A 44,913-nucleotide genomic window follows, 5' to 3' on the forward strand; every position below is an offset into this window, starting at 1 on the left:
GGTTTTTGTTTAAAAAAAATGACGATTTGGTAATTTTAGTAAAAAAAAAGGTTATTGTGTTGAAGGATTGATAATGTAAGAGATGATTGAAAATCTTCTTTTTATACTATGCTTGATGGTAAAAAGCATCGTGTTTAAAAAGATGAGAAGTTAATGTTTTTAAATACATATAATTCTAAAGCACTGTTACTCATTTCAGATTTTAGGCATAAAAAATAATTTTACTGCAAATTCATAGTTTTTATTGATTTTATTGGCTTTAAAAGATTAAAAACTTATATTTGTCGCTACATTCAAAAATTCCGGAAAACATGTTTGAATTTCAGCAGTATTTAGGCTTTCTACTTTTCTTAACCATCCTTACAATGGGATTTTGGTTAATGTTTTTCTTAGTTGGTTTCGTATCCTATTGGGTAGGAGGAGCAACTTGGGAAGCTTACAAAGAAAAGAGAGCAAAACAAAATGAAGAATTAGAAGCTTAGTCTTTTATTTACTTTACAAAAAAAAGGATTCGTTTTGCGAATCCTTTTTTTATTATGTCTAGTGAAAATTATCCAGGGAAATCTCCCCCGCCATCTCCGCCACCTTCATTTTTAGGTGGTGTATTCTTTTCTCTATCATTTTTAGCTTTGTTGAAACGGTAGGTAAACGATAAATTGAATTGTCGTTTACGAAACTGCATTTCACCGTATGATGTTTGGTTCTCAAGATACGTATAAGATCTCATAATTCTCGTATTGAAAATATCACTGATATTAAACGCTAATGTAGCTTTGTCTTTTAGCAGATCTTTGCTGAAAGCAGTATTCATGCTAAACTGATCTAAGCTTTTTCCTTGTGCCGTTTTTTGTTCACCATTATAAGTAGCATTCAATTGCCAGTCGATTTTGTATGGTAATGTTAGTTTTGAACTAACTCTTGCAAACCAGGTGTTGGCTTGATTGTCAAGATTTTGAACTACAAGATCACCGTTTGTGTCTGTATAGCTATGTTCTCCAGTTGTTTTTACATTATATAAATTAAAATTACTGTTTATTCTCCATATTTTGAATGGGTTGTAATTTAAAGTAAATTCAAAACCAAATTTTTGCTCTTTTCCTAAGTTAATTGGTGAGCTTTTAATAACTGGAATTCCATTTACATTATCACCAGTAGGAGATCTTACAAAGCTGAAAACATCTTTTGTGTTTTCAAAATAAGCAGATGTATTGAATGTTACTTTTTCCCATCGTTTGATATATCCAACATCAAATTTGTCGGTTAGTGAAGGATTTAAATCTGGATTTCCTTGAAAAATATTAACGTTGCTTGAATAATTAACAGCAGGATTCATGAAACGCCCTCTTGGTCTTGTTAAACGTTTGCTGTAGCTCGTAGTGAAGTTGCTTTGATCTGAAATTTCATAACTAATAAAAGCACTTGGAAACAAGTTGTTGTACTTTTTAGTATTGAAATTGTTGGTATCTAATAAGTTTACTTCAATATTAGTATCTTCCCAGCGTAACCCGAATAAATAAGAGAATTTATTTGCTTTGAAGCCATACTGTGTATAAAGTGCGTTGATGTTTTCTTTATATTCCAAAGTGTTTGATAAATTATCTATTCTTACTCCTTGATCGTTAAGAACGTAATATTCGTTGTTTAAGTCGCCAAAACTTCCTTTATATCCAGCTTCAAACTGACTTCCTTCTCCTAACGGAAGAACATAATCGGCCTGTATTTGTGCTTGTTTTTGAATCTGGTTGTTTAAAGTGTTATTATAGTTGTTAGAACCAGTAATAATGCTTTGGCTGTCATCAGTATTTCTTGAAACAGAAGCATCAACAGTAAGTTTGTGCCCTTTATCGTTGAAGTTTTTAATTAAGTTTGAAGTAAATGAGGTGTTTTCACTGCCGGTATCACCCGTGTTCAAACGGTAAGTTGAACCTGTGAAAACATGATTTGCATCATAGTTGCTGTAGTTGATTAAATCTTTGTCTTCACCAGTATTTTTTTCATAATTGATGGCATTTGTCCAATATGTGTTTGGTGCAACAGTCCATTCAACGCCGGCTCTTCCGTTAAAACCATCTCTGGTTCTCTCTGTATCACGATTTTCGTTTAAAAAGTTTTTAGCAGTACCGTCAGCATTAAAATACTGAGAATTAGTTTTGCCGCCGCCTTTATTTGTTCTGTGATTATAACCAGCAGTAGTGAAGTAGTTTAATTTTTCTGTTTTATAATTCACATTAGCAGTTAAGCCATAAGTCTCAGGAATACCTGTCGAAGCTATAAGAGTTCCGTTAAAGCCTTGGTTTTTTCCTTTTTTAAGGATAATATTTATTATTCCGGAACCGCCCTCCGCATCATATCGTGCAGATGGATTTGTAATAACTTCCACTTTATCAATAGCGTCAGCAGGAAGCTGTCTTAAAGCTTCAGCAATATTTACGGCATAGGATGGTCTTCCGTCAATTAAAATTCGGACATTGTCACTTCCTCTTAAGCTTACGTTTCCTTCGGTATCAACAGAAACAGAAGGAACATTATCTAAAACATCACTTACAGTTCCGCCTCTTACCATCATATCCTGACCAACGTTGTATACTTTTTTGTCCAGTTTTATCTCAACAGATGATTTTTCGGCACGAACAACTACTTCGTTTAATTGTGAAGCATCTTCCTCAAGCCCGGTTGTACCTAATGAAGTTTTTTCGGTTATACTTTTTCCTTTTATTTCAACTGATTTAAAGGAAATAAATTCGATCGTAATATCATAAACGCCAGGAATAACATCGGCTTCGTATTCCCCTTTGTTATTAGTGATTCCGCCGGAAATGGCTTTTGGATTTTTTTGATTCTTTAAGGTAATTGTAGCAAACTCTAATGGCTGGTTGCTCTTTTTGTCAACAATTTTTCCAGTAACTTTGACTTTGTTAAAAGCTGGAGGTCCTTGCTGAGCAAAGTTTGTTAGCCCTAAAAATAGAAATAATAGAACTACAGTAAATTTGAAATTTTTCATTTGTAATAAATAAGATTTCTGGGTAAGACGCAGAAATTTGAAAATAGTTTAAATTATGATTCTTAAACTTGTGTTAATGTTTAAATGAAAGGTGTGACTTTGTCTAAGTCTCTTCCAATAATAGCTTGGTTGTCTTTTACAATAATTGGGCGTTCGATAAGAATTGGATTTTCGGCCATAGCCTGAATAATCTGATCGTCGTTCAATGTCTTGCCTTTGTAATTATCAATCCAAATTTTTTCTTTTTGGCGAACTAATTCAATAGGGCTGAAATTTAATTTCTTTAGTAAAACAGTTAATTCGGCAATCGTAGGAGGGGTGTTGAGATAATTTATAATTTCAAACTCTTTATCCGATTCTTCTAAAAACAGCAAACAATTTCTCGATTTTCCGCAACGCTGATTATGGTAAATTTGTATCATTTTTTGGGTGAAATTTGGGTTTTTCTAAAATAAAAATACTTACTTTAGTTTCGACAAAAATAAGATTTGGAATACTATTTAAAGTATAATTATAAAAAAATAACTAATGTTTATAGAACAGGGAATAGATGAAAAAAATAAATTTTGGAAATATCTTTTAGGTTTACTGATTATTGCTGGAGCATCTTTTTTAGGGCAGTTGCCTATGCTGGCGGCAATTTTATTTCAAACTTTTTTTAAAGGAAAATCATATTCTACAACAGATAGTGAATTACTTCATTTTTTTGAGCCTAATTTAAGTTTGTTTCTTTTGCTTTTTTCATACGTTGTAGCTTTGGGCGGAGTGTATTTTGCAGTTCGTTTTTTGCATCGGCAAACTTTTATTTCAATTGTTACTGGCCGAAAAAAAATCGATTGGAACAGAGTGCTGTTTTCATTCTCGATTTGGTCTGTATTTACTGTTGTTTCAACATTGGTTACATATTATTTAAATCCGTCAGATTTTGAAATTAATTTTCAGCCCATTCCCTTTTTAATTTTATTCATTATTGCTTCTTTATTGATCCCAATACAGACAACTGTTGAAGAATTAGTGTTTCGAGGATATCTCATGCAGGGTTTTGCTAATTTATCAAAGAATAAATGGCTGCCGTTATTGGTTACTTCAGTTATTTTTGGATTACTGCATTTATCCAATCCCGAAGTTTCCAAGCTTGGGAACATAATTATGGTGTATTATATTGGCACAGGACTGTTATTGGGAGTAATCACTTTAATGGATAACGGAATGGAACTCGCATTAGGATTTCATGCGGCAAATAACTTAATTGGAGCATTATTAGTAACATCAGATTGGTCTGCTTTTCAAACGTATTCTATTTTTAAAGATGTATCAGAACCCGAAGCCGAATTCGATATTATCTTCCCAGTAATAGTGATTTATCCTCTGCTTTTGATTATATTTGGGTATAAATACAAGTGGTCGGACTGGTTGAAAAAACTGACAGGAAGTATTTGATTTTTAAACAAATAACACAAAATTTTTATAGTATTATGAATACAATAACTTACAAAAATGTGCACAATCATTTTAAAATAAATGGTTATCATTTGACAAAAGAGGATTTATGCAGAATCGCTTATAGTTTTATAAAAGAAGGAGCAGATTTTGAACAAGCAGTGGGTGATTTTTTACTGGATTGGTTCGATGATAAATCCTATATTGATATGTATACTTCAGGCACAACCGGTGAGCCAAAAACAATACGAATTGAAAAAGATGCAATGGTTAAATCAGCTATTGCAACAGGTGATTTTTTTGGATTGGAACCGGGGAATAAAGTATTGCATTGTTTGCCTGCAAATTATGTTGCCGGTAAAATGATGTTTGTCCGTTCATTTATTTTAGGCTTAGATATGGATTTTGTGGCACCAAGTTCACATCCATTAGAATATAATGATAAAAAATATGATTTCGCAGCAATGGTACCGCTTCAAGCCAAAAACTCAATTGACAAACTGACTAATATCAAAAAGATAATTATAGGAGGAGTTAAAGTTCATAAATCATTGGAACAGGAATTGATTAAATTGCCAGTAGAAATTTATGAGACTTATGGAATGACAGAGACAATTACTCATATTGCTGCCAAAAAAATAGGAGAAGAAGCTTTCACCACATTACCAAATGTTACTGTTTCAGTAAATGAGAATCAATGTTTGGAAATTGTGGCTAAAAATATCAGAGATGAAAAAATTGTTACAAATGATATCGTGAAGCTAATTTCTGAAACACAATTTGTCTGGTTAGGCCGTTTTGATAATGTAATTAATAGCGGCGGAATTAAAATTATGCCTGAACAAGTGGAGGGCAAGCTTTCTACATTGATTCCAAGACGTTATTTTGTTAATGGTGAACAGGATGATAATTTGGGAGAAAAAGTGGTTCTTTATGTGGAGGGTGAACCAATAAATATTGACAGTTCCGTATTTGATGTTTTGGATAAATATGAAAAACCCAAAGAGATTATTTTTATTCCTAAATTCAAAGAAACGGCTACCGGTAAAATAATGAGAGAAGAAAGCAAAAAATTAATAGTGGCTAATTAAATGAGGTTTGATAAAACAAAAAAGAGAGGACAATGTTCCTCTTTTTTTGTTTTATCCTTAACTGTAAATATAGGATGTCTTTTAAAATGACACTAAGTTATTTCCCCATTTTAAAAAAATAATCTGCTGAATTTTTTCCGCTTCCATAGATAAGGAAAAAAATACATATTCCCAGAGTGAGTAATGCCAAAAGTAAATTTTGATGATGCATGTGTCCCATAAAATTGATGATTATTGCACAAATTAGAATAGGCAATTGCGCAGCTATAGCCCAACGGGTAAGTAATCCAAAAAAGATTAAAATTCCTCCGATCAAATGGGCAGGGGCTATGTAATGAATCAAAAACATACCGGCTCCAATTTTATCGAATTTGTCGATAGGGGATAATAAATCAACTAAATATTGGATGTTTGAAAAAAAATAAACTCCTTTCATAAATAAAAAAACTCCTAGAGCCATTCTAAGTAGATCTATCGGTAAATAAGTGTGCGCATTGGCCCACTTATTTAAGCTTTTTACATTGTTCATATCTTTTAGGGTTTAAATTGATTACACTAAGGTATTAATTATTAACGATATATGTGCAATTTATTGTGTTTAAAATTGTGAATAATGTTATTTTAAGGTAATATTTTTATTCTTTTGATTTTCTGCTGAATTTATGGAGTTCTTTTTAATGTCTGCTAGAATCCAGTCCAGCTCTGGGTCTTTTTCATTGATATAATCTTGTATTGTTCGTGTAATTTCTTTATCAGGAAAAATACCGTGCCCTTCGACTGCTGTTTTATAAAATGGAGCAACAACGAGCAGTCCAATTGTTATCTTGATGTCAGAATTTGGAAGTTTGATCGTAGGCATTATTCCCGCTACAGTTCCATTGTATGCACCACCAGTTTCTTCGCCAACAAAAGTGGCTCTTTTTGAACCTTTTAAATTAGATGAAATAATACTGGAAGCCGAAAATGTGCCTCCGTTTATCATTACATATATTTTGCCTTTGAATGCATTTTTGTTTATGGTTTTTGGTTTAGATTCTGAATAGGATGCATAATAATTACCGTCCTCTTTTCTATGGACATTAAGGTACATATAAGGAGCATAAAAAAGAGTTATAAAAAACTTTGCCAATAATGGAGACTTGTTAAAAGGTGTTTTTTCAATCAAAGCCGTTTTTGAAACAACTTGAAAAGGATCTGTAAAGACATAAGTTGTGTCCGATAAATAACTGTATAAATTCTCAATGTCTTTTATGGAACCGCCTGGGTTATTTCTTAAATCAATTATTAAAGTCTTTGTTTTATATAACTGCATTTTCTTAAAGCTTTCTTCATAAAAAAGGGAAGGTTTTCCTAAGGCAAAATGGCTGATTTTAAGTAAGGCAATATTATTATCCTTTTCAATGAATTTTAAATCGCGATTATTTGTTTTTGTGTTTTCATTATAACCGTATATTTTTTTATCTTTTCTTGTGAGGATGTTTATTTTGGCTTCATGCCCAATTACTTTCATTTGAGCCCCGTTGTTTTCTTTTTTAGGAGCAGCTTTTCGCTTAATGGATACAATGTGTAAAGAATCATTTTGTTTAAAAACATATTTTAAACTGTTTTGAGGGCCATTTTCATTGGTATAAAATGTAGAAAACATATTTGAAACTCTTTTTCTTTTAAATGTTTTGTTAAATCCGTCTGAAGCGAACAGTGTATAATATTCATTAATTAATTCGCTTGTTTTTTGGTCATTAATGGATATAACTTCGGCTCCGGCTTCGATGGTTACATCGTCTGATTTGTTTTTTATGATATACATTTTGTTATTAATGACTTCAAATTCAAATTGAGAAAAAGGACCGGCTCCTAATTCTTTGATGGCTTTTTGTTCGGATTTGCTTAATATTTTTGTTGATGGCGAAACAATCAGATGACCTTGTCGGATTGAAGCAACAACAGGGCTTATTTTTTTGTAAAACTCAAAACTGGTCATTGGTTTTGTAATGGTGTTTTTTAAACTGTCAAATTTGAAATCGAGTTCTTTTTTCGAAATGTACCAATACAATCTGGGCTGGAGACGCTGTAGTTTTCTATAAGTGAAATCCACATCAGCTTTCAAATCATTTTCGGGAATCAAATCATTTAAGTGTGCGTTATGTTTTTTCACAGAAGCACATTGGAGAAAAAGTAAACTTAAAAACGAAAGGAAGAATGTTTTTTTCATTTATAATTATGGTCTGCTAAATTTTTATGAAATCAATTAGTCATTTATTTAATAAAAACATCTTATTTCGTACAAATGTATACGTTTTTATTTTTGAGCAAAATGCTTGTGAACTTTCTTGAGCATTAAAAAAAACTTCCAATAAATCAGGAGTTCAATGAATTATATTTCATAAAATTAAATTTAAACTTGAATCACCCCCAGATTAAATTTCTTTTCGATAGGAGCGTGGTTGGCAGCTTCAATTCCCATAGATATCCAAGTTCTGGTTTCAAGCGGATCAATAATAGCATCTGTCCATAAATGAGCAGCGGCATAATAAGGAGAAACCTGTTCGTCATAACGAGCTTTGATTTTAGCAAACAATTCAGCTTCTTTGTCTTCGTCTACAACTTCGCCTTTTCCTTTAAGAGAAGAAGCTTCAATTTGTGCCAATACTTTTGCCGCTTGTGTGCCTCCCATAACCGCTAATTCTGCACTTGGCCAAGCAAATATTAATCTTGGATCAAATGCTTTTCCGCACATCGCATAGTTTCCTGCTCCATACGAATTTCCAACAACTACTGTAAATTTTGGAACTACAGAATTGGAAACAGCATTTACCATTTTTGCACCATCTTTTATGATACCGCCATGTTCTGACTTGGAACCGACCATAAAACCTGTAACGTCTTGAACAAATACCAATGGAATTTTCTTTTGGTTGCAGTTGGCAATAAAACGGGTTGCTTTGTCTGCTGAATCGGAGTAGATTACACCTCCAAACTGCATTTCGCCTTTGGCGGTTTTGACAACTTTTCTTTGATTGGCCACAATTCCCACAGCCCAACCGTCAATTCGGGCATAGCCAGTAATAAGAGATTGGCCATAACCGTCTTTGTATGCTTCAAATTCCGAATTATCTACCAATCGATTGATGATTTCCATCATTTCGTATTGTTCGTTTCGGGCTTTTGGCAAAATGCCATAGATTTCATTTTCGTCCAAAGTTGGTTTTTCCGCTTTGATGCGGTTGAATCCTGCTTTATCAAAGTCACCTATTTTATCGACTATGCTTTTTATTTTGTCTAAAGCGTCTTTGTCGTCTTTGGCTTTATAATCCGTCACTCCCGAAATTTCACAGTGCGTTGCCGCTCCGCCCAAAGTTTCATTATCGATAGTTTCACCAATAGCTGCTTTAACCAAATAACTTCCTGCTAAAAAGATACTTCCAGTTTTGTCGACAATCAAAGCTTCATCACTCATAATGGGAAGATATGCACCGCCGGCAACACAGCTTCCCATAACAGCAGCAATCTGTGTAATTCCCAAACTGCTCATTATGGCATTGTTTCTAAAGATACGGCCAAAATGCTCTTTGTCAGGAAAAATTTCGTCCTGTAAGGGCAAATACACTCCCGCACTATCGACCAAATAGATGATTGGCAAACGGTTTTCCATTGCTATTTCCTGTGCTCGAAGGTTTTTCTTTGCAGTAATTGGAAACCAAGCACCCGCTTTTACGGTAGCGTCATTGGCGACAACAATACATTGTTTTCCTTTGATGTATCCAATCTTTACAATTACGCCTCCAGATGGACAGCCACCATGTTCGGCGTACATTTTTTTGCCTGCAAAAGCGCCAATTTCAATGGACTTTGAATTTTCGTCCAATAAATAATTGATACGTTCTCGAGCAGTCATTTTGCCTTCGGCATGCAGTTTCTCGATTCTTTTTTCGCCTCCGCCAAGTTTTACTTTTGCAAATTTTTGTCTGAGTTCAGATAGTAAAAGTTTATTGTGATCTTCGTTTTTGTTGAAGTTTAAATCCATAAGTGTTAATGTGGTTTTGTAACGAGTGCTAATTTACGAAAACGTTTGATTTTTTTCTGTTTGCATGAATTATTTTAAATATTTAGCAATTTAATGTTCTTTAAAATTATATAAAAATATAAACCCCGCAATTTTGTAAATAACGGGGTTCTGTATTGATTTTTGATTTTAATTCGAGTGAAAATTTACATTACTATTGCCATTGAAATTTGCTATTGCTATTGCTGTTGAATTTGCCATTGAAAATTTTAATTATACATTTGGGCATAATATTCATCGGCCATCCGTGCAGAATCAAAGAATGGCACAATTTGTTTCATACTGGTTTCGACCAAATCCCACCAATCTTCTTCTGAATCATAATATAAAGGCAGTATTTCGTCCTCTAGCATGCGGTACAAGTTGTCCAAATCCATTTGGTCTTGTTGGTAAGTTGGCAGATTATGATCGACAATTGGCAAAACAAATGAATTTTGGGTATCATTTAATTCTTTGAATTCACGAACCCAGCCATCATTGGTAGAAAAATTGATAGCTCCGTTCATAGCGGCAGTCACACCGGATGTTCCGGAAGCTTCCCTCGTAACTCTAGGATTGTTTAGCCAAATGTCTGCTCCTTTTTTTAACTGGCGGGATAATTTTAATTCATGGCCTATAAGCACCGCCATATTCTTGAATTCTTTACTGATATGGGAAAGATTGTCAAAATTATGAATGGCACCATAATCAGTCGGATATGGTTTTCCTGCAAAAATAATTTGAATGGGTCTTTCGGTATCATTCATCAGGCTTTTGAATTTTTCAAAATTCCTAGTGATTAAATCTGGTCTTTTATATTCGGCAAAGCGTCTTGCCCAAACAATCGTTAAGATGTCTGGGTCAAATATCTTTCCTGTTTGATCGGCCACTACTTCAAAAAGCTTGGTTTTCAGTCTCTTTTTTCGATTGATTAATTCTTCTCTGTCTTTGCTTGCATGCGCATCATCAAGCCAGGGATCGACCCAGTATTTTTTGTTTTGGGCATTGGTAATATGGGTTATTGGGCAAATTCCAGTAAAATCTTTCCACATATCCCTTGAAACTTCTCCGTGCAGTTTGGAAACGCCATTGGCTTTATGGCTTAACCGCAATGCTACAAGTGAATGATTAAAAGTGTTGTCCTGAATGCCTGTTATTTCTCTGACAGTTTCCAATGGGATGCCGTCAAAAAAACTTAGATTTTCCAGTAAATAAATATCGTGTTTTTCATTTCCCGCTTCCTCAGGGGTGTGCGTGGTAAAAACCATTTTTTCTCTGATTTTTTCAACGCTTTTGTATTTGTTGTACAAATGAAAAACAGAGGAAACCGCATGCGCTTCATTCAAATGGTAAATATCCGGTTCGTAGTCCAAGGCGTCCAGTAATTTGGCTCCACCCAATCCCAAAACCATTGTCTGGGCTATTTTGGCACTTGGATCAGAATCATATAATCTAAAAGTGGTTGATTTTGCCAAATAATCGTTTTCGGGCAGGTCTGTCGAAAGGAAAAACATTGGAACTGTTCCAAAGGTTTCCGGTTTCAGGAAATAAGCCCGAATCCAAACATCGTGATTGTTGATTTTTATCGTAAATCGAATGTTGGTGTCTTCAAGGAAACTATAGTTTTTCTCTCTGAAAAGAGAGCCCATCGAAAGGTCTTCTTTTAAATATTGGTCGTAATATCCTTTTTTCCATAAGATCCCAATCCCGATTAAATTTTGCTTTAAATCATAAGCGCTTCGCATGTGTGATCCTGCCAAAAATCCCAATCCTCCAGAATAGATTTTGAGACATTGGTCAATGGCAAATTCCATTGAGAAATAAACAGCCGGTTTTTGATATTTTTTATTGAAAGAGTATGGATGTCTGTATTTTTCGGGTAAACTTTTGCTCATAATTGATTAGAAATTTAAAGTTTGATTCCTAACAAATTTAGAGAATTAGATTGAAAGATAGTTTTTTTAAAGGTTAATGTTGCGCCTGCATAGTATTATTTATTGGTTTTTTAAACGATATCGTTTTAGGAATAATTATTACAAAATTAAAAAGGGCTTTTAAATATAAGAGCCAATTTATATCCCGAAATTTTAAATTATTCTTAATCGTTTTTTTTGCGGATTAAAACGTGTAAGCCAAAATGCAAATTATATAAGTTTTAAAGTAAAATATATAACAGCTAGACTTTCTCGGGATTTTAACTTTGCAAAAAAAAATCAAAACTGTGCAAAATACATTTTCACTCATTCTGTTTTTACTTTCTGTTTTTTCTTCAAATGCTCAGGTTCAGGCACTGGTCAATGATGAGGTTAAGCTCAATACTATGGTCGCCCGTTGGGAATTGGACTCAACTGCTGTAAGAGGAACATTTTTGGTTACGCCTTATAAAACAATTTACATTATGCCTCTTGTATGGTCCAGTAGTCCAAATGAACAGCCTCATTCCGGAAATACTTCACCAGATTATACTCCTTCATCTAAAGTTAATTATGATAATATTGAGTTGAAATTCCAACTGAGTTTTAAAACAAAAATATTACAGAGTTTTTTATGGGGACGCGCCGATCTTTGGCTGGCTTATACTCAAATTTCGCATTGGCAATTTTATAATTCAGAATTATCCAGGCCTTTTAGGGAAATTAATTATGAACCCGAAATCATCCTTAATTTTCCGGTAAAGTTCAATGTATTTGGATTTAAAGCCCGAATGATTGGTCTTTCCTTCAATCATATGTCAAATGGTAAAAGTTATCCGGACACCAGAAGCTGGAACAGGGTTATATTGATGACAGGTTTCGAAAGAAAAAATTGGAATATCTACATCAGGCCTTGGTATGTTATTCCTGAATCGAAGGGGGATAATCCAGATATTTCAAGCTATATAGGTAATGCAGACGTAAATGTTATTTATGCTAAAAACCGAAGTGTTTTTACGTTTACCGGGAGCCATAATTTTAATTTTGAAGGTAATATGAGAGGAAGTTCCACTTTTTCCTGGGCATATTCCATACAGGGAAATCTTAGAGGATATTTGCAGGTATCCCACGGTTACGGAAATTCACTAATCGATTATAACCACAATCAAACTACTGTTGGTGTTGGTGTTTCGTTAATTGAATGGAAATAGTTTTATGGGGTAAATATTTATAGTTCTATTAGTAATTTTGGAGCAGAAAGATTAGATATTTTTTGCTGGCATCGTCAAGCTTTCCGTTGCAAACATAGTTCACTGAACCCCTATGGAAATAAATGTAAAGTGAAGTAATTTTATGTTCCGAACACCTGGTCATAAGAATTTCCACTTCATTCGTGGCTAAGAGTTAAATTTAGTCAATTTTGTTATTAATTTTTTTCAGTTGCTTGATAAATAGTTTGTTTAGTGGTATTTGCAGACAGTTTATCGAGCAAAGGAAAATGCCTTTCAATTTTTTTTTGAAAGGCATTTTTGTATTGGATTATTAATCTTTGTAAAACTTTGGGAATTATTCTTCTTCACGCTGTCCCATCATCATGAGATAGGCTTTCAGGAATCCATCGATGTTTCCATTCATAACGCTGTCAACGTCACTGGTTTCTTGCCCTGTTCGAACGTCTTTTACCAGTTTATAAGGCTGCATTACGTAATTGCGTATTTGTGATCCCCATTCAATTTTCATTTTTCCGGCTTCAATATCAGAACGTTGCTCTTGCTGTTTTTTAAGTTCAATTTCGTATAATTGAGAACGCAGCATTTGCATGGCTCGAGTTCTGTTGTCGTGCTGTGAGCGGGTTTCCGAACATTGAATCTGAATGCCTGTTGGCTTATGCGTTAATTGAACTTTGGTTTCCACCTTGTTTACGTTTTGACCTCCAGCACCGCTGGAACGGGCAGTTACTATTTCGATGTCAGCAGGGTTTATTTCAATTTCGATAGTATCGTCCACAAGCGGATACACATAGACTGAAACAAAAGACGTATGTCTTTTGGCATTACTGTCAAAAGGAGAAATGCGTACCAATCTATGTACTCCGTTTTCGCCTTTGAGGTAACCAAAAGAATAGTCGCCTTCAATTTCGAGTGTCACGGTTTTTATTCCCGCAGCATCGCCTTTTTGAAAATTCAGTTCCCGAATTTTATATCCTTCTTTTTCGGCCCACATCATGTACATACGCATGAGCATTTCGGCCCAGTCGCAACTTTCGGTACCACCGGCACCAGCCGTAATTTGGAGCACTGCACTCAAAGAATCACCTTCTTCCGAAAGCATATTTTTGAATTCTATTGCCTCAATATGAGCTTCAGTTGAGTTGTACTGACTGTCTAATTCTTCGATAGTTAGCTCTCCTTCTTTGTAGAAATCATACGCTAACTGCAATTCGTCTGCCATATCGACAGCTTTGTTGTAATCTTCGATCCATTTCTTTTTGCTTCTGAGGTTTTTTACCAGAATTTCGGCTTCTTTGGCGTTGTTCCAAAAGTCGGGAGCGAAGGTTTTTTCTTCTTCGTTGGCTATTTCGATAAGCTTGGCATCAACGTCAAAGATACCTCCTCAACGCACCAAGGCGTTCCACAATACCTTTTATTTGTTCGGTAGTTGTCATAAATTTATAGTAATTTTGTATCGAAAATTATTAGGTTGACCATTTTTTAGCCCTGATAGCAGTGAAAATCCTTTTTTGTTTTTCCTTTAAAAACAGAAAAGATTGCAACGGATAGCAGGATTAGCTCCTAATAATTTTGCTGGTTTTGAATGCAAAAATAGGATATAGTTTTTAGATTATGGAAATAAATTTGATAAGCGATACGATTACCAAACCATCGGTTGAAATGCTCCAATATATGTTTAACGCCCAAGTAGGTGACGATGTGTATAAGCAGGATCCAACGGTTATTGCTCTTGAGGCGAGATTGGCAGGGATGTTTGGTATGGAAGCAGGGCTTTTTTTTCCGTCTGGAACTATGGCAAATCAAACAGCGATTAAATTGCACACACAGCCCGGTGAACAATTGATTGCCGATAAATATGCGCACGTTTATCATTATGAAGGAGGCGGGGTTTCGTTTAACAGCGGGGTTTCCTGCTGTCTGCTGGATGGTGATCGAGGAATGATTACGGCCGAACAGGTGGCTGGAGCGATTAATGACCCTGAGTTTTACCACAGTCCGCTGACGAGTTTGGTATGTGTTGAAAACACTACAAATAAAGGAGGAGGAGCTTGTTATGATCTGGAGGAACTAAAGAAGATTAAAGCGGTTTGTGTCGCTAATAATTTAAAATTTCATTTGGATGGCGCCCGAATTTGGAATGCGGTCGTGGCAAAAAAACAGCATCCGAGAGAATTTGGAGCATTGTTTGACACAATTTCGGTTTGTTTGTCTAAAGGATTGGGAGCGCCAATTGGTTCGGTGCTTTTGGCAGATAAAAAGACTATTCACAGAGCATTGCGCATTAGAAAAATATTGGGTGGCGGTATGCGTCAGGTGGGATATTTGGCAGCGGCGGGCAATTTTGCTTTAGATCATAATATTGCCAAATTGGTTGATGACCATAGAAGAGCAAGAGAAATTGCTGGAGTATTGTCAAGAGTGTCCTGGATTGGTACAATCGAACCGGTGGAAACCAATATTTTGATTTTTTCGGTTCGGGAAGGTTTAAATGAAAAAATTCTTATTGAAAAACTGAAAGAAAAAAATATTCTGATAAGCTCTTTGGGACACGGAAAACTCCGAATTGTGACGCATCTGGATTATAAAGAAGTGATGCATACTTATGTTTTGGAAACGCTGCAGAAGATTATTCTTTAAGACGTTTTCATAAAATACGAATATTTATCTTCATCATATATTACAAAGCCTAAATTCTGACACAGAGTTTGGGCTTTGTTTACTTTAAGGACACTTAGTTTTACTGGGATTTTATTTGAGGAAGTCTTATAAGGCTGAAAAAAAACCTTGCAGGATAAAACGAATCTTGCAAGGTTTAGTAATTGTCGTTCAAAACAGCTTTAAACGTTTAAACCAATTTAAACAATTTTAACCACTTTTTATTTTTTATTTAAACATGTCTTCCATTCCAGGAATCATTGGCATGTCCATTTTTGCAACAGCATCCAATTCGGCTTGGTTTATTTTTGAAGCCTTTTCTATGGCTTTGTTTAGTACCAAAATCAAGTAATCTTCCAGTTGTTCTTTGTCTTCCAAAAGAGAATCATCGATTGTGATTGATTTAATTTTGGTGTTGGCGGTCAAAGAGACTTTTAATAAGCTGTCGCTACTTTGTTCGTCAATTAGTACAGTGTCTAAACGTTTTTTAGTATCTTCGATTTTTTGTTGGGTTTCTCTAAGTTTACCCATCATTCCCATTAAATCCATTTTGGTGATTTTTAAATTATTGAAAGACAAAATTACTGAATTTGATTTTCATTAGCATTAAATAAGATGAAAAACGAATTCGTTTTAAAATCGCTTTGTGTTATTTTTGCATTTTAAATACTAAAACCACTCGCAAACAATGCCAGAAAATAGTTCAACTCCCGTAGCTAAAGTAATCCCTAAGAAATTAAAGAAATTTGGTGAAGTTAGAATCGATAATTATTTTTGGTTAAATAATCGAGAAAATCCCGAGGTTATTGATTATTTGAATCAGGAAAATGCCTATTACCAAGAAAAAACGGCACATACCAAAGACTTTCAAGCTGTGCTTTTTGAGGAAATGAAAAGCCGAATTAAGGAAGACGACCAATCAGTTCCTTATCTGTTTAATGGGTATTATTATATTACCCGCTATGAGAAAGGTCAGGATTATCCTATTTACTCCAGAAAAAAAGAAAGCCTTTCGGCAAAAGAAGAAATTCTGTTCAACTGCAACGAAATGGCTAAAGATAAACCTTATTTTCAGTTGGGAGCTTTAAGCGTTAGCCCTGATAATAAATTGGCGCTCTTTAGTTATGATATAGTTGGGCGAAGAATTTATACTATTCAAATCAAAAATCTGGAAACCAACGAAATTCTGGAAGATAAAATAGAAAATGTTACCGGAAGCGCTGTTTGGGCAAATGATAATAAAACGATTTTTTATTCGGATCAGGACGATGTTACTTTGCGTGCTGATAAAATTTTCAAGCATAAGTTAGGAACAAAACAAGAGGATGATGTTTTGGTTTATTTTGAAAAAGACGATACGTTCAATGTTGAAATCGCTAAATCCAAGTCCCGAAAATATTTAGCCATAGAGTCAGGAAGCACATTGACCACTGAATATCAAATTTTGGATGCCGATAATCCTGATGGAGAATTTAAAATGTTTCAAAAAAGGGTTCGTGGATTGGAATACAGCATCAATCATTATGGGGATAGTTTTTATATTATGACCAATAAAGATAAAGCGGCCAATTTTAAATTAATGAAAACTTCAGTAAACAAAACTTCAAAAGCCAATTGGGTTGAAGTTATTCCGCACCGAAAAGACGTTTTGCTGGAAGATATTGAGATTTTTAAAGACTTTTTGGTTCTTGAGGAACGAGAAAATGGTTTGAACAAAATCAGAATTATGCCTTGGAATGGAGAAGGGGAGTATTACCTTCCTTTTGAAAGCGAAACTTATACGGCTTATGCGACTTCTAATGTTGATTTTGATACTGATATATTGCGTTATGGTTATCAGTCGATGACCACACCTTCGTCGACCATTGATTTTAACATGAGGACTAAAACCAAAGAAATAAAAAAAGAACAGGAAGTATTAGGTGGGAAATTCGATAAAAACAATTATACCGAAGAGCGTGTTTGGGCTACGGCTGAAGATGGCGTTAAAATTCCTATTTCGATGGTATATAAGAAAGGATTGAAGAAGGATGGCACGAATCCGCTGCTTCAATATGCTTACGGTTCTTATGGGCATTCTATGGATGCAACTTTTTCTTCGACCCGACTTACTTTATTGGACAGAGGATTTATTTTTGCCATTGCGCACATACGCGGAGGGGAAGATTTAGGCAGGCAATGGTATGAAGACGGCAAATTATTGAAAAAGAAAAATACATTTACCGATTTTATCGATTGTTCTAAGTTTTTAATAGCTGAAAAATATACTTCACCTGAACATTTATATGCCGAAGGCGGTTCGGCCGGAGGATTATTGATGGGAGTTGTAGTTAATACTGCATCTGAATTGTATAATGGCGTTATTGCTCAAGTAGCTTTTGTAGATGTTATTACTACAATGCTCGATGATAGTATTCCGCTTACAACCGGGGAATATGATGAATGGGGCAATCCTAACGTAAAAAAGTATTATGACTATATGTTATCTTACTCACCGTATGATAATGTAGTATCACAAAAATATCCAAATATGTATGTGTCCACAGGTTTGCATGATTCTCAGGTACAATATTGGGAACCAGCTAAATGGGTGGCTAAATTACGGGCTTTAAAAACAGATGATAATCTCTTATTTTTGGATACGAATATGGATGCGGGGCATGGCGGAGCATCCGGTCGCTTTGAAGCCATTAAGGAATTGGCGAAAGAGTACAGTTTTTTATTAGATTTAGAGAAAATTGAAATCTAATTAGAATTTTTTTGTTAGATTTGCATAATATCGGGGTGAATTAAAAATGCTCTCAGATAAACTATTTTTTTATGAAAGAAGAAATAAATGCTTATAATAATGTTCTAGAATTAATAGGTAATACACCGCTTATTAGACTAAACAATATAACCGAGAATTTAAAGGGTAATTTCTATGCAAAAGTAGAGTCCTTTAATCCGGGACATTCATCGAAAGATAGAATAGCTTTATACATCATCGAAGAAGCAGAAAAAAGAGGAATTTTGTCGCCTGGCGATACCATAATCGAAACAACTTCTGGTAATACAGGATTTAGCTTGGCAATGGTAAGCATCATAAAAGGATACAACTGTATTCTTGCGGTAAGTTCAAAATCTTCAAAGGACAAGATTGATATGTTAAGGAGTTTGGGGGCAAAAGTTTATGTATGCCCGGCCCACGTTTCTGCAGATGATGACCGTTCTTATTATAATGTAGCAAAACGCCTGCATGAAGAAACCAAAGGATCTGTTTATATTAATCAATATTTTAATCAATTAAATATTGATGCTCATTACAAATCGACAGGGCCAGAAATTTGGAAACAAACAAATGGTAAAATAACTCACCTTGTCGCATGCAGCGGAACTGGAGGAACTATTTCCGGAACTGCAAAATACCTTAAAGAACAAAATCCTAATGTTAAGATACTTGGAGTTGACGCTTTTGGTTCGGTTTTGAAAAAATATCATGAAACTAGAGAGTTTGATAATGATGAAATTTATCCTTACAGAATAGAAGGATTAGGAAAAAATTTAATCCCGTCGGCAACTGATTTTGATATTATTGATAAATTTATCAAAGTTTCTGATGAAGAAAGTGCTCACTCTGCAAGAGAAGTAACCAGAAAAGAAGGTTTATTTGTTGGTTATACATCTGGAGCAGTAATGCAGGCAATTAAACAATACGCTGAAGAAGGAGAGTTTGATAAGAATAGCATTGTCGTGGCTATCTTCCCGGATCATGGTTCACGTTATATGAGTAAAGTATTTAGCGATGATTGGATGAATGATCAAGGATTCTTCGATAGCATTAATGAAGAAGAAGCGCAAAAAATAGAATTTATTAAGTAAAATAATTTACTGTTATAATTTATGAAAAGCTCTAGATGTAAATCTAGAGCTTTTTTTATGGATCAAATTAAGTGTTGAAGCATTCTAAATGGTATTATTTATTTTGATATTAATTAATGCTGTAGAGTTTAAAGTTTTAAATGTGATTTTTTTTGTTTTTGATTTAATAGTAATATAGTTAAATTGATGGTTATTATTTAGTTAATCAATTTAATTTTTTGTTTTTATTGAATACTTTTCATTTCAAAATTATTATCAAGTAAATTAAACGAGTATTTTGACTGTTCATCGAAGTATTTTGGTTTGTATTATGAAGTAGTTTTAAATTTATATAGGTAAATGTGGCCGCATATTTTTTGCTAATTTTAAAACCTACAACTTATGAAAAAATATATACTCTTTACAGTAGTGTTAATGTTTTCTGTTTTGGTTAATGCTCAAAATGCAATTCAAGAATTTAATTTTAATGGTACTCTTAGTAATACATCCAATACAATTTCATTTTTGGGTGATGCTAAGTATGTAAAAGACAGAACTGGAACTGTAAATGGAGCTTTACACATTGTTAATAATGTTCTTGAAGCATCTATACCTAATTTACCGCTTTCTAATTCTAAAAGAACGGTTTCTGTTTGGGTGAAGTATAATGATATCACCGCTGCCAATTATATTTGGGGTTATGGGGCTTTGGCTAATGCTGAATATTTTGGTTTATTGCAGCAAAGTACCGCCACTTCAAAATCCGATTTGAATCTTGCTGGTTGGGGATCTGTAAATGATGTTATTGTGACAACTACAATTGCCACGGGAGTTTGGTATAATTATACTGTGACTTATGATGGGCTTACTTCGAAAATTTACAAAAATGGTGAATTGATTAAATCATCCATTAGCCCTAGAAAATTAACATCTTCAGTGGTTTTTGGTATTGGCCGAATGGGATCAATGGTTAGTATGAATGCTGATATCGATGATCTGAAAATTTATGATGTTGCTCTATCTGCTGAAGAAGTGGCTGCTATGTATAATAATGGTTCTGTATTGACTCCAAAAGATACAGTTGTTGCTTTTGTTGCCAAAACAGCTTTGGAAAACGAAGGTACGAAAGCAACAAAAAAAACGGTTTCAGCTGCTACAAACATAAGCATTGTATTATCTGTTCCTGTGGAAACAAGGTCAATCAAAATTTCAGAAATTTATTCGTTGCAAGGTTTAAAAGTATTGAGTGCTGATAAAAATGAGATTGATGTCACCACTTTGCCGGAAGGGACATATTTGTTGAAAATCTCTGATTTACCGCAAGATTCGGTATCTAAAAAACTGACTTCAAATTAGGTTAAAATTATAATATTTTAATTAGTGAGAAAAGGGTTGTGCTGTCAGGTTCAGCCTTTTTTATGAAATTATTGCGGTAGGACCGGTCTTAAAACGGTGTTGTGCCAATAGCTTCAGCGGTTTTTGAAGTTAATTAAAAACAAAAAAGCTCTAGATGATCTAGAGCTTTTTTTGAAATTATATTTTGAGAATTATGCTTCTTCCATTGTGTGATATACGTTCATCACGTCATCATCTTCTTCCATTTTTTCTATTAATTTTTCTACATCGGCCATTTCTGCTTCAGTTAATTTTTTTGTTATTTGCGGGATTCTTTCAAAACCAGAAGATAATATTTCTAAATTTCTGCTTTCTAATTCTTTTTGGATAGTTCCAAAACTTCCAAACGGAGCATAAATTAGAATACCGTCTTCATCTTCGAAGACTTCTTCCGCGCCAAAATCAATTAATTCTAATTCCAATTCTTCAGGATCGATTCCTTCTTTAGGAATTCTAAAGTTGCAGGTATGATCAAACATGAACTCAACAGAGCCTTGGGTTCCTAAAGTTCCATTACATTTGTTAAAATAACTTCTAACGTTGGCAACTGTTCTGTTGTTATTGTCAGTAGCTGTTTCTATCAGAAGAGCAATACCATGAGGAGCGTATCCTTCAAATAATACTTCTTTATAATTAGCTGTGTCTTTATCAGTAGCTTTTTTAATGGCTCTTTCAACATTGTCTTTTGGCATGTTGGCAGCCTTAGCATTTTGAATGACAGCTCTTAATCTTGAATTGGCTTCAGGATTTGGGCCGCCTTCTTTTACCGCCATTACAATATCTTTACCAATTCTGGTAAATGCTTTGGCCATTGCTGACCAGCGTTTCATTTTTCTACCTTTTCGGAATTCAAATGCTCTTCCCATTGATTATTTTTATTTTGAATTGCAAAAATACAGCTATTCCTTATTTTTCCAAAAGCTATAGAAAAATCTTTTTGTAAATTATGTTAATTAGTTTTTTTTATTGCCCTATAATCGGATATAATGGAAATTGATTCATTAAGATAGTGGTTAGATTTTAAGCTGTCAAGCTGTATTTTATTATATTCGATAAGTGATGGATAAAGTAACAGCAATGATTTGTTGTATTCGGAATTGTATACGTTTAAATTCAGGTTATCTATTGCGAAATTATTGATTTTCTCCGATAAGCTGTTAATGTTTGATAGATTTTCGAAAACAGCATCTAAGGTCATAGGTATTTCAAATTTTGATTTGTTTATTATTGCATCAATATTTGCATTGAGTGCAATAATGGAGTTAAAGTAAGTGTCTTGTGCTACTCTTTCTCTGCTTTTTTGGGCAAGCGATTCAATTAATTCATTGCTTACATAAGGAGTAAAACGAATTCTTGAATTTAAGGTTTCATTTTTTAAAGCTGTTGGGAAATCACTTTCTTTCTGAAAAACATCTTGATAAATAGTAGGGATTAGCACGTCAGGAATAACGCCGATGGCCTGGTGGCTTTTTCCGCTAATTCTGTAGAACTTACTGACTGTTAGTTTTACAAAATGCTGATCATCATTTTTTTCTAAAGGCAGTATAGTCTGCATAGTCGCTTTTCCTAAAGAGGTGCTTCCTATTATGATAGCTCTGTTGTAATCTTGCATAATATCGGCAAAAAATTCGCTTGCCGAAGCTGAATTTCCATTAATTATAATTACAATAGGGCCTTTGTAAATAACCCCTTTGTAAGGATCGTTTATTATTGATAATTGTTTTTTGTTATCTGTCACTATCGAAATTGGACCGCGGTCAATGAATAATCCTGCTAATTTTACAGCTTCTTCCATAGATCCGCCACCATTATCAGTCAAATCAAGAATTAGCCCTTTAATGTCATCCTGCATTAGTTTGACTGTTTCTTTGGCAACATCCTGTGCACACCCTTTGCTGTTTCCTTCTTCAAAATTGGAGTAGAAACTGGGGATTTTTATATAGCCTGCTTTGATGCCTTTATCTGCTATGAAGCTGTAAACGGTGTTTTCTTCATCTTTTAAAACCTGCTTTTCAATAAATACTTTAAAGGGTTTTCCCGAATTCCGTTTAAGTGTTAATGTAAGGTTTGTGTTTAATTCCGAAGATATCATTGTTGCAATCGATTCCAGTGAAGAACATGAAACTTCCAAAGTTTCTTTTTGATTGGAAATGGCCAATATTTGATCTCCTTTTTTGATTTTACCAGTCTTAAAAGCCGGACCGTTTGGATCAATTTCAATTATATTGATTTCGTTCTTTTCATTTAAGCTGACTTCTAATCCAAGTGAAAGTTTTTCTTTGGATAAAGTGGATACAAAACTGGATTTAGTTTCATTGCTGAAATAATTGGTATGGGGATCAAAATAACCGCAAAAAATATTATAAAAATTATCTTCAAAAGGTTTATCGTTTGTAAGCGACACATTGATTTTGCAGAGTTCGTTCTCAATAATGCTTTTTTGGGATCTGAGACTCATAGCGCTAAAATTGATCTTAAGCGAATCTAAATTCTTGCTCTTTCCGGCAATATCATTAAATACTTCGTATCTTATTTTCTTGTTCCAAGCTTTCTCTATTTCGTTTGCTTTTAAATAGAAATTAGAATCTTGTTTTTTGAATCTGACAGTATCTTTTGTGTTGTAATCAATAGTTTCTTTGTTGAGTTTTTCTAATATTGCCTTGTTTCTTAAAAGTGATTTTTTATATTCCTTTCTGATGTCATTCAAAAAAGAACAATTATTATTCAGAATAAGATCGTCTAATTGAAGCCTGAATATATTGGAAAGTGAATCAGCTTGTGATTTTAAAAAAATATTTCTTGAAGGGTCTAAATTGTTCAATAATTCATCAAAAACATAAGCCGACAAACTATCATTCACCGGCTTTGGATTGTAGTGTTCTTTTTGAAGCAGTTTGTTTATTTTGAGTAAAATATCACAATTAGTACTGCTATTTTGTGCAAATAGAGAAAATGTTGAAAACAGCAGTACTAATGTGATTTTTTTCATAAACAGTTTATTTTTTATAAAAAGGGAGTTTTACCACTTTGGCAGGAACATCATTTTTTCTGATTCTGATAAAGATATCGCTGTCAACAGCGCTATTTTCTGTAGTAACATAACCTAATCCGATTCCTTTATTCATTGAAGGTGACATCGTTCCTGAAGTTACAATTCCTATAACAGCTCCCGAAGCATCAACAATCTCATAATCGTGTCTTGGAACAGAACGTTCCTGCATTTCAAAAGCTACTAATTTTTTGGCTACGCCTTCTTCTTTTTGTTTTTTCAGATTATCTGAATTGGTGAATTCTTTAGTGAATTTGGTAATCCATCCTAAACCAGCTTCAAGTGGTGAAGTAGTGTCATTGATGTCATTGCCATATAGGCAGAATCCCATTTCTAAACGCAAAGTATCTCTGGCTGCCAAGCCAATTGGTTTAATTCCGTAAGAAGCACCAGCCTCAAAAACTTTGTTCCAAATTGTTTCTACTTCCGAGTTTTTGCAATAAATCTCAAATCCGCCTGAACCCGTATAGCCAGTCGCCGAAATTATTACATTGTCAAAACCAGCAAAATCAGCTACTTCAAAATGGTAATAGGCTATTGCAGATAAATCGATAGAAGATAAAGACTGCATAGCCTCAACTGCTTTTGGCCCTTGAATAGCCAATAAAGAATAATCATCAGAAAGATTTCTCATTTCCACTCCCAAATCATTGTGAGCCGAAATCCATTCCCAGTCTTTGTCAATATTGGAAGCGTTTACAACCAATAAATATTGTTCTTCTTTCATTTTATAGACAATTAAATCATCTACAATTCCCCCTTCATTATTAGGCAAACAGGAATATTGTGCCCTCCCAATTGTCAAAGCCGATGCGTCATTCGAAGTTACTTTTTGAATCAAAGCCAATGCATTTGGACCCGAAAGTATAAATTCTCCCATGTGCGACACATCAAAAACACCTACTGCATTTCGAACCGTTTCGTGTTCTGCATTTACCCCTTCATAAAGAATAGGCATATTGTATCCAGCAAACGGTAGCATTTTCGCTCCCAAACCCTCATGTATGTGCGTTAAAGCAGTATTTTTCATTTGTTTTTTATATAAAAATTAAAGTGCTAATTTATAGCTTTTATTTTGCTTGGCAAAGGTTATAAAAGTTGAAATATATTTAAAATAAAAGCATTTTTGGGCGTAACTCCATTGTTTAAAATTGCAGTCGTACCTCCTTTATTTTAAACAATGGAGTCGGGCTTTCGGCTTTATCTTTATTTTTTTAAAGAAAAAAAATAAAGGATATCGCCTCTATCCCTTACGCGGGGTATTGCGGTTAAAAATGGGGAAACAAAGTTTGAATGATACTGTTTTATAATTATTTAATTAGTTTAAAAATCAGAAGTATAAAGTTAATTATTTCTAGTGATAGTTTATTTGAAAAAAGAATTGAATTTAAAGTAAATAATTAAAAAGACTTTTAATTATTTACTTTAAATTTTACTTTCAGTAATCTCTTTTATAATATTCAAATGGTGCTGCGTATGCAGTTTTATAAAACGGATAGTGGGTTTTAATTTCAAATGCCCCAAAAACGGATGATTAAAATAGGCATCAGGATTCAAGCTGTTTAATTTTTCTAAATTTTGCTTATTATTTTCAAGATGTTTTTTTAAAGAATCCGCAGTAAAATCTTCTTTGGGCTGAACTGCTTTTGGTGCTCGAATTTTTCCTCTTGGAATTTTATTCATCACAAATACCAGAAAACGGTTGAAGTTAAAAGTCTTTCTGTAATTCTCAGGATTTGATTTTTGTATGGAATCAATGGTCAGGTTCATTGTCAATAAGGCATGCTCAATATGCCAGCCTACAGATGATTTTGAAACCAATGGATTGAGTATTTCTTGGTTTTGGATTTTGTTTTCTAACTCTGTCAGCAGCGTTTTTAGTTCTTCCATAATAATTGGTGAATCAGTTTTGTACACTCCTATGATTTTTACGAATGGAAGATTATTGAAAGCTTATTGCTTTTTTGGAAATAAATTTTGAACTACCCATGCTGGGCCAATCAATAAAAATTGAATGTCTTTTAGAAAAGATGGTTTTTTGCCTTCGATATTATGACCATAAAACTGACCAATCCAAGCCACAGCAAAAACAGCTATTGAAAATGCCCAAAGCGGTACAAATTGCCCAATATAAAAATTAAGGACTAAGCATAAAAATGAAAATACAGCTATTTTGACTGCCATCGAAACTGATAATCGGATGTAGAAAAACAATACAAAAATCAAAACTACTGCAGCCCAATTTTCAATAATAGGCTGGTTGAGATGTAATGTACTATTCAGAAAACCACTTGGAATACTCATTAATAATCCCACAATGGAAAAGAAAATTGCTGGAACACAGATGTAATGTATCGCTTTGTTTTTTGGGTTTTGATGACTTACTGCATATTCTTCAAACCATTGATCTAGTGTTTTCATATTTAGATATTTTTTTGTTTTAATTTAAATAGTCAGTATTGGATTATATTTAAGATACTTTTTTTTCTAGCACAATAAATTCCAGCGGTTGAGAAATAACCGCATCGGTACCATTGAGAGGGAAAGGTTCTCTAACGCCAGTGTCTATAAACCCATGACGGTTGTACCATGCTATTAATTCTTCACGAATAGAGATAACAGTCATTACAATTTTAGGTAAATTCAAGGACAAAGCATGTTCTTCAGCTTTTTGTAATAATTTTTTTCCAATACCGCTATTTTGTAATTCGGGTGAAACTGTAAGCATTCCTAGATAGAGCTTGTTTCCTTTATCTGTAAGCAATACACAGCCAATAATAGTACTGCTCTCTGTGAATTTTAAAATTGTATTTTCTTTATTATTAATAGTTTTATATAGTTCATCTGCAGTAATTCTTTCATCTTGCAGTAAATTAGCTTCTGTAGTCCATCCCAGCTTAGATGTTTCCCCGCGATAGGCAGAATTAATTAATTTTTCTAAGACAGTTATATCTTCTACAGTTGCTGTACTAATCATTTGGGATTGTTTAATGGGGTATTTTTAATGCTTATTTCATCCAAAGGTAGAAAAAAACTACAGCAAAATTATCTTTGGCTGCAGTTTTTAGAGTGTGCTATTAAACCCAGATTTCTAATGCTGAATCTGAGTTAAAAGAATATAAGCAGTGAGATTTGTTTCTTATTGGTTTTAAATTTCAATTTTAGCTCCCATAATTTTTAAAAATTCTCGAATGAAACTTGGATGTGCCGGCCATGCAGGCGAGGTAACCAAGTTTCCATCCACAAAAGCACCATCGACAGGAATTGACTGAAAAATTCCGCCTGCCAATGTTACTTCAGGACCTACTGCTGGATATGCGGTCAGTTTTCGACCTTTTACAACGTTAGCTGCCGTTAATATCTGAATACCATGACAAATAGCTGCTACAGGTTTATTGGTTTCAAAGAAATGTTTTGTTATTTCGATTACTTTTTTGTTTAATCTTAAATATTCTGGGGCTCTTCCGCCCGCAATGACCAATCCGTCATAATCGTTCACATTAACGTCATCAAAGCTGTAATTCAACGCAAAATTATGCCCTGGTTTTTCAGTATAGGTTTGATCGCCTTCAAAATCGTGAATAGCAGTTTTTATAGTGTCTCCCTTTTTTTTATCGGGACAAACGGTATGAACCGTGTAACCTACCATTTCCAGCATTTGGAAAGGAACCATAGTTTCATAATCTTCGGTGAAGTCACCAGTAAGGAACAATACTTTTTTCATTTTATCTCAATTTTAAAATTATTATAAGGTGAATCTTATTTTTTTGATTTATAAAGTTAATGAAAAGAGATTATTTGTTTGATTTTTAGAGTATTAATTTTTTGTATTTCTTTTGGTCTTCAAATGATTATTAAACTTATCATCCTTCCTACGTCAGCATGACAATATTGGGTGTGGGTATTGTGTGATATCTGCCAAATTAGCCTTAAACAAAAAAGCTGCAAAATAAAGTTTCCTTCATCTTTGCAGCTTTTGATAAATATTTTTAAGATTAGATAATTAATCTTCTTCGATTTCAAATTCAGCGTCTTTTTCCCAAATCTCCATTTCGCAGGGCTTGCAGTTGAATTTTAGTTTGTATTCTAATTCTCCCTGTTTCAGTACCAATGGCTCTTTCAGTTTGCCTTCCATCGTGTCTTTATGGTATTTTGGACATTTGGCCAGCTCGTATTTGATGCAGTATTTGGTTGTCATCACACGTGATTTTCCCGGATCCCATTGCAGTTCAAATGCTTTTTCGATTTCGGTTACACCATGACGTTCATAAAATTTACGAGCCAGTTTGTTCGAAACATTATACATGAAATCCAATTTGGTTTCAGGATAAGGGTGATCTGTTTTTTCAATTTTGCGTTCTTCGCGTTTGTAATTTTTCAAACGGGTTTCCGACAATTGTTCGTAAACCGTTCTGCGCATTTCATTGATTTTTGAAATAGGCAAAAACCAATTGTCTGTAAATTGAATCGTTATTTCATCAGCTGTGTAAGGCGTAAAACCTGTTTTGGCCAATTGCGTTTTGATATTTTCTTCGATAGACAGATTATTTTTGGTTTGTTCTTTCGGATGAACCAATTGAACTGAACTGGTGTTTCCGTCTTCGTCAGTGGCAAGCAGTTCAAAACCGTTTTTGTTTTCGAACAACAATAATGAAGTACTGATTTTTCGAACAGCACTGTCTTCACGCTCCACTATTTTGATAAAAGCGGCATCATTATTACGGTATATGAAAGTGCCGTCTTTGATTTCTTTCAGGACATTTGGATAAGCCAAACCATTTTCAGCTTTATTGACATAAATTCCTTCTGCTTCGTTGTTGTCATTTATGTAGCACAAACCGTCACCATTGTTCAATTGTTCGCCGTTTTCAATTTCATATGCATTTCCAACAGTTCGAATTAGTTTACCAATGTATTGTCCTTTGGATTTTGGACTTTCCCAAGAACCAATAGTGTCATGTCGTTCATTAACAAAATAATCGGTATAACCGCGGTTAAAAGTACGGTTCAATGCCGAATCGAAAGTGTAAGTACATTTACCGGAAGATGCTTTGGTGTATTTGTCATTGCCTTCAAGGAAAGCATCCAGTTTTTGTCTAAGGTAGGAAACGTTGTTTTTTACATAAACAATGTCCTTTAAACGGCCTTCGATTTTGAAAGAACAAACGCCGGCTTCTACTAAACTTGGAATTTCATTTGAAACATCAAAATCTTTAATCGAAAGTAAGTGTGTGCTTTTTATTAATGTTTCTCCGTGACCATCAATCAGGTTGTACGGCAGACGGCAGTTTTGAGCACATGAACCGCGGTTAGCAGAACGTTCTCCATTGGCAACACTCATATAACAGTTTCCGCTGAAAGAAACGCATAGTGCGCCGGTAACAAAGAATTCCAATTCCACATCAGTAGCATTGCTGATTTCTTTGATTTGGTGCAGGTTCAGTTCGCGGGCCAAAACGACGCGCTTGATTCCGGCATCGGCCAGGAATTTCATTTTGTCAGCGTCTCTGTTGTTGGCTTGTGTACTGGCGTGAAGAATGATAGGAGGTAAGTCCATTTCCATAATAGCCATATCCTGAATGATAAGAGCATCAACACCGATATCGTACAGTTTCCAAATCATCTGACGGCAGGTTTCCAATTCGTTATCATACAGAATCGTATTGATTACGACAAAAACCGGAACATTGTATAAGTGGGCATATTCTACCAAGGCAGCAACATCTTCAATGGAGTTGGTGGCATTGGAGCGGGCACCAAATTGCGGAGCACCAACATAAACAGCATCGGCACCACTGTTAATGGCTGCGATACCATGAATTAAGTCTTTTGCAGGCGCTAAAATTTCTATTTTCTTCTTCATCAGTCGATGATTTTTTTAAATTCTAAAAAGCGTGCAAAGGTCTTATAAATATTCCAAGATTTCTAGCCTAAAGGGATTTTTTTTGAATGTAATGGCAAAGTAATGGCAGTATATAGGCTTGAAGATGTCAAATTTACAATTTTTGGCAGGTTTTATTTAGGCTGGGAGGTATTCAGAATTTTAAATTCTAAGGTATTATTTTTATTTAGTTTATAGCTGTAAATTGTTTTTCCTTCAACGTGTCCATCATTATTGCCAAATCATCTCAAATACAAAACCTACTTCCCAATTAAGCTAATTACTTAAATCCATTACCGTAACTGTTATAAGCAGTCTTTAATTTAATTAAATCGTTTCATAAAATCAATCATGCTTAGTTTGTACCCATTCAGAAGTTTAAACAATTCTTTGCTAACTTGGAACATATTAAAAGCGTAATCTACCCTTTTGCTAATCGAAAATTCTGTTGTTTCAGCTAATCTTATTTTCATCATGAAATCATTACCATTATCAATTCTGTCAGTATTTAGTTTCATATGCTCATTCGAAAAATGAATAAACCCGCTTGTATTTTCATATAATAATCTAAATCCTGGATAAAGAGAATCTAATTTTTGTGATAAATAAAAGTCTGACATTTTCTTGCCTTGGGCATCTTCTATATTTTTTATATGTTCTCCATTTTGAATTCGATTATAAAAATTTAGTCTGTCTTTGACCAAACTTAATGCAAATAATCTCATGCAATTATCAGCTTGAAGCCTTAGCAAATTTATTGCTGTTATCCAATTATTTGCTTCTGCAAGAGTTTTAAAAGCTCTGTTAAGTTCTATTGCCCTATGCACTATTGAAAAAACAAAATGGCTAGGTTTAGAAAGTAACTTTCGATCTGTTTCATTTTTAAAAATGTCTAAAGCTGTTTGATTTAATTTTTCATTTAATTGCTCTAATGATTCAAATATTAGAATTAAATCGGCTTCAGTTACATTTTCATTTAAAGATTGTTTATCCATTGTGTTCGGAGAAGATTACTTACAACTTGTATTTAACAAGCTATAAAACAGCTTTTTTTTAGTATTCAGCTAATTTAGTTTTTTTGTGTAAATAATTGTAAGGGTATTTTTATTTTTTTTTTTAAAAATAAGATTCCTCTCGTTTTCCTTAAAAGTTGTGGTGATTTGCATGAGGGATAGGCGAAAGCTACCGAAGTAGCCCAGATAGCCCGACCGCGGCAGGGAAAGGGGGTTGTGTACCCGCAACAGTGAATTAGCCCCTTTTCTGCTGTGGTCACGCCCAGAAAAGTTAAGGCTTAAAGTTTGGAATTTGAGTTTTAGAATTTTGTACCTTTAATAGAAAAATTAATCTTATGAATGCTCCAATTTCCATTGATAGAAATGAAATTTTAAAACGGTATAAACCGATTGTAAAGCAAACCCACAAAGGCCTGCAGGGACACTCATTGCTCATTGGCGGGAGCTATGGCAAGATTGGAGCGGTGTGCTTGGCTAGTAAAGCTGCGCTGAAAACGGGTTGTGGGCTGGTAACGGCTTTCGTGCCACAATGCGGTTACGGAATTATGCAAATCTCCATTCCGGAAGTGATGGTGGTAACAGATGATCATGATAAATACCTTTCGGAGATTACTTATCATTTGGAACCCGATGCAATTGGTATTGGTCCAGGATTGGGACAGAAAATGGCAACCCAAAAGGCACTTCACGATTTTTTGTCAAACACCAGTGTTCCAATGGTTATCGATGCCGATGCGCTAAATATTTTATCGCATAATCCGTCTTGGGTTGCGTTGGTTTCCCCTAGAACGGTTTTGACTCCACACCCCAAAGAACTGGAAAGGTTGATAGGGAAATGGTATTCGGAAGAAGAAATGTTTAGTAAAGCGGTTGTTTTTTCGCTAGTGAACCAAATCGTTATTGTGATGAAAGGGGCACCAACCTATATTATTGACGGCGAAACTATTTATCGCAATACTACAGGAAATGCCGCGCTTGCGACAGCCGGAAGCGGTGATGTACTGACGGGAATGATTACGAGTCTTTTGGCACAATCCTATAAGCCTTGTGATGCGGCTATTTTGGGAGTTTATCTGCACGGATTGACTGCTGATATCGCTCTGCCCGAAACAGGTCATCAATCATTTATAGCTTCATCGATTATTGAGTATCTTGGGAAAGCGTATTTGAGTTTGGAGTCTTAAAAATTGTTTAATCGTTTAAAGGTTTAACCGTTTAAAAGTTTAATTGTTTTATGTTGTATCGAACGTAATTTCATTGAATCAAGGATTTCTCGCTGGATTTTTTCCAAGTATAAATCTCGCAAAGGCGCGAAGACGCAAAGAAATCGGTTCAAAACTTTGCGACTTTGCGCCTTTGCGAGACCAAACAAAGTTTAACTGCAATTTATAGAATTTAGTTTTGGGTCAAGGTATTGCATGATGTCTTTGCATTCGAATGACTTACCCAAAAAAAAGAGACAAGAATTAACCTGTCTCTTAGTGTTTTGTTTAAAAATTACTGTTTAATAGTTGTATGCAACAGCTTCCAATTTGGAGTCAGTTTGATTAGTAATCACAACAAAAGGAAAGCCTTGTTCTGCAGCCTGTTTTTTAATTCTAGTTGAAGCGTCTGCAATCCAATCTGATTTTGTCAGACCTTTTGGTTTGTGGATTGTGGTTTTTAAAGCCACTCCTTGATGTAAACCGTTTGTTTGTGTGTTTGCAATAAACTGCACATTTTTATATCCTTTTTTCCCTGAAACATCTACTTTGTGATTATCGATAAGTATACTGTTTGTCTTTTTATCAATTACCTTGTCAATAGCAAAAAGACTGATTTCGTTTACAGTACTGCTTCCAGGAAGCGAATAAAAAACGGTGTTGTTTTTGGTAGTGACATAATTTACTTCTAGTTTTTCTCCATTTTGTTTTACAATAATGTGAGAGTCAGCAAATAGAAAAGAGGTAAATAAAGCAAGGGCAAGCGTGAATATTGTTTTCATATGTGTTTGAATTTTAATTTAATTGTATAAAAGTTTTTCCGAATCTAAATTAGTTTCGAAAGCTGATTTTTAAGCAAATAAATTAAATTCTGGCGGCGGATTTGATAAATCCAAAATTACTGATTGCGGTAGGGCAGTTCCTTTGCTAAAGTGCAGTTCAGTCGAAGGTATGGTTTGGAAAGGAATACTGAAAGGAGCCTGAAAATCTAAAACTATTTCAAATGTTTTTTCTTCCACTTCGGATTTGCCTTCTGGCAGTGCTTCTTTTTTATCAGTAGTTTTTCTTTCGGAAACTGTTTTTATAATAGTAGAAACAGACGGCGTTGCCCAAGTTAGGGTAAGCATAAAACAAAGAGTATAAAGTGCTATTCTGCGTGCTGTTTTCATGTTGGTAAATTTATAGGAAAGTCCAGTAAAATCAAAGGGTTTGACAGAATTTTGGGTATTAAATGAACAGGTAATCGAGGATTGAAAAATAAAGCGATTTAGACTGGATTGCCCCTTTTAAAAGCAGGGTAGTCTGTGGGATTATGTCATAATTTTAATTAATACCCTGATAAAAATGCACTTATGTTTGTTTTTGAAATTTGAATCGTCTTTGTTAAATTTATTTTTTGTCTGGAATTAAATCTTTTTAAATAAATTATTCATTGGCATTTAAATTTGCAGAGAAGTTTATTGATATTTGCTTTGTCAATTGTATTAAAAAAGGAAATAAAAAAAGTATAATGAAAAAGCTGTTTTTTATAGTAGCTGTAATTTTTTCACTGCATAGCTGCAACAAAAGGGAAAGCAAAACCTTTAAAAAGTTTTACAAAGCTTCAAAAGGGGATTCAACGGCTCATCTGTCATTGACATTTACAAAAAACACTTTTTATGGAGAGTATGAAATCCAATATGGACTTTTAGGGAAAGATTCTGGTGCCGTTCGGGGCAATCGGATTGGAGATACATTACGGGGTGATTTCTGTTATAGATCGTATGGAGGCGATATAAAAAGAGCACCTTTTGTTATATTGGAGAGCAATCAAAAACTAAAACTGGGTTCTGGATTGATTTCGACTTATATGACTATTCCTTTTTATGTGAAAGGAACATTAGAATTTAAAGACTCCAATTTTTTATTTGAACCAATTGAGAAAAAGGAATTTGGGAAATGATTTTTCGAGTTATTTTTAACATAAATTCTTTTTTTTAACCATTAAGAAATTAAGAAACATTAAGCTTAATTGACTTAATCTCTTAATGGTTAGTTTTTTAATTCTTACAATTTCATGGTGTAACCCAATTAATTTTTATATTTCCAAACCAATACATCCGCAGTTTTCATGGAAGGTGTTCCAATGATAATTTCAGCATTTGCAGGGATTTTCATTTCATAAACCTTATCAGAATAGTTTACTGCAATTCCGAAACCATCTCGATATTCCACCATTATGCCTTCTGGATAATTTTCAATTGGGATGTTTTGCTGTTGGTATAATTTAGTCAAGACTTGTTTTTCAAGATCTCCTTTTTTCGAATCTACGCCAATGTATGTTACCGTTCCTTTACCTAATTTATGAAAGACTACAGCAGGAGTTCCAGCATAAAAATCACCTTGATAAGTTCCCCATATTTCTGTCCCTTTGTCTGGTTTCAATAAATCGCCCCAGCTTGTCCATGTGAAATCCTGACCTTCGAATTTAATTTTATCTGGAGATTGAGGCATCAGTAAATCATAAGATTCAATTTCGGAACCAATCAATTTCCACATCGGCTGATAGAATTTAGCTTCCCAAAGATGGCCTTTTCGGTTTTGGATTCCTGTACGGCAGCTCAATATTAGGTTTCCTCCATTTTGTGCATAAGCAGTCAGTTTATCAATCATTTGCTGGTCAATCATCTGATAAGCAGGAACGATTAAAACAGGATAATTTGAAAAATTTGCAGTATCACGAACAAAATCTACAGGAGCGCCAAATGATTTTACAACCTTGTAATATTTTGTAAAATGGTCGATAGTATTCCATTGGTTGGTTTGCCTGTTCAGTTCAATACCCATCACATTATCGGCATTGAATAAAATTCCGGTTTTGCGCTGCAGATAGTCTTTTGGCAATTGAGCTTTGGCATCGTATTTTTTGCGAAGCGTATTGATTTCTTTGATGAACTGGCTAAATTCCAATCCGCCAGGGGTTGGAGTAACACCATCGGTTCCCACAATCCCGTAATGAAATTGTTCGAAGCCGTACAAAGGCGCGCGAAAGCGGTAGGTACAGGTAAACTTGCTTCCGCCGGCAAAAACATGCCATAACCACATACGGATTGCTCCGGGCAGCGGCTGCGGATTAATGCTTCCCCAGTTTACTTGTCCTGGCTGTAATTCCATCACGCCGTAAGCTCCTTTTAGCGGACGGAAAAAATCATTAGACATTGAAATACGGGAATATTCTCCCACGCGATAGCCTTTTGGGCCAATGCCAAGATCGTTGCCGTAAACCATATATCGGGTATAGCTTACAAAATCAAGTTCCTTGCTCATTCCTACATAGCCCACATCATACATCGGAATGTAATTAGAAGTGATCCATTGATTTGGGTTTGAAAATTTGCGGATTTCTTTGGCTTGATCGTCCAAAAAAGTAGCGGTTTCATTATCTGCAAAACGGTAATGATCAAGTTGTGAGTGCAGGTTCATTCCCCACACAGCATGCAGCGGAATATTGATTTCGTCAAAACTGCTGTAGGTACCGCTCCAGAAATTGTTTCCCCACGCTTCGTTGACTGCACCAATGGTTTTATATTTTTCTTTCAGCCAATCGCGGAACCGCACTGGAGCATCTTTTCCATAATCTAGAAAACGGCGTGGCTCATTATCTACTTGCCAGCCGATGATGCGCTTGTCATTGCCATATCTTTTGGCTAATTCTGCAATCATTTTCATGGAATAGGAACGATAGTAATTACTGGAAAAGGTGGCATGCTGGCGGGTGCCATGATCCATTTTGGTGCCATCTTCGTTGGTAGCAAGCACTTCAGGGTGTTTTCGTACGAGCCAGACAGGAGGCGTAGCGGTAGAAGTGCACATAATGACTTTTAGGTGGTATTTCTCTGCTAGTTCCAATGATTTATCGAGCCATTTGAAATCGTATTTGCCTTCTTCCGGTTCCAGCTGTGCCCAAGCAAATTCTCCAAAATGGGTGAACTCAAAACCCATTTTTTCCATGTTTTGAAAATCACGCTCCCATTGAGATGGATCCCAATGTTCTGGGTAATAGTAAACTCCCACAGATGTCAAGTCTTTGGCAGGGAAGAATTTTTCTAATTTTTGTGCAAATGTAACTGTACTAAAAAGAAGCAGTAATGCCAGAAAGCAGTGTTGATAAAATGCAGTAAATTTATATTTCATAAAAAAATATTTAGAAGTGTATGAATTACAAATATAAGTTTTTTTAAAAAAGGTTTAAGATTTTTTAAATCGTTTAAAAGTTTAGGCTTGCTTAAAGGTTTAGCTGTTTGAAAGCTTTATTGTTTAAATTGTTTAACGATTTGAGCGGTCTAGTTAAATCTTAGAATTTTAGTTTCTTAGCAGCTTAGCGTCTTAAAAGAAAATAGTTATTTGTAAGTTTGCAGTTCATAAAATTGTATTATGCGAAAACCGCTTGAATTAAGAACCGTAAATGTTACGCGCTACATTTCGCCCCTGCGGGAAGGCGGTTCACTGCCTGCTTTGGCAGAAGCCGATGATGATTTTAAATATGTTTTGAAATTCAGGGGTGCGGGACATGGCGTAAAAGCACTGATTGCCGAACTGATAGGTGGTGAAATCGCAAGAGTTCTAAAACTAAAAATGCCCGAATTAGTTTTTGCCAATCTTGATGAAGCTTTTGGCCGTACCGAAGGTGATGAGGAAATTCAGGATTTACTGCAGGGAAGCCAAGGACTGAATTTAGCACTGCATTTTTTGTCGGGTGCTATTACTTTTGATCCTGTGGTGACAAAACTTTCACCAGAGCTGGCTTCGCAAATCGTTTGGCTCGATGCTTTTATTACCAATGTCGATCGTACGTTCAGGAATACCAATATGCTTATCTGGCATAAAGAATTATGGCTCATCGATCATGGAGCATCGCTCTATTTTCATCATTCCTGGAACAGTTGGGAAACACACGCCAAAAGTCCTTTTGCATTGATAAAAGACCATGTGCTGCTTCCTCAAGCAACCGAATTGCCAGCAACCGATGCCACTTTTAAAAAATTGCTAACCAAAGAAATTTTGCAAGATATTGTTAATTACATTCCGGAAGACTGGCTTCATTGGGAAGACAGCGAGCAGACTCCAGACGAAATCAGAGCTGTTTACTTTCAGTTTTTATGGACGAGATTGAATCATTCTGAAATTTTTATAAATGAAGCCCAAAATGCAAGAGAAAAACTTATATGAGTATGCCGTTATTCGCGTAGTGCCAAGGGTAGAACGCGAAGAATTCCTAAACGTAGGCATTATTCTGTTTTGCAAAAAAGCAAAATTCATAAAAATGCTCTATGCTGTGAATGAAGCAAAATTATTGATGCTTTCCGAAGATTTTGATTTGGAACAGCTCGAACTGAATTTAGAATCTTTTCAAAAAATTGCTCAAGGAGGCAGGGCAGGAGGTCCTATTGGCGAGTTTGATATTCCGTCCCGTTTTCGCTGGTTGACCGCTATACGTAGCTCAGCGATACAAACTTCAAGACCGCATACGGGTTTTTGTGATGATTTGGACGAAACTCTTAAGCGATTGTTTGAAGAGTTGGTTTTGTAATAGTTTTTGTTTTAGCTTTAAAATGTTTTAGCCACAAATTCCACAAATTTCCACAAATTAATTAGTGCTAATTTGTGGAATTTGTGGCAAATAAATAAGCGTAATTACTTTGCAGACTTTAAGCGAGCTAACTGAATGAAAGACTTAAAGTCTATAGTGAATTATTTCTTTGTAAAAACTAAAAAATCCTTATACACTGCCGATCTCGCATGCATGTGTCTTAAGCCAATTCTTCCTTCAAGTATTGCTGGAGCATTGGAAAGATCCCACGAGAATAGTTTTGAAATGTTTTTCCCAACGACCTTGAAATAGAGTTTTTGATTGGTTTTGATGATTGTTATTTTGTAGGTTTCATTTGGATTAAACAGTCCGGTTTCAAAACTCGCATTTGGAATTTCAGTTGTGGTATTGAAATTTTGTCCAGCAAGTACAGGATATTTTCGCACTCGGATATAATCGTTTTTTATGTCGGTGTTTTTATTGTCATACGAAGCATAACTGATATGAAGAGCTTTCATATTCGTATAATACGTTTTCATCGCCGGAATTTCTCTTAAATTATTCCATTGCGATATGTCTTCATAATAAGGAGCAATGCCAATACCCGTCGCCTGAATGTATAAAATTGTTGCCCAAGCCGTTTTAGTGTCTGTTTTTGTATAGCTGTATTCGATTTTTACATCGCCTGTAAACGAATCTCTTGTCCATAATACAGCATTATAAGCATCGTCTCCTTCCACATTTCCACCGCTAAAAAGCATTCCTTCCTTTGTGTTTTTAATATCGGCATGAAGCCCGTCCAAAAACCATTTGGACTGCCAGTCTTTAGTACAGGAATCATTAAACTGTAACTGCCATTGTTTGGATTGGTTTAGGGAATCAAATTCAGAAGAATCAGTATTTTGACCTCTCATTAAAGCTGTGAAAAAAAGTATCAGAATCAGCAGTAGGTTTTTATTCATTGTAATATTTTTTTATTGTCTAAAGTAGTAAACTTATTTTTAGTAGGCTGTCTGTTTTAGATTGATGAGAATGAAAATCAGCAATAAAATTAAAACCATTCTTTTCTGAAAAAACATCGAAGTAATTTCATGCCTGCTATCTCGTTTTCAAAGCTTTAATCAGCTTATTGTTGCGTTTGTCGGCTCTGGAGTTTTGTAGAGAAATAACAGCCCAAATTGCTGCGGGAATCCAGCCAATTAATGTTATCTGCAAAATCAGACAGAGAATAGAAGTAAGGATTCTGCCTCTCAAAAAGAAAGAAAGAAACGGAAAAAATATTGCAATTAATGTCATAGTATTTCTCGGTTATGAAGTTTTTTTAAAACATTTTGACGTCACTTCCGCTTCTTGAAGGCTGGTAACGATTTGCCCAAATATATAAAATCAAGATAACCTTTACAAATAGAGTTTTTTATTCAACAGCCTCTTTCAAGCCGATTTTTGATACTGCTTTTCGGTTCCAATACATTATATATATCGTGCCAATAATCGATGGAGTAACCCATGCGATTAAATTTCCCAGTCCTAATCCGGCAACAATGAAAGCGGTAATGGAGGCAATTAATGCACCAACCATTTTCCCAATATGCTTTGTCAGCCAGCTGTTTTTTATTTTTGTAAAATTTTTGTAAAATATAAAATCTTTAATTGTCATATAAAATCCAAAACCGCCAAAAAAAGCAAATAAGATTCCGTTAGTTATATTATTTATGACACAATAAATCCCAATCAAAATCATTATTATCGAGGAAAATAGCATTGTTCCCGAAATGAATCGGTCTGTGAAATCAGCTTTAGTTTTTAATTTTAATTTAAATGTCAATGCCCGATTTCCTGATGTAACAAGATAAATGGTGAAAATGCCGATCAGGAATAAAAATAAATTTTGATGTTTTGGCATGAAACAAATAGGCAGTGACAGCAGTGAACTTGTGACCATTCCAATTGAGAACAGTTTTCCCATTCGCTTATGTAACTTTTGTCCTTTTTTGACAATTATACTTCCGATTCCTGTTATTAGTCCAACCCCGCCAAAAAAAGCGTGGAAATAAATTAAAATGGTAATAGCCTGTTCCATTTTTAGTTTTGTTTAGTTCAACGGTTCAAACTTCGAGGTATAAACTGATTTTATAAAAACTTTATTTCCGAGCTGTATGTTTTTTTGGATGAGCTGTAAAAAAGTAAAAAATATATCTTGTAATCGGATTACAAATCATAAGTGTTCGAAACCTCATTCCGGATTTAAAATTGTATTTACTTTGTTAGGATCTCCTCCACATTTTTCAACTATGTCTTTAATAATTAAAACTTCTAATTCTTGTGCAAACTTCAATTTTACAATTTTATATCCTTTGAATTCATTGAGTTTTTTATAAACCACTAACAAAATAGCTGTTATCAAAGTCATATACATTACTACTTTTACACCATTGATATTTCTGCTTAACAAATGACTAAAATTTAGATTCTGTTTTATGAATTTAAAAAATACTTCAATTTCCCATCGTTGTTTATAAATTTCTGCAACATCCTTTGCTGTTAAGGTTTTACTGTTGGTCAAAAAATAAAACACTTCACCATTTTCCTTTTCTTTTGCAATGATTAAACGCAGGAATTTTTGAGTTTTTTTATTTCGTTTGTCATATAATTTTACCTCTAAATCTTGTTCTAATATTAATCTTTCTGTTTGATTTTCATCAATTTCAAATTCTTTAACCGTTTCAAAACGAGTATAATTATTCAATCTTGTTACAAAGGTTAAATCATCCTCATTTAACTCTTCAAATGTTGCTCTTGCCTGAAGCCCTCTATCAAAAACCAAAATATTGTCAGCACTTAGGGGGCATTCTTTTATCAATTCTTTTAATGCAAAATCCTCTGAAACAAACGACTGTTCTGTGAAGATTTTTGAATGAACCGGTACGTTTGAAAAAGCTATGCTAAATTTTACAAATTTCTTGTCTCCTTGTTTATTAATTTGCATCCCTTCTTTTAATAATTTAGATGAAATACTAACCAGCGTGGAATCAAAAGAAATAATATTGTGCTTCTTCTTCAAATATTTGTCTTGATACTTTTTTAAGCAACTATTGAATATTGCTTCAAAATAATCAGCATTTATATTAACCAATCGATCTCTGATAGAATTGTATTTTACACCTTTATAGCTAGTATTTGCAATACTTTTGAATGCCAACGAATGATAAAATTCTTCCATTACCCGCAAACTATTGTGTTTGATGTTTAACATCGAAAACAATAGTAATTGAAACATTGTTTGTCCATGAAGTTTCTTTACTTGATGGTCAACATTATAAGCGAGTGATAGTTTTTCTAATTCTCCTTTCGGAATATATTCTAAAACTTCTTCTAATTTCATAAGTTTGTTTTAGACTCAAATATAATAACTTTGAGGTTTCGAACACTTATGGCGTGACGCTCGTGCTCGCGGGGAGATTTTTATCATATTTATGGCTTTCAAGAGCTTTTAAAAAAAACGCAAAGTCTCTTGACTTTGCGAAGCTGGGGGCTTAGTATACGAACACAGGAAATTCAATATTTAGATTTTCAGAATGGGGACGTATTAATTTGCATTGAATTTTGTGCAAACCTAAATATTTTGCTGTAGTAGTACATGAGTTAGAATTTGCCGAATTTTTATCTACTTCTTGAGAAACGCAATTGTCTGTTTTGGCTTCTTGTCCCGTATTATATACAGTCCATTTTATTTCTTCGAAACCTTTTCTTGTATACAAGATCGTATTGTCATATAACTTAAATTCAATTTGTGCACCTTTAGGAATTCCTTTTGAATAAGGAAAATATTCGTGTGACTTATCATCAAACGAATAGCTACATTTCAACCAAAAATTCTTTTTTTCATTTTTCAAATTACCGTTAGCTAATAATTTAAAATTTGGATGTTTGACCAAATAGTTTTTCCAATCAAAACAGTAAAATTTGTATGTTAAAGAAGGAGTAATGTTGTATACTTCTTCTCGAAGACCATCTTTATTGTAGTAATTAGAAATAACTTCTTTAGTCAAATCCAAAGCTTCGACAATATTGTTTCCTATTAATATCGAATTGTCGCTTGCTTTAACTTGAAGTTTTGCTGCCATGTCGGTATGAAGACTAGTGGTAGTAAGTTCATCACAACCGCTGAGTCCATAGTATGACCACAAAACATTTTCATCGCTTCCGTAGTCGATGCCAACTCGAATTCTTAATGGATTAATATCATTCTTTTTGAAAATGTCCGCCAAATCGACCGAGATAAATTGAGTCAATATTGTTGAAGCATTTAGCGCATTTATAATAGAGTTTATTGGCTCCCTATTTCTCCTACAAAAAGTAATAAATACTCCATCGCCTTGTAATCGTTGAATGTGCCCACCAAATTGGTTAACGACTAAAATAATTAAAGACAAGATTGTATCTTTAATCATTCTTACGTCTTGAATAGAATATTTATCAACAAGTTTTGTTGAACCTTTAATGTCAACAAACATTGATACTGAATGATGCATTAAATAATTTGTATGATCTAAATCGCTAAAGTCTGGATGTGTACCAATACAAATATTAGAAAAAGCGTAGTCATTATGACCATAATTTTCGAAGATAAAATTCTCATCGTATTGTATTAGTGTCTTATTCGCATCATATTTAACGGGAACATTTAAATTTTCACTTAGATTAGAATAGTTTCTAGCTTTACTAAAAGTTATTGCTCTATTCTCTAAACTAAATGACTTATTTTTTGATAAAATTTCGTCTATTCTAGACAATGAATTATTGAATGTTGTTCTCATCTAAACACAATAAGAATAAAAATTATTAAAAATAGAATTATTTCAAAATAAAGAATATACATTGCTTTATTCAGAAATTGATATTTTTTGGTCAAGCCTTTCGAAATAGTATGAATTTGATATTGCAAATCTTTCTCGAAGGCTAAATCGTCAAGCTTGTTGAAAGATTCAAGATATTTCTGCTGGCTTTCAAATTTGCTTACTGATCCAAAAAAAATATGCGATTGATATTCCTCATCGATTGAATTTCCCGAATCTGTATAAGGAAATAATGCTTTGATTGTAAAATATAAAATTCCTAAAGCACTAAAACAGATTAGAAACAAAACTACATTAAATATTTTCAGAAAAGGTTCGTTACATATAAAAATATCTGCTATTGTGCTTCTGTTCACTAAAATACATCCTACAATGAAAGTGTTTAAGGAAACAATGAATGTTCCTTTTACATTTGAAGCGTTTATGTAATTATCAAACCTTGTGAGTATGTATTTTAAATTGTCGTTCTTTTTATCCATGATGTTTATAAAAATTTCTGCTAACTTCTAAGTATACGAAACAAACTTTCACTAATCTTTCCAACTAGCAGATGTATACACGAAAGTTTCTTTTTTTCTTTTTTTCAAATATATGTTTTTTTCTTGCCAATTTTAAAATTTAATGCTGAATAATAGTCTTTTAAATTTTGTTGTAAGAAACAATGCTGTAGTTTTTAAAACTATATCTCTTAAAAATTCTGATACTGTCGTAGCCCTGATGGAAGCGACATCCTGTGTGCCTGTCTCGTCCCAAAAGACGAGAACAGATACAGCGGACAGCAGGATTAGCTCCTAAAAAATACTGCTTAAATTTTGTTATTATTCTCTAAAGGCAGTTTATTGAAATTTACCTAAATCAAATACTTACGTAAAAATACTTAGTTTTTTTGAAAAACTGCGTTTTGGCAGGTTTTGTTCAAATGAAAGCCTCTAATTTTGTCATGTAAATAAGTAAAATACTTAGACGTAAGTTTGATACTTAGAAAAGGAAACAGTGTTAAACAATTAATTTTTTTTAAAATGAGTTCAATATCAACAAATCAACCGCTTTCAAGTTTAAACATTTTTAGTGGCAAGGGTGTTCAAATGCGTACCTTCCACATTACATGGTTAACATTTTTCTTTTGCTTTTTTGCATGGTTCGGTATGGCATCACTTATGCCAATCGCTAAAGAGCAATTGCACCTGACAAAAGACCAATTAGGTAACATTCAAATTGCATCTGTATCGGCAACGATCATCGCCAGATTATTAATAGGCCGATTAGTTGATAAATTTGGACCAAGATTAATTTATACATGGTTATTAGTGATTTGTTCTGTACCGGTCTTACTAATTGGTACTTCACAATCTTATGAAAGTTTCCTGTTTTTTAGATTGGCTATCGGAGTTATCGGTGCTTCTTTTGTTATCACACAATTTCATACTTCAGTAATGTTTGCCCCATCTATTAAAGGAACTGCAAACGCTACGGCAGGAGGATTTGGAAATGCAGGTGCCGGTTTAGCTAATATTACCATGCCTCTTATTGCAGCAGGATTTGTGGGATTAGGAGTGTGTACTAAGGAAGACAGCTGGAGGTATGCCATGGTTGTTCCAGGAGTAATGTTATTAGTTTTTGCATTTTTATATTTCAGATTTACCAAAGATTTACCAAATGGTAATTATAAAGAACTTGGAATTGAAAATGAGAATAAAGAAAATACATTTATGCTGGCTGTAAAAGATTACCGTACTTGGGTTTTGACTATTGCTTATGCTGCTTGTTTTGGTGTTGAGATTACGATTGATAATTTTGCTCCAATTTATTTTACAGATACTTTCGGTGCTAGCTTGAAAATAGCAGGAATTTGTGCCGGTATTTTTGGAATGATCAATATTTTTGCAAGACCATTAGGAGGCATTGTTGCTGACAAAGTAGGTAAGAGATATGGTTTTTCAGGAAAAAATTTATTGCTTGCCTTACTGCTTCTTATAGAAGGTGTAGGTGTTATTTTCTTTGGTATGACAAATCAATTAGGAGTTGCTATCTTTTTAATGTTCTTGTTTGGAATGAGTTTAAAAATGGCAAATGGTGCAACATATAGTCTTGTGCCATTCATAAATCCAAAAGCGATAGGAAGTGTTGCCGGAATTGTAGGAGCAGGTGGAAATATAGGAGCGATGTTAATTGCTTTCTTGTTCAAAGCCAAAGCAGTTAAATTTACTAAAGACGTGATTGACGAAAGTGGAGTATCACAAACCAAGGATTTGATTGATTACACCAATGCTTTTTATATATTAGGAATCATCATTCTAATAACTGGAGTAGTTGTTTTAGCTGTGAAATTTGCAGTTAAAGATAAAGAAGAAGAGAAATTACCTGTAGGTGTTGATTTAGCTTATCAAAGAGTAAAATCTTAAATCTACAAAAATAGGAATAGTATATGTTTCGATTATTGTTTAAAAGAAAGGCTGTCCGGATGGATAGCCTTTCTTTTTTTTACGCAGATTTTTTTTGCTTGGGTTTTAAATAATTTTTTAAAAAATCCGTGCTAATCTGTTTAATCTGTGTCATCCGTGGCCTGTCCCGTCCTGAAATCACACGACGATGTTAACACAGTTGAATACCGAATACAACTGGCATGCCTCAGTCTCAAATTTTCGTATTTTTATATTCTCTTCAGAGACAAGCTCCGACGTTAAATGGCACTTTTTTAAGTCCCTCCTGAAATCTGGGATGGAATGTATAATGT

The 44,913-nt window shown here is 34.2% G+C and carries 39 protein-coding genes; 13 read left to right on the plus strand and 26 right to left on the minus strand.

Annotated elements, in window-relative coordinates; translation table 11 throughout:
* Window positions 1-281 precede the first annotated feature (281 nt).
* Window positions 282-482, plus strand: a complete 201-nt coding sequence (locus AC1DVP_RS13330; protein ID WP_477184007.1) for a hypothetical protein — start codon at window positions 282-284, stop codon at window positions 480-482.
* A 68-nt stretch (window positions 483-550) separates the two neighbouring features.
* On the opposite strand, the gene AC1DVP_RS13335 is transcribed toward AC1DVP_RS13330, so the two are convergent.
* Both AC1DVP_RS13335 and AC1DVP_RS13340 read right to left on the minus strand, forming a co-directional pair.
* On the minus strand, window positions 551-3,001 hold the full coding sequence (locus tag AC1DVP_RS13335) for a TonB-dependent receptor (protein WP_477183969.1): 2,451 nt from the start codon (window positions 2,999-3,001) through the stop codon (window positions 551-553).
* Window positions 3,002-3,081: 80 nt separating this feature from the next.
* A complete protein-coding gene (locus tag AC1DVP_RS13340) occupies window positions 3,082-3,423 on the minus strand; it encodes an arsenate reductase family protein (RefSeq protein WP_477183970.1) in 342 nt (113 codons plus the stop codon).
* A 106-nt stretch (window positions 3,424-3,529) separates the two neighbouring features.
* On the opposite strand from AC1DVP_RS13340, the gene AC1DVP_RS13345 reads away from it, so the two are divergent.
* Both AC1DVP_RS13345 and AC1DVP_RS13350 read left to right on the plus strand, forming a co-directional pair.
* Window positions 3,530-4,441 (plus strand): lysostaphin resistance A-like protein, encoded by a 912-nt coding sequence (locus AC1DVP_RS13345; protein ID WP_477183971.1) that lies wholly within the window; start codon window positions 3,530-3,532, stop codon window positions 4,439-4,441.
* A 35-nt stretch (window positions 4,442-4,476) separates the two neighbouring features.
* Window positions 4,477-5,532, plus strand: coding sequence for an AMP-binding protein (locus AC1DVP_RS13350; protein WP_477183972.1), 1,056 nt, complete (start codon window positions 4,477-4,479; stop codon window positions 5,530-5,532).
* A 97-nt stretch (window positions 5,533-5,629) separates the two neighbouring features.
* Here AC1DVP_RS13350 and AC1DVP_RS13355 read toward each other — a convergent pair whose 3' ends face one another.
* The 4 genes from AC1DVP_RS13355 to glgP all read right to left on the minus strand — a co-directional run bounded on the left by AC1DVP_RS13355 (window position 5,630) and on the right by glgP (window position 11,469).
* Window positions 5,630-6,061: a DoxX family protein gene (locus tag AC1DVP_RS13355; RefSeq protein ID WP_477183973.1), complete on the minus strand. Its 432-nt coding sequence runs from the start codon at window positions 6,059-6,061 to the stop codon at window positions 5,630-5,632.
* Between the two features lie 87 nt (window positions 6,062-6,148).
* On the minus strand, window positions 6,149-7,687 hold the full coding sequence (locus AC1DVP_RS13360; protein WP_477183974.1) for a S41 family peptidase: 1,539 nt from the start codon (window positions 7,685-7,687) through the stop codon (window positions 6,149-6,151).
* Between the two features lie 240 nt (window positions 7,688-7,927).
* Window positions 7,928-9,556 carry an acyl-CoA carboxylase subunit beta gene (locus AC1DVP_RS13365; protein WP_477183975.1) on the minus strand — a complete coding sequence of 543 codons (1,629 nt, stop codon included), beginning with the start codon at window positions 9,554-9,556 and terminating at the stop codon, window positions 7,928-7,930.
* A 248-nt stretch (window positions 9,557-9,804) separates the two neighbouring features.
* Window positions 9,805-11,469 (minus strand): alpha-glucan family phosphorylase, encoded by a 1,665-nt coding sequence (gene glgP, locus AC1DVP_RS13370; protein ID WP_477183976.1) that lies wholly within the window; start codon window positions 11,467-11,469, stop codon window positions 9,805-9,807.
* A gap of 326 nt (window positions 11,470-11,795) precedes the next feature.
* On the opposite strand from glgP, the gene AC1DVP_RS13375 reads away from it, so the two are divergent.
* The gene (locus AC1DVP_RS13375) at window positions 11,796-12,698 is read left to right on the plus strand and encodes a phospholipase A (RefSeq protein ID WP_477183977.1); all 903 of its coding nucleotides are present in this window, start codon (window positions 11,796-11,798) and stop codon (window positions 12,696-12,698) included.
* A gap of 355 nt (window positions 12,699-13,053) precedes the next feature.
* Here AC1DVP_RS13375 and prfB read toward each other — a convergent pair.
* A protein-coding gene (gene prfB / locus AC1DVP_RS13380; protein ID WP_477183978.1) for a peptide chain release factor 2 occupies window positions 13,054-14,152 on the minus strand; the annotation gives its coding sequence in 2 pieces (ribosomal slippage) (window positions 13,054-14,088 and window positions 14,090-14,152; 1,098 coding nt in all).
* A 178-nt stretch (window positions 14,153-14,330) separates the two neighbouring features.
* Between prfB and AC1DVP_RS13385 the strand changes: the two genes are divergently transcribed.
* Complete coding sequence (locus tag AC1DVP_RS13385) at window positions 14,331-15,356, plus strand: threonine aldolase family protein (RefSeq protein ID WP_477183979.1); 1,026 nt, start codon at window positions 14,331-14,333, stop codon at window positions 15,354-15,356.
* A gap of 246 nt (window positions 15,357-15,602) precedes the next feature.
* Here AC1DVP_RS13385 and AC1DVP_RS13390 read toward each other — a convergent pair whose 3' ends face one another.
* Entirely contained in the window at window positions 15,603-15,923 is a 321-nt protein-coding gene (locus AC1DVP_RS13390; protein WP_477184006.1) for a YbaB/EbfC family nucleoid-associated protein, read from the minus strand.
* A 139-nt stretch (window positions 15,924-16,062) separates the two neighbouring features.
* On the opposite strand from AC1DVP_RS13390, the gene AC1DVP_RS13395 reads away from it, so the two are divergent.
* The 3 genes from AC1DVP_RS13395 to AC1DVP_RS13405 all read left to right on the plus strand — a co-directional run bounded on the left by AC1DVP_RS13395 (window position 16,063) and on the right by AC1DVP_RS13405 (window position 20,570).
* On the plus strand, window positions 16,063-18,123 hold the full coding sequence (locus tag AC1DVP_RS13395) for a S9 family peptidase (RefSeq protein ID WP_477183980.1): 2,061 nt from the start codon (window positions 16,063-16,065) through the stop codon (window positions 18,121-18,123).
* Between the two features lie 71 nt (window positions 18,124-18,194).
* A complete protein-coding gene (capA, locus tag AC1DVP_RS13400) occupies window positions 18,195-19,235 on the plus strand; it encodes a cysteate synthase (protein WP_477183981.1) in 1,041 nt (346 codons plus the stop codon).
* Window positions 19,236-19,616: 381 nt separating this feature from the next.
* Window positions 19,617-20,570 carry a LamG domain-containing protein gene (locus tag AC1DVP_RS13405; protein WP_477183982.1) on the plus strand — a complete coding sequence of 318 codons (954 nt, stop codon included), beginning with the start codon at window positions 19,617-19,619 and terminating at the stop codon, window positions 20,568-20,570.
* A 191-nt stretch (window positions 20,571-20,761) separates the two neighbouring features.
* Here AC1DVP_RS13405 and AC1DVP_RS13410 read toward each other — a convergent pair whose 3' ends face one another.
* From AC1DVP_RS13410 to AC1DVP_RS13450, 9 genes are all read right to left on the minus strand, one after another.
* A complete protein-coding gene (locus AC1DVP_RS13410) occupies window positions 20,762-21,475 on the minus strand; it encodes a YebC/PmpR family DNA-binding transcriptional regulator (protein ID WP_477183983.1) in 714 nt (237 codons plus the stop codon).
* Window positions 21,476-21,558: 83 nt separating this feature from the next.
* Window positions 21,559-23,598 (minus strand): S41 family peptidase, encoded by a 2,040-nt coding sequence (locus tag AC1DVP_RS13415; protein ID WP_477183984.1) that lies wholly within the window; start codon window positions 23,596-23,598, stop codon window positions 21,559-21,561.
* A 7-nt stretch (window positions 23,599-23,605) separates the two neighbouring features.
* On the minus strand, window positions 23,606-24,688 hold the full coding sequence (gcvT, locus tag AC1DVP_RS13420; RefSeq protein WP_477183985.1) for a glycine cleavage system aminomethyltransferase GcvT: 1,083 nt from the start codon (window positions 24,686-24,688) through the stop codon (window positions 23,606-23,608).
* 395 nt (window positions 24,689-25,083) lie between these two features.
* On the minus strand, window positions 25,084-25,575 hold the full coding sequence (locus AC1DVP_RS13425; RefSeq protein ID WP_477183986.1) for a DUF1569 domain-containing protein: 492 nt from the start codon (window positions 25,573-25,575) through the stop codon (window positions 25,084-25,086).
* 36 nt (window positions 25,576-25,611) lie between these two features.
* Window positions 25,612-26,079: an Mpo1 family 2-hydroxy fatty acid dioxygenase gene (locus tag AC1DVP_RS13430; protein WP_477183987.1), complete on the minus strand. Its 468-nt coding sequence runs from the start codon at window positions 26,077-26,079 to the stop codon at window positions 25,612-25,614.
* Window positions 26,080-26,128: 49 nt separating this feature from the next.
* Entirely contained in the window at window positions 26,129-26,635 is a 507-nt protein-coding gene (locus AC1DVP_RS13435; protein ID WP_477183988.1) for a GNAT family N-acetyltransferase, read from the minus strand.
* 171 nt (window positions 26,636-26,806) lie between these two features.
* A complete protein-coding gene (locus AC1DVP_RS13440) occupies window positions 26,807-27,382 on the minus strand; it encodes a DJ-1/PfpI family protein (RefSeq protein ID WP_477183989.1) in 576 nt (191 codons plus the stop codon).
* Between the two features lie 279 nt (window positions 27,383-27,661).
* The gene (locus AC1DVP_RS13445; RefSeq protein WP_477183990.1) at window positions 27,662-29,521 is read right to left on the minus strand and encodes a peptidase U32 family protein; all 1,860 of its coding nucleotides are present in this window, start codon (window positions 29,519-29,521) and stop codon (window positions 27,662-27,664) included.
* A 341-nt stretch (window positions 29,522-29,862) separates the two neighbouring features.
* Window positions 29,863-30,534 (minus strand): hypothetical protein, encoded by a 672-nt coding sequence (locus AC1DVP_RS13450; RefSeq protein ID WP_477183991.1) that lies wholly within the window; start codon window positions 30,532-30,534, stop codon window positions 29,863-29,865.
* Window positions 30,535-30,887: 353 nt separating this feature from the next.
* Between AC1DVP_RS13450 and AC1DVP_RS13455 the strand changes: the two genes are divergently transcribed.
* Complete coding sequence (locus AC1DVP_RS13455; RefSeq protein ID WP_477183992.1) at window positions 30,888-31,736, plus strand: NAD(P)H-hydrate dehydratase; 849 nt, start codon at window positions 30,888-30,890, stop codon at window positions 31,734-31,736.
* Between the two features lie 320 nt (window positions 31,737-32,056).
* Here AC1DVP_RS13455 and AC1DVP_RS13460 read toward each other — a convergent pair whose 3' ends face one another.
* Window positions 32,057-32,536, minus strand: a complete 480-nt coding sequence (locus AC1DVP_RS13460) for a hypothetical protein (RefSeq protein ID WP_477183993.1) — start codon at window positions 32,534-32,536, stop codon at window positions 32,057-32,059.
* A gap of 69 nt (window positions 32,537-32,605) precedes the next feature.
* Window positions 32,606-32,923 carry a hypothetical protein gene (locus tag AC1DVP_RS13465; protein WP_477183994.1) on the minus strand — a complete coding sequence of 106 codons (318 nt, stop codon included), beginning with the start codon at window positions 32,921-32,923 and terminating at the stop codon, window positions 32,606-32,608.
* Window positions 32,924-33,264: 341 nt separating this feature from the next.
* Between AC1DVP_RS13465 and AC1DVP_RS13470 the strand changes: the two genes are divergently transcribed.
* The gene (locus tag AC1DVP_RS13470) at window positions 33,265-33,696 is read left to right on the plus strand and encodes a hypothetical protein (protein WP_477183995.1); all 432 of its coding nucleotides are present in this window, start codon (window positions 33,265-33,267) and stop codon (window positions 33,694-33,696) included.
* A 128-nt stretch (window positions 33,697-33,824) separates the two neighbouring features.
* Here AC1DVP_RS13470 and AC1DVP_RS13475 read toward each other — a convergent pair whose 3' ends face one another.
* Window positions 33,825-35,927 carry a beta-galactosidase gene (locus AC1DVP_RS13475; protein ID WP_477183996.1) on the minus strand — a complete coding sequence of 701 codons (2,103 nt, stop codon included), beginning with the start codon at window positions 35,925-35,927 and terminating at the stop codon, window positions 33,825-33,827.
* A 240-nt stretch (window positions 35,928-36,167) separates the two neighbouring features.
* On the opposite strand from AC1DVP_RS13475, the gene AC1DVP_RS13480 reads away from it, so the two are divergent.
* Together AC1DVP_RS13480 and AC1DVP_RS13485 are read left to right on the plus strand one after the other, a co-directional pair.
* Window positions 36,168-36,962, plus strand: coding sequence for a HipA family kinase (locus AC1DVP_RS13480; RefSeq protein WP_477183997.1), 795 nt, complete (start codon window positions 36,168-36,170; stop codon window positions 36,960-36,962).
* The gene (locus AC1DVP_RS13485) at window positions 36,940-37,323 is read left to right on the plus strand and encodes a DUF3037 domain-containing protein (protein WP_477183998.1); all 384 of its coding nucleotides are present in this window, start codon (window positions 36,940-36,942) and stop codon (window positions 37,321-37,323) included. Before AC1DVP_RS13480 ends, AC1DVP_RS13485 begins: the two co-directional genes overlap by 23 nt.
* A 161-nt stretch (window positions 37,324-37,484) precedes the next feature.
* Here the strand turns inward: AC1DVP_RS13485 and AC1DVP_RS13490 are convergent, their stop codons facing one another.
* From AC1DVP_RS13490 to AC1DVP_RS13515, 6 genes are all read right to left on the minus strand, one after another.
* On the minus strand, window positions 37,485-38,285 hold the full coding sequence (locus AC1DVP_RS13490) for a DUF1961 family protein (protein ID WP_477183999.1): 801 nt from the start codon (window positions 38,283-38,285) through the stop codon (window positions 37,485-37,487).
* 136 nt (window positions 38,286-38,421) lie between these two features.
* A complete protein-coding gene (locus tag AC1DVP_RS13495) occupies window positions 38,422-38,619 on the minus strand; it encodes a YqaE/Pmp3 family membrane protein (RefSeq protein ID WP_477184000.1) in 198 nt (65 codons plus the stop codon).
* A gap of 118 nt (window positions 38,620-38,737) precedes the next feature.
* Window positions 38,738-39,403 (minus strand): hypothetical protein, encoded by a 666-nt coding sequence (locus AC1DVP_RS13500; protein WP_477184001.1) that lies wholly within the window; start codon window positions 39,401-39,403, stop codon window positions 38,738-38,740.
* Window positions 39,404-39,556: 153 nt separating this feature from the next.
* Window positions 39,557-40,705: an IS4 family transposase gene (locus tag AC1DVP_RS13505; protein ID WP_477184002.1), complete on the minus strand. Its 1,149-nt coding sequence runs from the start codon at window positions 40,703-40,705 to the stop codon at window positions 39,557-39,559.
* A gap of 151 nt (window positions 40,706-40,856) precedes the next feature.
* On the minus strand, window positions 40,857-42,140 hold the full coding sequence (locus AC1DVP_RS13510) for a nucleotide-binding domain-containing protein (RefSeq protein WP_477184003.1): 1,284 nt from the start codon (window positions 42,138-42,140) through the stop codon (window positions 40,857-40,859).
* Window positions 42,137-42,658, minus strand: a complete 522-nt coding sequence (locus AC1DVP_RS13515) for a Pycsar system effector family protein (RefSeq protein WP_477184004.1) — start codon at window positions 42,656-42,658, stop codon at window positions 42,137-42,139. Before AC1DVP_RS13515 ends, AC1DVP_RS13510 begins: the two co-directional genes overlap by 4 nt.
* Window positions 42,659-43,198: 540 nt before the next feature.
* On the opposite strand from AC1DVP_RS13515, the gene AC1DVP_RS13520 reads away from it, so the two are divergent.
* Window positions 43,199-44,581: an MFS transporter gene (locus AC1DVP_RS13520; RefSeq protein WP_477184005.1), complete on the plus strand. Its 1,383-nt coding sequence runs from the start codon at window positions 43,199-43,201 to the stop codon at window positions 44,579-44,581.
* Window positions 44,582-44,913 lie beyond the last annotated feature (332 nt).

The sequence above is a fragment of the Flavobacterium sp. P3_A6 genome (assembly GCF_056403035.1).

Bases quoted from the DNA above. Each gene is read 5' to 3' on its own strand.
- AC1DVP_RS13335 (WP_477183969.1), bottom strand. From the start codon at position 3,001: ATGAAAAATTTCAAATTTACTGTAGTTCTATTATTTCTATTTTTAGGG.
- AC1DVP_RS13340 (WP_477183970.1), bottom strand. From the start codon at position 3,423: ATGATACAAATTTACCATAATCAGCGTTGCGGAAAATCGAGAAATTGT.
- AC1DVP_RS13345 (WP_477183971.1), top strand. From the start codon at position 3,530: ATGTTTATAGAACAGGGAATAGATGAAAAAAATAAATTTTGGAAATAT.
- AC1DVP_RS13350 (WP_477183972.1), top strand. From the start codon at position 4,477: ATGAATACAATAACTTACAAAAATGTGCACAATCATTTTAAAATAAAT.
- AC1DVP_RS13355 (WP_477183973.1), bottom strand. From the start codon at position 6,061: ATGAACAATGTAAAAAGCTTAAATAAGTGGGCCAATGCGCACACTTAT.
- AC1DVP_RS13365 (WP_477183975.1), bottom strand. From the start codon at position 9,556: ATGGATTTAAACTTCAACAAAAACGAAGATCACAATAAACTTTTACTA.
- glgP (WP_477183976.1), bottom strand. From the start codon at position 11,469: ATGAGCAAAAGTTTACCCGAAAAATACAGACATCCATACTCTTTCAAT.
- AC1DVP_RS13385 (WP_477183979.1), top strand. From the start codon at position 14,331: ATGGAAATAAATTTGATAAGCGATACGATTACCAAACCATCGGTTGAA.
- AC1DVP_RS13390 (WP_477184006.1), bottom strand. From the start codon at position 15,923: ATGGATTTAATGGGAATGATGGGTAAACTTAGAGAAACCCAACAAAAA.
- AC1DVP_RS13395 (WP_477183980.1), top strand. From the start codon at position 16,063: ATGCCAGAAAATAGTTCAACTCCCGTAGCTAAAGTAATCCCTAAGAAA.
- capA (WP_477183981.1), top strand. From the start codon at position 18,195: ATGAAAGAAGAAATAAATGCTTATAATAATGTTCTAGAATTAATAGGT.
- AC1DVP_RS13405 (WP_477183982.1), top strand. From the start codon at position 19,617: ATGAAAAAATATATACTCTTTACAGTAGTGTTAATGTTTTCTGTTTTG.
- AC1DVP_RS13410 (WP_477183983.1), bottom strand. From the start codon at position 21,475: ATGGGAAGAGCATTTGAATTCCGAAAAGGTAGAAAAATGAAACGCTGG.
- AC1DVP_RS13415 (WP_477183984.1), bottom strand. From the start codon at position 23,598: ATGAAAAAAATCACATTAGTACTGCTGTTTTCAACATTTTCTCTATTT.
- gcvT (WP_477183985.1), bottom strand. From the start codon at position 24,688: ATGAAAAATACTGCTTTAACGCACATACATGAGGGTTTGGGAGCGAAA.
- AC1DVP_RS13430 (WP_477183987.1), bottom strand. From the start codon at position 26,079: ATGAAAACACTAGATCAATGGTTTGAAGAATATGCAGTAAGTCATCAA.
- AC1DVP_RS13435 (WP_477183988.1), bottom strand. From the start codon at position 26,635: ATGATTAGTACAGCAACTGTAGAAGATATAACTGTCTTAGAAAAATTA.
- AC1DVP_RS13440 (WP_477183989.1), bottom strand. From the start codon at position 27,382: ATGAAAAAAGTATTGTTCCTTACTGGTGACTTCACCGAAGATTATGAA.
- AC1DVP_RS13445 (WP_477183990.1), bottom strand. From the start codon at position 29,521: ATGAAGAAGAAAATAGAAATTTTAGCGCCTGCAAAAGACTTAATTCAT.
- AC1DVP_RS13450 (WP_477183991.1), bottom strand. From the start codon at position 30,534: ATGGATAAACAATCTTTAAATGAAAATGTAACTGAAGCCGATTTAATT.
- AC1DVP_RS13455 (WP_477183992.1), top strand. From the start codon at position 30,888: ATGAATGCTCCAATTTCCATTGATAGAAATGAAATTTTAAAACGGTAT.
- AC1DVP_RS13460 (WP_477183993.1), bottom strand. From the start codon at position 32,536: ATGAAAACAATATTCACGCTTGCCCTTGCTTTATTTACCTCTTTTCTA.
- AC1DVP_RS13465 (WP_477183994.1), bottom strand. From the start codon at position 32,923: ATGAAAACAGCACGCAGAATAGCACTTTATACTCTTTGTTTTATGCTT.
- AC1DVP_RS13470 (WP_477183995.1), top strand. From the start codon at position 33,265: ATGAAAAAGCTGTTTTTTATAGTAGCTGTAATTTTTTCACTGCATAGC.
- AC1DVP_RS13475 (WP_477183996.1), bottom strand. From the start codon at position 35,927: ATGAAATATAAATTTACTGCATTTTATCAACACTGCTTTCTGGCATTA.
- AC1DVP_RS13480 (WP_477183997.1), top strand. From the start codon at position 36,168: ATGCGAAAACCGCTTGAATTAAGAACCGTAAATGTTACGCGCTACATT.
- AC1DVP_RS13485 (WP_477183998.1), top strand. From the start codon at position 36,940: ATGCAAGAGAAAAACTTATATGAGTATGCCGTTATTCGCGTAGTGCCA.
- AC1DVP_RS13490 (WP_477183999.1), bottom strand. From the start codon at position 38,285: ATGAATAAAAACCTACTGCTGATTCTGATACTTTTTTTCACAGCTTTA.
- AC1DVP_RS13495 (WP_477184000.1), bottom strand. From the start codon at position 38,619: ATGACATTAATTGCAATATTTTTTCCGTTTCTTTCTTTCTTTTTGAGA.
- AC1DVP_RS13500 (WP_477184001.1), bottom strand. From the start codon at position 39,403: ATGGAACAGGCTATTACCATTTTAATTTATTTCCACGCTTTTTTTGGC.
- AC1DVP_RS13505 (WP_477184002.1), bottom strand. From the start codon at position 40,705: ATGAAATTAGAAGAAGTTTTAGAATATATTCCGAAAGGAGAATTAGAA.
- AC1DVP_RS13510 (WP_477184003.1), bottom strand. From the start codon at position 42,140: ATGAGAACAACATTCAATAATTCATTGTCTAGAATAGACGAAATTTTA.
- AC1DVP_RS13515 (WP_477184004.1), bottom strand. From the start codon at position 42,658: ATGGATAAAAAGAACGACAATTTAAAATACATACTCACAAGGTTTGAT.
- AC1DVP_RS13520 (WP_477184005.1), top strand. From the start codon at position 43,199: ATGAGTTCAATATCAACAAATCAACCGCTTTCAAGTTTAAACATTTTT.